Source organism: Micromonospora sp. NPDC005173 (assembly GCF_040608515.1).
In the GTDB taxonomy this organism is placed as follows: domain Bacteria; phylum Actinomycetota; class Actinomycetes; order Mycobacteriales; family Micromonosporaceae; genus Micromonospora.
Map to the genome: position 1 here is coordinate 1 of NZ_JBEXIK010000047.1, position 51,176 is coordinate 51,176.

The following is a 51,176-nucleotide window of genomic DNA, read 5'->3' on the forward strand; positions in this document are numbered from 1 at the left end:
CCCTCATCGCCCTGGCCATGCTCAGCCTCGGCGGCCACCGACCCGAACTACCCCGAAGATGACCACCCCACCCACACACCCGACACAAGACCCATTTTTATGCCTCAGAGTCATCACGCTTTGAGCGGTGACATCGATCCGGTGGGTCAGGCGACGATGGTGCCGAGGGCGGGCATGCCGCTGTCCGGATCAGCCCACGCCGGAACACCTTCAGTCCCGTCCAGGTGTGACTTCCGGCCGGAGCACCGAGCCGAGCCACCGGTTGGGCCATGGAGATCGTCGAACTCGTGGAAGCGGACGATCCGACCGGGAGTCGAGCAACCACCGGCTATCGGGAATGTTGCGGTAACACGTCGCCACCGGTGTTCGGCGAAAATGGTCGCTGCGCAGGCTGCCGCCCGGTCCGGGCGGCGAAAGGTTTCCGGAAGTCTTGACAATCGAGCATCCTCGATTGAAGCTGACACAGTCACGCGAGCCGCGGTCAGGGTCGGGCGAAGGGCAGTCCTCGATCTACTCCCCTTCCATGCGCCACTCTCCCCAGGAATCGCGAATGAGACTGAAGAAAAGAATGCTTGGCGCCCTCATGGCGACCGTGACGCTGGCCGCTGCCGCGTTGGCGTTCGCCGCGCCAGCCTCGGCGGCCACGTTGACCGAGGTGACAGGCTTCGGCAGCAACCCCACCAACCTGCGGATGCACCTGTACGTCCCGGACCGGGTGGCGTCCCGGCCGGCGATCCTGCTCGCCCTGCACTACTGCACCGGCTCAGGTCCGGCGTACCACTCCGGCACGCAGTACGCGTCCCTCGCGGACCGGTACGGGTTCATCGTGATCTACCCGTCGGTGACCCGCGGCAGCCTCTGCTGGGACGTGTCCTCGCCGCAGGCACTGCGCCGGGGCGGTGGCAGCGACCCGGTCGGGCTCATGTCGATGGTCGACCACGTGCGGCAGCGGTACGCCGCCGACCCGGACCGGATCTTCGCCACCGGCACCTCGTCCGGGGCGATGATGACGAACGTCATGCTGGGCGTCTACCCGGACGTGTTCACGGCGGGCGCGTCCTTCGCCGGGGTGCCGTTCGGCTGTTTCGCCACCGGCGGCAGTTCGGAGTGGAACAGCGAGTGCGCGAACGGTCAGCTCATCAGGACTCCGCAGCAGTGGGGGGACCTGGTGCGCGAGGCGTACCCGGGCTACACCGGCCGGCGACCGCGGATGCAGATCTGGCACGGCACCAACGATGAGACGCTGCGCTACCCGAACTTCGGCGAGCAGGTCAAGCAGTGGACCAACGTGCACGGGCTGAGCCAGACCCCGACGTACACCGACTCACCGCAGGCCGGCTACACCCGGACCCGGTACGGGAACAGTGGCGGCACGGCTCCGGTCGAGGCGATCAGCATGCAGGGCGTCTCGCACAACCTGGCGGTCGACGCCGCGCAGGTGCTCCGCTTCTTCGGGCTGGACGGTGCCACCCCGCCGCCGACGACCCCGCCGCCCACCACTCCGCCCCCGACGACTCCGCCCCCGACCGGGGGTGCCTGCCGGATCGGGTACGCGGTCAACGCCTGGAACACCGGACTCACCGCGAGCGTGACCATCACCAACACCGGTGCGGCGCCGGTGAACGGATGGGCGCTGACCTTCACGCTGCCCACCGGTCAGCGGATCACCAACGGCTGGAACGCGCAGTACTCCCCGGCGAGCGGCGCGGTGACCGCCCGCAACGTCTCCTACAACGCCGCCATCGCGCCGAACGCGTCGGTCGACATCGGCTTCCAGGCCACCCACGAGGGCGGCACCGGAAGACCGTCGTCCTTCGCCCTGAACGGCGTCGCCTGTTGGACCTCCTGACCCCGACACCACCACCCAGAACTGGAGTTGCACGATGCGAAACCCGCAATGGAAGGCGGCCTCAAGAGCCGCGATCGCGCTGGCCGGGGTGGGTGCTCTCGCCGCCGGCATGGCGATGCTCCTGGCGGCTCCCGCCGCCGCCGGCACCACGCTCGGTGCGTCCGCCGCCGAGCAGGGTCGGTACTTCGGCACGGCCGTGGCCGCGAACAAGCTGAGCGACAGCGCCTACACCACGATCCTGAACCGTGAGTTCAACTCGGTGACGCCCGAGAACGAGATGAAGATCGACGCGACTGAACCGCAGCAGGGTCAGTTCAGCTACGGCGCTGCCGACCAGATCGTCAACCACGCGCGCAGTCGAGGGATGAGCGTGCGCGGTCACACCCTGGCCTGGCACTCGCAGCAGCCGGGCTGGATGCAGAACATGAGTGGCAGCGCGCTGCGGCAGGCGATGCTTAACCACGTCACCCAGGTGGCGACCCACTTCCGGGGTCAGGTCGTGGCGTGGGATGTGGTGAACGAGGCGTTCGCCGACGGCAGCTCGGGTGCCCGGCGCGACTCCAACCTTCAGCGGACCGGGAACGACTGGATCGAGGCGGCGTTCCGGGCCGCCCGTGCCGCCGATCCCGCCGCGAAGCTCTGCTACAACGACTACAACACCGACGACTGGTCGCATGCCAAGACCCAGGCCGTGTACACGATGGTGCGGGACTTCAAGCAGCGCGGCGTGCCCATCGACTGCGTCGGCCTCCAGTCGCACTTCAACAGCGGCTCGCCGTACCCGAGCAACTACCGCACCACGTTGTCCAGCTTCGCGGCGCTCGGCGTCGACGTGCAGATCACCGAGCTGGACATCGAGGGGGCCTCCGCGGCCACGTACCGCAGTGTCGTTCAGGACTGTCTCGCCGTGCCCCGCTGCAACGGCATCACCGTCTGGGGCATCCGGGACAGCGATTCGTGGCGGGCTTCGCAGAACCCGTTGCTGTTCACCAGCGGCGGCGCCAAGAAGCCGGCGTACGACGCGGTGCTCGCCGCGCTCAACAACGGGACGACCCCGCCGCCGACCACTCCGCCCCCGACCACTCCGCCGCCCACGACCCCGCCCCCGGGGCCTGGTGGCTGCACCGCGACGGTGTCGGTGAACCAGTGGACGGGTGGCTTCGTGGGGACGGTGCGGGTGACCGCCGGATCGTCGGCCCTCAACTCCTGGGCGGTGACGATCACGTTGCCGACGGGCGCGACGGTCACCAACGCCTGGAACGCCAACCGCAGCGGTGACACCGGCACCACGCGCTGGACGAACGTGGCCTACAACGGCCGGGTCGGCGCCGGTCAGTCCACCGAGTTCGGCTTCCAGGCCAATGGCACCGCCGGCACCCTGACCCCGACCTGCGCGGCAGGCTGACGCCACACCGGACGGTGTGGAGGGTGCCCCGAACCCTCCACGCCGTCCGGCCCGGAACCGGGCACGCCCGGCCCTGGCTGCGGCGCCCCCCACTGCGCTCAGCCAGGGCCGTCAGGCCCGGCAGATCTTGACGTCCGGCTGGATGTCCAGCTTGTTGAACACGTTGTCCACCCGACCGATGCCCGACTTCGCCTCGATCGACCCGGCGTTGATCAGTTCGAGGAAGGCGTTGACCGCCTTCACCAGGCCGGCGGGGATGCTGTAGCCGACGCCGTAGTCCAGGAACAGGCCGAGCTGGGTGCTGCGGCACAGCTCGATCGGCGCGCCCAGGGCGGAGCCGACGGTCAGCCCCACCGTGGCGGTCACCGTGGCATACAGGCCGGCGGTGAAGCCGAAGGCGCCCAGACCGGCTCGGAAGGCTGCCTGGTAATGGACGATGATGCCGCTGACACCGACCGACGGGCCGTAGATGGAGTCGGTGATGCTGTTGCGGACGGTCAGGTTCCAGGGTTTCGTGACGCCGAAGGCGCCGTCGGCGTAGCCGAACCCGAGGGAGCCGCCCAGCGACCATTCGCCGGCCGCCTTGATGTTGCCGTCCTTGGCGCTGAACGCCGTCTGCACCCCGACAAGCTGGTTGGCGGTGATGGAGAACGGGACGCCGAGGATCTCGCCGACCGGCACGCTGAAGTCCAGCGGGATCGGAATGCGTTTGTTGACGTTCCGCCCCGCGTCGGTGGCACCCGCGATCTCGATCCGCAGCCCGGCCATACCGCCGATCTGCAGTTCCGCCCGACGGATCGCGCCACCCCGGATCTCCAGGTGGAACCGGGCCGTCGGGTTCTTCATCAGCAGCGTCACCGTGCCGACGATGCGGATACCGCCGCCGTCGTAAGTGAACCGCGCGCCGACTCCGCTCGCGCAGCAGAACGGGGTGACCGCGAACCCGGCGATCCGCTGCTCACCCGCGCCGGCCGCCGGCCGAATCGCGCTCTGCCGCCCAGTGCCGGCCGCCATCCCGACCACCGGCGTCACCGAGCCGCCGCCCCCGCCGGCCTCGCCGTCGTACTCAGCCCAGAACGGCGTGCCCGCGTCGTACCGGGTCGGATTGTCCAGGGAGACCGGCCGGTCACCGGCGAAGGTGCCGTCGCGGATCACCTGCGTGATGTCCACCGGTCCCAGGGTCACCGCCAGGTCCTCCCCGTCGCGGCGTACATCGAGCACCCGTCCGACCGCCCGACCGGTGAGGAACATGACCCTGCCCCGGGCGAGCCGGTCGGCACCGCTGGCGGCGGGATCGATGCGCCAGGTGAGCGCATCCTCGGAGAGCCCGCGCACCGATCCACCGCCGCCGCCCACGAACACCACGTCGGGTTGATAGGTCACGTCCGGATTGGGCGCGGGCGCCGCACCGTACCGCTGGTCACCGCCGGTGCCACCGGCCGGCGGACCGGGCGGCGTCGGGTCCGCTGCACCCCGATCGCAGGCCGCCGGGAGCAACAGGGTCACCGCGAGCAGCGCCACCATCGCACGGTGCCGCCGGGCTCCGGGTGCCATCACGTCCCCTCCGCCGCGGGTCACAGCCGGCCGGCGGTCGTACGGGCCAGGGTCTCCAGGGCCGCGCGGTACCTGGCTGGGTCATCGGTGCGGACGAGTCGGATGGAGACCCACACCCCGCCCTTGCTGACGAAGACGGTGCCGTCCTCGGCGTACGCCTCGTCGCCGGCACCGCTGATCGGGGTCAGCTCGTGCCCGAGTTCGCGTTCGATGTCGAGGAACTTCTTCGCGCCGGGGCCGACGAACACCTCGACCTGGGCGGTCGGACCGCTGACCGGGCCGGTGTAGGTGCAGGTGTCCCGGTCCGGCGCCGGCTTCTCCAGCGGGTCCTGCAGCGGGGTGCCGGCCAGCTTCTCAGCCTCCTGCTTGGACACCAGGGCGCAGGCGTCAACGGCCGGCGCGGCAGGCGACTCCTCCGCCGGGGCGGCGGCCGACGGGTCGCCGTCGGGCGTGGCCGTGACGCTCTGCCCGGCGTCGGCCACCGGGGCGGCCGGACCATCGTCCGCTCCGCCGCAGGCGACCAGCGGGATGAGCAGCAGTGAGCACCACACGGGTGCGATCAGACGGCGCACAGTCATGCTTCCCTCGCTGGTCAGGGGAGTTCCGGATTGGTGGGGGCGGTCCCGGGTGGATGGATCCACCGAGCCGGGATCAGGCGGTCGACCCGCCATGCGGCGGCTGCGGCGGCCGCGGCCACCACCTCCGCGTTGGGGCCTTCGACCAGCGCGATCACGACGTCGTCGGTCGGTAGCCGGACGGCGGCGACCAGCCGACAGTCTGGGGTGCCGAACGCCGGCGCCGCCCCGTCCGTGTCGGGGGAGCGGTCGTACTGCTCCAGTGCGAACAGGTAGCCGGCCATGACCTGAGGCTAGGTCGCAGCCGGTGGCGAGGAATCGGGCGTTTCCCTACGCTTGCGCGTCGGCCCTGCTCATCGCGGCACCCAGCTCGGCGCGGGTGGAGATGCTGAGCTTGCGGTAGATCCGAGCCAGGTTCGCCTCGACGGTTTTCGGGCTGATGAACAGCTCGTCGGCGATGGCCCGGTTGGTCCGCCCGCGCGCCGCGAGCTGGGCCACCCGCTCCTCGGTGGCGGTGAGGTGCCGGGGTGTCGGTGGGCGGCCACCGACGCGAGCCAACTCCGCCCGGGCCCGGTCCGCGAACGCCGCCGCGCCGATCGCGGTGAACTCCGCGAGCGCTCCCTCCAACGCCTGCCGGGCCGGCAGCTTGCGGCGGGACCTGCGGTGCACGATCCCGGCCACGAGCAGGCAGCGGGCGCGGTCCAACGGCAGCACATCCGGTGGTACGGCGTCCCGCGCCACCGTCAGCGCGTCGAGCGCCTCGCCGGGGTCGACGCCGGTGGCGCTGTCCAACAGCGCGCGGGCCCGGGCGGAGCCGAGCGTCGTCCAGGGACGCGGCAGCCGGCGGTGTCGGGCTGTCAGACGCTCCAGCACGGCCGCCGCCCGGTCGAGATCGCCCACCGCGACGCACGCCTCGATCCAGTCCGGCTCGAACCGCATGGCGAGTGGCTCCACCAGACCGTTGGCGTCGATGGTCGCGGCCAGGCTGGTGTACGCGGACGCGGCCTCCTCCATCCGGCCGGCGGAGAGGGCCACGAACCCGGCCAACTGCTGGTGGATCCGTCGGCACCAGTCGTCGTCCAACTCGTCGGCGAGCCGCAGGCCGGACTCGGCCACCCGGGTCGCCTCGGCCAACCGCCCCCGGTGCGCGTCGAGCAGCCCGGCCAGCCAGGTCTCACCGACGAGGCCGGTGCCGAGCTGGTCACCGAGCTCCCGAGCCGCGGTGATGTGCCGTTCGGCCTCGTCCCACCGCCCGGCCAGCAATTCGGCTTCCCCGAGGTGGGAGAGCAGCTCGTGTTGCAGCGGCTCGTCGCCCCGGGCCTCGGCGCGGCCGAGCATCCGGTGCAGCCGCCGCCGGGCCCGTTCCGCGTCGTCGATCGACTTCCACCAGATCGCGGGCACGGTGCTCGCCAGCCAGGCCGGTTCGTCACCCTCCAAAGTGAGGGCCCGGTCCAACAGGTCGGTACGCGGCGCCTGGCCGAGCCGTACCTCCTGGAAGAAGAGCAGGACCAGGGCGGCGGCGAGCAGGTCGTGGTCGTCGTGGCGTCCGTCCAGCAGCGTGGCGGCGGCCTCGGCGTGCTCCCGGGCCGCTTCCGTCCGGTCGTCGAAGACGGCGAGGTGGGCGTGGATGCGCCCGGCCAGCGCCGAGTCGGGTCGGGCCGCCGCCAGCGCCCGGGTGCCGTTGTCCACCGCCACCCGGGCTGCCTCACCGCCAGACCAGGCGACGACGGCGCGCAGCAGCAGCGACTCCGCCCGGACGTCGCCGTCGAACTCCGACGCGACCGCCTCGGCCGCCTGTCGGGCCGCCGGGAAGTCGCCACTGTCGAATCGGCAGCGGGCCGCCGCGAGTCGCCGGTGGCCCAGGCGTACCCGGTCGTCGGCCGGGGTGAGCTGGCCGGCGCGGTCGTGCAGCTCTGCGGCGAGGTCGGGTGCGCCCCGGCTGTGCCACCGCGCGGCTGCGGCGGCGAGGGTGTCCGCGACCACCGGGTCCGGGTCCGTCGCGCAGAGCGCGAGGTGTCGGGCCCGCTCGTCCGGATCGGTGAGCAGGTCGGCGAGCTGCCGGTGCAGCCGGCGGCGGACTCCCGGCGGGATGCCGGCCCGGACGGCGGCCGCGTACACCGGATGGGTGAAGCGCACGCCGGTCGGCGTCACGACGATCAGCCCGGCCTCCTCGGGCGCGTCCAGCGCGGCGGCGGACACCTCCGCCGCCGCCAGGTCGGCCAGGGTGGGCACGGTCAGCAGCGCGGCCAGTCGCACCGCGGCGCGGCTGGCCAGGGGCAGCCCGGCGAGGACGTCCGCGAGCAGGTGGTGCATGGACGCGGCCACCGGCAGGTCGTCGCCGGGTGCGGGTTGGCGCGGCAGGCGTTGTACCGCCCGGACCACCTCGATGGCCAGCAGCGGGTTGCCGTCGGCCTCCCGGGCCACTCGGACGAGCATCGGCCGGCTGAGCGTGGCGCCGAGCTGATCGCGCAGGACGTGGTGCAGCGCGCCGACGTCGAGCGGTGGCACCTCGACACGGCCGACCGGGTCGCCGTTGCGGCCCTCGTCGAGCCCGAGGGGTACGTCTCCGGGCGCACCCGGGCCGCGTCGGCGGCTCACCAGGGTGGCCAGGCCGGTCACTCGGCGCAGCGCGTACCGCAACGCGCGTTCGCTGGGCCGGTCCAGCCAGGGCGCGTCGTCCACCGCGACGAGCACCGCCGGGTGGGTGTTCGCCGCCGTCGCGGCTTCCAGCAGCGACCGGGTGGCCGCCCCGACCACCCGCACGTCGACCGCCTCGTGGGCGTCGCCGGAGAGGAGCACCACCTCGGCCGCGACCCGCTGTGGCCGGGGCAGCGCGGCGACCCGGTCGGCGAGCGGGCGGAGCAGGTCGGCCAGGGCCGCGTACGGAAGCTCGGATTCGGCCTCGGTGGGCGCGCAGCTCAGCACCAGCCAACCCGCCTGCGCGGCCTGCGCGACCAGCGCCCGCCACAACTCGGTCTTGCCGATGCCGGCGGGCCCCTCCAGCAGCACCGGCCCGGGTTGGCTCAGCAGCTGCCAGGCCCGGTCGAACACCTCGTCCCGCCCGACGATGCCGCGTCGCATGGACGAATTCTGGCAGCCGACCAGGGCGGCCGGACATCCCGCCAACGGGTGACCGGGTGCGGCCGTCAGTCGCCGGAGTATCCCCAGAAGTAGATCTCCTCGGGTCGGCCCTGCACGTCGTGCAGGACCGCGCAGCGGCCGAACCAGCTCCGCTCGGCCAGATCCTTGATGATTCCCAGATGCTCGCGGGTGAGCCGCTCGGTCCCGGTGAGGCGCAACGCCTCGGCGGCGCTCACCGGCTCGACGGTGCCGTAGTCGGGCCTCTCACCATCGTTCAGGACCCGGTAGACGTCGAGGATGGAGTGCGTCCCCGACTCCTGCACCGCCTCGTCGTTGAAGAGCTCCTCCATCGTGGTGGGGCGGTCGTCGTAGTCCTTGGCCGAGTTGGGGATCTCGCCCCGGGCCCACCAGTAGTCGCCCTCGGCGAACACCTTGTCCCGCAGGGCGTCCAACGCCGCGTCCAGGTCTGGCTGGTACGCGACGACGTAGCTCCACCCGGATGCGCCCACGACTGCCTCTTTCTCCCATGCTGCAACAGTGTCGGCACCCTAGCGAAAACCACCGACACGCGTTGGCGATGTGTCAGCCGTCGATCCGGGTGATGTTGCGGATCTTGTTGGACGCGTCCAGGGCGGCCACCTTGTACGCCTCGGCGAGCGTCGGGTAGTTGAACACCGCGTCGACCAGGTAGTCGATCGTGCCGCCGCAGCCGATCACCGCCTGCCCGATGTGGACGATCTCGGTGGCGGCGGTACCGAACACGTGCACGCCGAGCAGCCGACCGTCGTCGGGGGAGACGAGCAGTTTCAGCATGCCGTACGAGTCACCCACGATCTGACCACGGGCCAGCTCGCGGTAGCGCGCGATACCCACCTCGAACGGCGTCGAGGCGTCGGTGAGCTGTGCCTCGGTCTGCCCGACGAAGCTGATCTCCGGGATCGTGTAGATGCCGATCGGCTGCAGGCCGTGCATCTCCCGGACCGGCTCGCCGCAGGCGTGCTGGGCGGCCAGCCGGCCCTGCTCCATCGAGGTGGACGCGAGCGCCGGGAAGCCGATCACGTCACCGACCGCGTAGATGTTGTCCACCGAGGTGCGGTAGTTGGCGTCGACCGTGATCCGGCCGCGTCTGTCCGCCTGCAGCCCGGCCAACTCCAGCGCCAGGTCGTCGGTCTGGCCCTGCCGGCCGGCCGAGTACATGACGGTGTCCGCGACGATCTTCTTGCCGCTCTTCAGGATGCACAGCGCCGCCGTCTGGTGCTTCTCCACCGCGGCGACCTCCTCGCCGAAGCGGAACGCCACGGACAGGTCGCGCAGGTGGTACTTGAGCGACTCGACGACCTCCTCGTCGCAGAAGTCGAGCATCCGGTCGCGGCGTTCCACCACGGTCACCTTGGTGCCGAGCGCGGCGAACATGGACGCGTACTCCATGCCGATCACGCCGGCACCGACCACGACCATGCTGCGGGGTACGGCCTGGAGGTTGATGACGCCGTCGGAGTCCACAATGGTCCGGTCGTCGAAGTCGACGCTGTCCGGGCGGGCCGGGCGGGTGCCCGCCGCAATGATGATTTTGTCGAAGGTCACCTTGGACTCGCGCCCGGAGCCGCCGTCTACCCAGATCGCGTGGGCGTCGGCGAACCGGCCGGTCCCGGTGATCATCGCGACCCGGTTGCGGGCGAGCTGGTTGCGGATGACGTCGGTCTGCCGGGTGATCACGTGCTGGGTGCGGGCGGCCAGGTCGCTGACCGTGATCTCTTCCTTGACCCGGTAGCTGCTGCCGTAGAGGTCCCGCTGGCTCAGCCCGGTCAGATAGAGCACCGCCTCGCGCAGCGTCTTGGAGGGGACGGTGCCGGTGTTGATGCACACCCCACCGATCATGTCGCGGCGGTCCACGATGCCGACCCGCCTGCCGAGCTTGGCGGCCGCGATCGCAGCCTTCTGACCACTGGGTCCGGAGCCCAGCACCAACAGGTCGTAGTCATACACGAGCGTTAGCGTCGCAAGATGTCGCGGCCCGCGCCAGACCCGGCTTCGGCGGGCCTGCTAGCCGACGAGGCGGCGTTCCCAGGCCCAGGCGGCGATCTCGACGCGGTTGCGGGCCGGGAGCTTCGTCTGCACGCTGGCCAGGTGGGTCTTGACCGTGCCCACGGCGATGAAGAGCTGGGTGGCGATCTCGGCGTTGGTCAGGCCCCGGGCGACGAGTTTCACGACGTCGAGTTCCCGGGGGGACAGGCCGGCGTGGTCCCGCGCCGGAGCGGGCGGGCTGAGGTGTTCCAGCAGCCGTACGGTGATGGACGGGCTGATCAACGCGTCGCCGGACACGGCCGCGCGGACCGCCTCCACGAGCAGCGCGGGGCCGGAGTCCTTGAGCAGGAAGCCGCAGGCGCCGTTGGACAGCGCGGTGTGCACGTACTCGTCGAGGTCGAAGGTCGTGACCACGACGACCCTGACCGGGTCGGTGACGCCGGGCCCGGCGAGCAGCCGCAGCGCTTCGAGGCCGTCGAGGCGGGGCATCCGGATGTCCAGCAGCACCACGTCCGGTCGCAGGCGCCGGGCCAGCTCGACCGCGACGACCCCGTCGGCGGCCTCGCCGACCACCTCCATGTCCGATTGCGCCCCGATGATCATGCCGAAGCCGGTCCGGACCATCGCCTGGTCGTCGGCGATCAGTACCCGGATCACCGGACCACCGCCGGGCGCAGCGGCAGCGCCGCGTCGAGCACCCAACCGCCGGCGACGCCGGGCCCGGCGGTGATCGTGCCGCCGAGGGCACGTACCCCCTCACTGAGGCCGATCAGGCCGAAGCCGTGCCCTCGGGCCGGCGCGGTGCGCGGGGTCGCGCCGTCGTCGGCGACCCGGACCAGCAGCCAGTCCGGGGTACGGCGCACGGACACGTCCACCGACCGGGCGTCCGGGGCGTGCTGGCGGGTGTTGGTCAGCCCCTCCATCACCACCCGGTACGCCGAGGTCGAGACCTCCACCGGCAGCCCGTCCAGCGGCCCGTCGACGTGCAGCCGGGCCGGCGCGTTCGTCGTGCCGTTGTGGCCCTCCAGCAACGGCGCCAGGTCGGCCACGCCGGCCAGTGGGGCCAGCGGCGCGTCCGGCGGGGCGTCCGGATTGCGCAGGACGCCGACCATCCGCCGCATCGAGGCCATCGTCTCGGCGCCGGCGCGCTCGATCTGCTCCAGAGCGACGATCACCCGCTGCGGGTCCTGCTCGGCGACGAACCGGGCTCCCTGCGCCTGCACCACGATGCCGGTCACGTGGTGGGCGATGAAATCGTGCAGGTCGCGGGCGAACTCGGCGCGCTGTTCGGCCCGGACCAGCGCGATCGTCCGTTCCCGTCCGGCGGCGACCACGCGTAGGTAGATCCCGACCGCGGCGGCGCCGACCGCGGCGAGTGCCTGGAGCAGCCCGAAGATCACGTAGACGCTCTCGGCGCCGGCGCGCAGCGGCAGCGCGGCGGCGGCGAGCGCGGCGACCACCGCCGCCCACGGCGCGAGCCGGGGCGCGCCGCGCCGGGCCACCACGAAGACCACCGCCAACAGGCCGGCGGACTCCGCCAGACCCCAGGTGCCGCCGATGGGGCGGGTACCGGCCCCGGTGAGCACGACGACACCGCCGGTGACGGCGAGTGAGGTGGCGCCCAGCAGGAGCGCCGCCAGTGGCAACAGCCGGGAGCCCTGCCGGTGCACGGGCAGCCAGACCAGCGTGGTCGCCATCGCCAGCCCCAACCGCACCAGGAGGAGCAGGGCAAAGGCTGTGCCCATCCCCCGAAGCAGGCCGAACCGCAGGTCGAAGAGGCCGAGCAGGGCCATGGCCGCCAGGCCGGCGAGCTGGCCCAGGCGTATCCACCAATTCGAGAATCCCGGCGCGTTCATCGTGACCCAGCGTAGCCAGGTCGGCGGGTCGGCCGGATCGGCCGAAAGGCAGACCCGGCGCCCGCGATCCCGGACCGCGGGCCGATGCGGCCACCCACCCTCGCGGGCGAGGCTTCCCCGGTCACTGTCGCAGCCACTGGAGGAACCATGACAACGCACGCCCCGCCGGAGACCAGCCACGCCGCCGTCGCCGCGGTCGACCTGGTGAAGGTGTACGGCAGCGGCGACACCGCGGTCCGTGCCCTGGACGGGGTCTCGGTCGGCTTCGGCCGGGCCGAGTTCACCGCGATCATGGGGTCCTCCGGGTCCGGCAAGTCGACGCTGATGCACTGCCTCGCCGGTCTGGACACGGCCACCTCCGGCCGGGTCCTGCTCGGTGGCACGGAGCTCACGGGCCGGTCCGACCGGACGCTGACCCGGGTGCGCCGGGACCGGATCGGGTTCGTCTTCCAGTCGTTCAACCTGCTGCCGCAGCTCACCGCCGCGCAGAACATCACGCTGCCGCTGGATCTCGCCGGCCGGCAGCCCGACGGTGAACTCCTCGCGCACCTGGTCGACGTGCTGGGGCTCGGCCAGCGGCTGGGTCACCGGCCCAGCGAGCTCTCCGGCGGTCAGCAGCAGCGGGTGGCGCTGGCCCGGGCGCTGGTGTCGCGTCCCGAGGTGGTCTTCGCCGACGAGCCCACCGGCAACCTCGACTCCCGCTCCGGCGCGGAGGTGCTCACCATCCTGCGCGACTCGGTACGCGACCTCGGTCAGACGGTCGTCATGGTCACCCACGACCCGATCGCCGCCGCGTACGCCGACCGGGTGGTGCTGCTCGCCGACGGCCGGGTCGCCGGGGAGATCGACAAGCCGGACCAGGGCTCGGTCACCGACGCGCTGCGCGATCTGGCGGCCGGCGCATGAGGGCGACGGCGTTGCGGACCCAGGTGAGCGCGGCGGCACGACGCCCCGGACGTCTGATCCTGACCGGTCTGGCCATCCTGGTCGCGTCGTTCGTCGTCTTCGGCACCGTGCTGGCCCAGCAGATCACCGAACGGACCACGCTGGACAACCTCAGCGGCACCCCCGCCGCCACCGACCTGGTGATCGGCGATCCGGAGCAGCCGCCGCCGCCCAGCGTGGCGGCGTTGCAGCGCGTCCGCGCCGTGCCGGGCGTCGCCGAGGCGGTCGGCCGGCTGACCATCGGTGTCTCCCTCGGCGAGGGGTACCTCAACCTGCAGGCCGACCCCGGCACCGGCCCGCTGGCCAGGGTCCGGCTGGTCCAGGGGAGCTATCCGGACAGCCCCGGCGAGATCGCGGTCAGCCCGCGTACCGTCGAGCGGCTGGGGCTCTCGGTCGGCACCGTGACCAGCGGGACGGGCGGTGAGCTGACCACCCCCACCGGGCTCACCGTCACCGGCCTGGTCGAGACCCCCGACGACGGTGGCTTCAACGCGTACGCCCCGGACAGCGTGGTGACCGCGTGGGCCGGTCTGATCCCGCTGGAGCGGATCGATGTGCGGGTGGCCCCCGGCGCGTCGGCGGAGACGGTGCGGGGCCGGATGACCGCGACGCTGCCGGCCGACCTGCCGATCCGCACCGGTGACGAGGTCCGCCAGGCGGAGGCCGATGCGGAGGCCGAGCAGGTCGGGCGACTGTTCGCCCTGGTCGGCATGTTCGTCGCGGTGGCGGTCGTCGCCGCGGCGCTGGTGGTCACCTCGACCTTCCGCATCGTCTTCGCCCAGCGGATGCGGCAACTCGCGCTGTTGCGCGCGGTCGGCGCGAGCCGGGGCGCCCTGGTGGGGGCGCTGATCGCCGAGGGAGCCCTGACCGGGCTGGTCGCCGGAGGCGTCGGGGTCACCGCCGCTCTCGCGGCCGGGCACGCCCTCCCGGCGGTCCTGCGCGCCTCCGGAAAGGCGGTCTCGGCGCCGGGCCTGCCACTGGCCGCCGCGGTCTCGGTGGTGGTCGGCGCCGTCGTCCTCACCGTGCTGGCGGTCCTGGCGCCGGCGTTCTCCGCCGCCCGGGTCTCTCCGCTGGAGGCGCTGCGGGCGGCGAGCATCACCGCCGGCCGCCGCGGCGTCGGGGTGCTGCGCCTGGTGTCCGGGGGGCTACTGGCCACCGGCGCGGCACTGGCGTGCGCCGCGACGGTCAGCCGGTTGCCCGCGCCGGACCAGGAGTCCTACGACCCGATGCCGGGGCTGCTCCTGCTCGTCGGCTCCGGCACGCTGGCGTTCTTCGCGCTGGTGGCCCTCGGGCCGCTGTTGGTGCGCCCGGTGCTGGCCGTGGTGGGTTGGCCGCTGCGCCAGTTCGGGCCGCTCGGGCGGCTGGCGGTCGGCGGAATCGGAGGGACGCCGCGCCGCGCCGCCGCGGTCTCCGTGGTGGTCGCGCTCGGCGTGACCCTGATCTCCGGTGTCGTCATCGGCGGTGCGTCGATGCGGATCCTCGCCGACCGCGAGATGGCGCTCTCCGCTCCGACCGATTTCGAGGTCACCGCCAGCAACGGTGAAGCGCTACCGGCAGCCGTCGTGACGCGGGCCGAGGCGGCACGCGGGGCGTTGGCCCGGGTGGTGCCGTACCGGCGGATCGACGACGTCACGCTGATGCGCGGCGCCGACCGGCTCGGCAGCGCCGAATCCGGCTACCCGACCATCGACCTCGACCTGCCGTCCCTGCCGAGCACCGAAGACCTGGACGCGGCGCAGGGCACGCTGGCCGACCGTGGCCCCGGCCGGATCGTGCTGGGCAGCTGGGTCGCCCGGGACGCCGGGCTGCGGGCCGGCGACAGCACCACGCTCGCCCTCGCCGGGAAGACGGTCGACGTACGCGTGGCCGCAGTCCTGCCCGACCACGGCCCCCTGCACGCGGGCATCATCACCGACCGTGCCGACCTCGACCGGCTCGGCGTGCCGCCGGCGTTCAGCGGTCTGCTGGCCGACGCGGCCCGCCCCGGCGAGGACGGCCGTACCGCTGCGGTGCAGGCGCTGCGGCAGGCGATCGGCGGCAGTGACGGGGTTGGCCTCGCGGTGCTCGCCGACGAGCGGGACCGCCACGACGAGGTGCTGACCACCCTGCTCTGGATCGCCGTCGGCCTGGTCAGCCTGACCGTGCTGATTGCGGTGGTCGGTGTGGGGTCCACGACCGCGCTCTCGGTGGTGGAGCGGGTACGCGAGTCCGGGCTGCTCCGCGCGGTCGGCCTGTCCCGGCCCGGCCTGCGCGGCATGCTGACCGTCGAGTCCGGTCTCTACGGGGTGATCGGTGCGACGATCGGCCTGCTGCTCGGCATTCCGTACGCCTGGTTGGCGGTGCAGGTCCTCGGGATCAACGCACCGCTGGCCCTGCCGGTGCTGCCACTGGTCGGGCTCTTCGCGGCGCTGGTCGTGCTGACCGCGCTGGCCGGGGTGCTGCCGGCCCGGCGGGCGTCCCGGGTCAGCCCCATGGAGGCGTTGGGGATGGACGGCTGAGCACCAGTGGCCCGGTGTCCGCGCTGGACACCGGGCCACTTTCGCGACTCGTCGCTGGCCCGGACCTGTGGCAGGAGGATGCCCGGCGGTCACGTCAGGGGTGCATGCTGGCGCCCTTGAACACCTTGTCCACCACGTTGCGCGGGGCGTGCAGCGCCAACCCGACCAGGTCGAGCTTCTCCCGGCCGACCGCCCGCACGGCGGCGCGGTTGTCCCGGTCGTTACCGGTGGCGAACAGCTCCTGCGTGAAGATGGCCAGGCGTAGCCCACGGCCGAGCGCGCGCGAGTGCGCGGCGGTCAGCATGGCCCGCTCGCCGGCGAAGACCAGCACCGGCTGGCGGAACATCGGCAGGTAGCTGGTGTCGTCCGCGTCGCGGTACTCCTCGCCGAGCAACTCCGGCTCGGCGTTCGCGATGCCGCTGACCAGGAAGGCGGTGACGTTCAGCCGCTGCCAGCCCGCCAGGTCGTTGCGGAGCAGTACGGCGATCTTGGTGTTGAAGCGGATCGGTTCGGTCATGGACTCGAACCTGCCAGCCTCGGCACCGACCGGTCTTGTACGTTCTTAGCGTGGCCACCCGCCCGGCGGGCTCGCACGTCAGCGCGTGGCGACCCACGGTAGCCGGGGTCGCCGAGGTCTTCCACGCCCACTTTGTCGATCATGCGTACCCGCCGCATACCCACGACGTGTGGACTCTGTTGATCGTCGACGACGGTGCGGTCCGCTTCGACCTCGACCGGCACCGGCACGGCGCGCTGCGGACGTCGGTCACCCTGCTGCCGCCGCACGTGCCGCACGACGGCCGCTCCGCGACGCCGCACGGCTTCCGCAAGCGGGTCCTGTACCTCGACACCTCGGCGCTCGGTGTGGAGCTGGCCGGCCGGGCGGTCGACCGGCCGAACCTGGCCGATCCGCAACTGCGGCACCGGATCCACCACCTGCACCAGGTGCTCGCCGAACGGGGGGACGAGTTCGAGGCCGACAGTCGGCTCGCGCTCATCCTGGAACGGCTCCGCCGGCAGCTCCGCCAGCAGGCTCCGGCCAGCGGCCAGCCCGGCACACGCGGCCTCGCCGACCGACTGCGCGAGCTGCTGGACGCCCGGACCGTCGAGGGCGTCACGCTGCGCGAGGCCGCCGAGCTGCTGCACGCCCACCCAACCCACCTGGTCCGGACGTTCACCCACGTACACGGGCTGCCGCCGCACTCGTACCTGACCGGTCGCCGGGTCGAGCTCGCGCGTCGCCTGCTCCTCGCGGGGCAGCGTCCCGCCGAGGCCGCCGTCGGGGCGGGGTTCTTCGACCAGGCACATCTGACCCGCCACTTCCGGCGTCATCTGGGCGTCAGCCCGGCCCGCTACCCGGCCCCTCAGCGCCGACGTGAACAGCATTCGGGCGATGTGGCCCAGCCCTCCGGCGGCCGCACCTAGCATCGGGGAAGGACGCCCCGGACCGGTAGACGGTGTCCGCAGGCGCGGTGTCGGCACGGGGTGCCGGCCCCAGCCGTCCGTCCGATTCCCGCCCAATGACCAGGAGGCATCGGCATGAGCTATGTCAAGACGAAGGACGGCACCGACATCTACTACAAGGACTGGGGCGAGGGGCCGGTCGTCACCTTCTCCCACGGCTGGCCGCTGAGCGCCGATGCCTGGGACGGGCAGATGCTCTTCCTCGTCCAGAACGGGTTCCGGGTTGTCGCGCACGACCGTCGCGGGCACGGCCGGTCCAGCCAGGCCAGCGCCGGCAACGACATGAACGGGTACGCCGACGACCTGGCCGCGGTCATCGAGGCACTGGACCTGCGGGACGTCAACCTGGTCGGTCACTCCACCGGCGGTGGTGAGGTGGCCCGCTACATCGGCCGGCACGGGACGGGACGGGTCGCGAAGGCCGTGCTCATCTCGGCCGTACCGCCGATCATGGTGCAGAGTGCGGACAACCCGGAAGGGCTGCCGATCAGCGTCTTCGACGACCTGCGGAGCCAGCTCTTCGCCGACCGGTCGCAGTTCTACCAGGACCTCGCCCAGATGTTCTACGGCGCCAACCGGCCCGGCGCGAAGGTGTCGAAGGGGATCCTCGACCAGTTCTGGCTGTGGAGCATGCAGTCCGGTCTGTGGAACGCGTACCAGAGCATCAAGGCGTTCTCCGAGACCGACTTCCGCGACGACCTGGCGAAGTTCGACATCCCGACGCTGGTGATGCACGGCGAGGACGACCAGATCGTGCCGGTCAAGGACTCGGCGCACAAGACCGCGAAGCTTGTCGCGAACGCCAAGGAGATCTACTACCCGGGCGCCCCGCACGGCATGACGTCCACCCTGCAGGACCAGGTCAACAAGGATCTGCTGGCGTTCCTGCGCGGCTGACCGGGCGGCCGGGGGATCAGGCGTACTGGGAGCCGATGACCGAGAGCAGCCGCAGCTTCTCGTCGCTCTCCGACCCGGGTACGGCGGTGAAGACCAGGAGTGTCTGGGACTGGTCGGGGTCCACCAGGGTCTGGCAGTGCAGCTCCAGCGGCCCCACCTCGGGGTGGACGAAGTGCTTCGGCGGGCAGTAGCCGGCCGGCACCGGGTGCTCCCGCCACAGGTCCGCGAACTCCGGGCTTGCGGCCAGCAGCGCGTCGACGATCGCCGCCGCTCGCGAGCCCCGGCCGTCGCGGGTGTACGCCGCATGCAGGTGCGCCACGAGGAGTCGGCTCTGCGCCGCGTGGTCCTGCGCCGGGTGCAGCTGTCGGGTCTGCGGATCGGTGAACCAGCGGTGGTGCAGGCTGCGATCCAGCCCGTAGTGCCGGGTCTCGTCGCCGAGCAGGGCGATCGCCGGTGCGGTCTGCGCCAGCGTCTCGCCGAGGTGGTTGACCACCTGGGCGGGAGTGTCGTGGAGCCGGTCGAGGATCCGCATCATCCCCGGGTTGACGTGGTCGGCCCGGACCGTTCGGTGCGGGACGGCGTGCCCGGCGAGCTGGAACAGGTGGTCCCGCTCGGTCAGTGAGAGCCGCAGGCCCCGGGCCAGGGCGGCGAGCATCTGCTCGGAGGGATGTGGGCCTCGCTGCTGCTCCAGCCGGCTGTAGTAGTCGGTGGACATCCCGCTCAACGCGGCCACTTCCTCGCGTCGCAACCCTCCGGTACGTCGGCGCTGGCCCCGGGGCAGTCCCACGTCCTCGGGCTGCAGCGCCTCGCGTCGGGTACGCAGGAAGCTGGCGAGTTGGGCGCGGTCCACGGTGTCTCCGATCGGTGGGTGCCGGCGGGTGGACCGGCACGTTGAGTGCAACAGGCGAGCCCAGGCACGGTGTTCCGCCTCGCCGTGCACGGACACAAGACCACAAACCGGACTCCGCGCCGGTGCCATCCCATATCCACCCACCGAATCCTTCGCAAGATCGCGCTCGATCCTGGATCCAGGGGTGTGACGGGGCGTACGAGGCCACTACATCCACGATCCAGCACGATCTTCACCGAAGCCCAGGATGCGCGGCGGCGGCGGCGGACGGCCCCGGCCCAACGGCGCGGGCCGGGGACCGTCCGGCGCGGTCAACGCTGGATGGACTTGGTCTCCAGGAACTCCTCCAGGCCGAAGCGGCCGAACTCGCGGCCGTTGCCGGACTGCTTGTAGCCGCCGAACGGCGCGAGCGGGTTCCAGTGACCGGCGTTCACGTCGACCTGGCCCACCCGCAGCCGCCGGGCGACCGCCGTCGCGTGCTCGGGCTCGCCGAAGACGCCACTGGTCAGGCCGTACAGCGTGCCGTTGGCGATGGCCACGGCCTCCTCCTCGTCCGCGTACGGGATGATCGTCAGCACCGGGCCGAAGATCTCCTCCTGGGCGATGGCGGAGCGCGGGTCGACGTCGGCGAAGATCGTCGGCTGGACGTAGGCGCCCTTCGCCAGGCCCTCGGGCCGATCCGGGCCACCGAACACCAGCCGGGCGCCATCGGCGATGCCCCGCTCGATGTATCCGATGACCTTCTGCCGGTGGGCCTCGGAGGCCATCGGGCCGATCCGGGTGGCCTCGTCGGTCGGGTCGCCGACGGTGTACTGCTTCGCCGCCGCCACGGCCAGCGCCACGACCTCGTCCTGACGGGAGGCGGGCACCAGCATCCGCGGCCATGCGCCGCAGACCTGGCCACCATTGGTGAACGACATCATCAGGCCCCGGCTGACCGCCTCGGGCAGGTCGGCGTCGTCGAGGATGATGTTCGCGCCCTTGCCGCCCAACTCCAGCGCGACCCGCTTGACGGTCTCCGCGGCCACCGCGGCGATCCGCTTCCCGGCCCGGGTGGAGCCGGTGAAGGAGATCATGTCGATGTCCGGGTGGGCGGAGATGGCCTCGCCGACGATCGGGCCGGTGCCGTACACGACGTTGAACACGCCCGCCGGCACACCCGCCTCGGTCGCCACCTCGGCGAGGATCCGTGCGGTCAGCGGGGCGTTCTCGGACGGCTTGAGGACCACCGTGTTGCCCGCGAGCAGCGCCGGTGCCAGCTTGGAGACGACCTGCTGGAGCGGGAAGTTCCACGGCGTGATCGCACCGACCACGCCGATCGGCTCACGGACGATCAGCGAGGTGCCGATCTCCTCGGTCCAGGCGAAGTCCTCGGCCAGGCCGGCGACGGATTCGATGACCGCGGCCGGGAAGGCGACCTGGGCGGTCCGGGACATGGTGATCGGTGAGCCCATCTCGGCGGTGATCGCCCCGGCGATCTCCTCCTGGCGGGCGGTGAGGCCGGCGCCGAGGTGGCGCAGCACGTCCGCCCGCTGCTGCGGCGTGGTCGCCGCCCAGGCGGGGAAGGCGGCCCGGGCGGCGGCGACGGCGCGGTCGACGTCCGTGGCGGTGCCGGCCGGGGCCTCGGCGACCACGTCGCCGGTCGCCGGGTTCACGACGGGAAGGGTGCCGGCCGAGCCGGCGACGATCTCGCCACCGATCCAGTGACCGGTGACGGTGTAGGTGGCAGGTGTCATGGACCGACCGTGGCACCGGCGCCGAGCCCCAACCAGGTGCGGTTCATCCAGGGATTCGCGATCCCTGGCTGGGGTCGGGCCTGGTCAGAGCGCGAGGACGAGGCGGCCGGCCGCGGTGCCGTTGTCCTGCCGGGACCAGGCGTCCGTGACCGAGGCGAACGGCACGGTCTCGTGGTCGACGGTGAGTCGACCGGAGGCCGCGTGCCCGGCCACCACGGTCAGCGACGCCGCCCGCTGCTCGGTCGACAGCGCGTTGTTGGTGTAGCCGATCATCCGCAACGATCCGCTGCGGAGAACGGCGGACTCGATCGGCGCGGTCGCGCCCGCGGCGCTGCCCAGGTTGACCAGGCGGCCAGCCGGGCGCAGCACCCGCAGCGCCGCCGCGGCCGGGACGCCGAAGACCGGATCGAGGACGAGGTCGACCGGACCGTCGGCGGCGTCGCGCAGCCGGTCGGCCAGGGACGCGACGTCGTCGTCCGGGAGCAGCGGGACGGAGACCGCGGCGCCGAGCTCCTCGGCCCGGGACCGCGCCGCGGCGGAACGGGTCACGGCGATCACCCGGCGTGCCCCGGAGAGCAGGGCCAGCTGGACGGCCGCCTGGCCGACCACACCGCCGGCGCCGAGCACGATGACCTGTTCGCCGGCCGCGAGGCCGCCGGAGTGGGTCAGGGCCGCGTGTGCGGCGACGGCGGAGAGGCCGAGGGCGGCGAGCAGGGTCAGCGGTACGTCGGGCGGCAGCGCCACCACGTCGGCGGTGGGCACCGCGACCGTGGTCGCCATGCTGCCGTCGACCCCGGGCTTCATCCCGGCCGAGGTGCCGAACCACACTCCGGTGCCGTCGGCGAGCCGGCCGACACCCTGCACGCCCGGCACGTACGGGGTGGCCGGCGTGCCGAAGTAGCTGGTCCCGCTGGCGCAGAGCACGTCGAGCGGGGTGATCGGCACCGCCTCGACCGTGATCGCCACCTCGCCGTCGGCCGGCACGGGGGCCGGTCGCTCGGCGATCGTCGGTCGCGTGCCGCAGGCGCTGAGCAGGGCCGCGCGGATCACGTCGCGATGTCCGGGTAGGGCAGCGCGAAGTGGGCCAGCCGCGCGCCGTAGGACTTCTGGTACTCCAGCGGCTCGGTGTTGTCCCGCTCGAAGACGGCGATGAAGAGGGTCAGGGTGAGGAACGGGTGCGCCCCCAACTCGAACAGCTTCACGTGGTCGTGGGTGGCCAGCGCCTCACGCTCGACGTCGTCGAGGCACAGCCAGGTGCTCGCCTCGCCGCTGTGGGAGTTGAGCACGGTGTTGGCGCACTCGGCCTCCCACCAGGCGACCAGTTCGCGCGGCTCGCTCCGGTAGCGCTCGACCAGCTCTGGATCCCGGTCGACCATGTAGAGGAACTTGTTCAGCAGGTACTTGCTCATGCCGCCGGCGCTCCGTTCGGGTACCAGGTGAAGTACGCCTCCATGGTGTGGAACAGATCGAGGGTGTCGACGTGGTCGGCCTTCGCGCCGGCCCCGGCCACGCCCATCATGAGCATGAAGTCCATGAAGCCGTGGGTGGCGTTGCCGGGTGAGTGCAGGCTGTCCAGGGTGACCTCACGCAGGCACCCGTCGAGGTCGCCGTTGGCGATCCACTCGACCGCCCGCTGGTCGAACTCCGGGTCTGGGCCGTGCGGGCCGAACTGCCGGGGCCCGCCCAGTTCGAGCGAGAGGTGGCCGGTGCCGATGATGGCCACCCGCAGGTGCGACGGCCACGACTCGACGATCTCCCGAATCGCCGCGCCCAACTGGACGAAGCGCTTCGGCTGCGGCAGGGGCGGCGCGAAGATGTTCGTGTAGATCGGCACGATCGGCAGGTCGGCCTCGGGCCGCAACGTGATGATCGGGCAGGTGATGCTGTGGTCGATCCGCAGCTCGTTGCTGAACGCGAGGTCGAAGCCGGCGTCGAGACCCGCCCGCAGGATGTGCCCGGACAGGTCCTCCTGACCCTTGAGCAGCATCCGGGGCAGACCGAACTCGCGCTCCTCGTTGTACCAGTTGGCGTCGTAGCTGGGCGCCTTGCCGACCAGGAACTGCGGCATGTTGTCCAGCCAGAGCTGGTGGAAGTGGTCTGAGCCGACCATCACCAGCACGTCGGGCCTGGCCCGCGTCAACGTCTCACGGAAGGCCAGGATCTTGCTGGTCCACTCGTCGGCGAACGGTGGCCGGTCCTCGCCCGTGGCCGTGCTGGCCCGGTAGTAGAAGGGGTGGTGGGTGGAGGCGATGACCGCGACGACGGTTGCCATGCCACTCCTTTCGCTGCAGCAGGGGGGTCAGGGTTCGTAGACGGCGTTGCGGTCCACGGTGCGGTAGATGTCCATGCCGAGCGGCCGGCGTCGCTCCTCGGCGAGGTGCCCGAGCAGCCCGGCCGCGCGGGCCAGCAGGGCGAAACCGCGCAGCATCTCGACGGGGAGACCGAGGTCGGCGAGCGCCGCGCCGCAGACGCCGGCGCCGTTGAGCGGCAGGGTACGGCCGAGCACCTGCGGGTGCACCCGTCCGATCGCTTCGAACAGCCGGAGGTGAGGGCCGTGCACGCCCTCCTCGGTGGCGATCCGGATCAGTACGGGGGCGCGCGGGTCCTGCTCCTTGTGCACGGGGTGCCCGAGCCCGGGGACAAGCCGGCGCTCCTGCTTGGCCCGGGTGACGGCGTCGAGTGCCACCGCGTCGTAGTCGGTGACCTCGCCGGCCTGCGCGAGCGTGTCGGCGAGGAAGCGTCCACAGTCCTCGGTGACGCCAAGGAAGCGGGAGCCACCGCCGAGCAGGCCCGCGGCGAGTGCGCCCTGCAGCGACTCGGGCGCGGAGAGGTAGGTCAGCCGGGCCGCGATCGCCGTCGGGGTGAAGCCGTGGTCGGCGAGCGCCACCAGCACCGCCTCGAACACCCGTACCTCGCCCGGGGTGGGACGGCGGCCAGCGACCAGCCAGTACGCCAGCTCGCCGAAGCCGACCTTGCCCATCAGGTCGTTGGCCAGGTCCTGTCCGAGCAGCGAGATGGTGGTCGGGTCGGACGTGCCGATCCCGGTCGGGAAGCTCAGTTCTTCAGCCACGCGCGGATCTCCTCGCCGTGTTCGTCGAGCCCGGGCGGCGGCAGCTCGTACCGGGCCGGGGTGTCGGAGAAGGTGATGGGGTTGCGGACCCCCGGCACGTCACCGACGGCGACCACCGGGTCCAGCCCCAACTCCTGGGCGAGCGCCACGCCGCCGTCGATCGTGTTGATCGGCGCGCAGGGGACACCTGCGGCGAGCAGGTCCCGGAACCACTCGTCCTTGGTGCGCTCGGCGAGCCGTTCGACGAGCAGGGGCCGCAACTGCTCGCGATTGGCCGTGCGGTCCTGGTTGCGCCCGAAGCGCGGGTCGTCGGGGAGGGTGGGCAGGTCGAGCACCTGGCAGAGCTTGCGGAACTGCCCGTCGTTGCCGGCGATGACGATCAGCTCGCCGTCCGCGGTGGGCAGCGGCTCGTACGGGAAGAGGCTGGGGTGCGCGTTGCCCATCCGGAACGGGACGGTGCCGCCGGCGACGTAGCCGCTGGAGTGGTTGACCAGGCCGGACAGCGCGGAGCTGAGCAGGTTGACCTCGACGTGCTGACCCTGCCCGGTCGCGTCGCGGTGGTGCAGCGCGGCGAGGATGCCGATGCTCGCGTGCAGGCCGGCCATCACGTCGAAGACGGAGATGCCGGCTCGGTACGGCGAGCCGTCCGGGTCACCGGTGAGGCTCATCAGCCCGGAGATCGCCTGCACCATCAGGTCGTAGCCGGGGAAGTCCCTGCCGGCGCCGGTGCCGAACCCGCTGATGCTCGCGTACACGATCTTCTCGTTGCCGGCGGTGACGCTGTCATAGTCGAGGCCGAACCGGGCGAGGCCGCCGGGCCGGAAGTTCTCGATCATCACGTCGGCGCGGCGGGCCAGCTCCTGTGCGGCCGCCAGGTCGTCCGGGTCCTTGAGATCGAGGGCGATCGACCGCTTGTTGCGGTTGATGCCGAGGTAGTACGTCGAGACGCCGTCGCGGGTGGGCGGCATCCAGGTGCGGGTGTCGTCGCCACCGGGGCTCTCCACCTTGATCACCTGCGCGCCCAGGTCTGCGAGGAGCATCGTCGCGTACGGCCCGGCGAGGATCCGGGAGAAGTCCGCGACGAGCAGGCCGGCCAGCGGCCCCGTCGAATGCTGCACCATGTTTCCGCCCGTTCTGCGGACACCTGTCCGCCGAAACAGCTTGCGTCACCGCGCGAGGGCTGTCAACGGCCGGTTCACCGCACCGAAACACGCCCTTGACACGAATCGTGACCGGTACCACACTTGCGCCACTCGGGCTGGCCGCACAGCGGACAACGGTCCGGATCCCTCGTACCCGAAAGGAATGGGTGGCGATGAGCGCAACCGACCGGCCGGTGGTCTTCCGCAACGGCCTGGTTCTCACCATGGACGACGCACACACGGTGCTGCCCGGCGCCGACGTGCTGGTCATCGGCGACCGGTTCGCGGAGGTCGGCGTCGGCCTCACCGCTCCCGACGACGCCCTGGAGATCGACGCCACCGACGGCATCCTCATGCCCGGAATGGTGGACACCCACCGGCACATGTGGCAGACCGCCATGCGCGGGTACGGCGCCGACTGGACCCTGACGCAGTACTTCGTCTGGTACTACCTGGAGTCCGGCAAGCTGTTCCGGCCCGAGGACGTGTACGCCGGCAACCTGCTCGGCGCCATCGAGGCGATCGACGCGGGCGTCACGACCACCGTCGACTGGTCGCACGGCCTGCAGACACCCGACCACGCCGACGCGGCCGTCGACGCCCTCGAGGCGGTGCCCGGACGGTTCGTGCTCGCCTACGGCAACATCCAGCAGGGCCCGTGGGAGTGGGCCGCCTCGCCGGAGTTCCGCGACTTCCATCGTCGCCGGATCGACGGCGGCAAGCTGGCCGGCTTCCAGATGGCGTTCGACGTCACCGGCGATCCCGCCTTCCCGGAGCAGGCCGCCTTCGAGGTGGCTCGGGAACTGGGCGCTGCGGTGACCACGCACGCCGGTGTGTGGGGCGCCACCAACGACGACGGCATCCGACTGATGCACGAGCACGGCTTCATGAACCCCTCGACCGTCTACGTGCACGCCGCGACGCTCACCCACGACTCGTACAACCGGATCGCCGCCACCGGCGGCTCCGTCTCCGTCTCGACCGAGAGTGAGCAGAGCGCCGGGCAGGGCTACCCGCCCACCTGGCAGCTGCGCCATCACGACATCCCGGTGTCGCTCTCCATGGACACCAGCGTGTGGTGGAGCGGGGATCTCTTCTCGGCGATGCGGAGCACGCTCGGCGCCGACCGGTCCCGGGAGCACCTGGAGGCGCACGCCAAGCAGGACACCATCACCCACTGCCACCTGCGGGCCGAGCAGGTCGTCGAGTGGGCCACCCGGGGCGGTGCCCGGGCCCTCGGCATGGACGCCACGATCGGCGCCCTCACCCCAGGCCGGCAGGCCGACGTTGTCCTGATCAAGAACGACGCCTCGCCGGTGATGTTCCCGATCCTGAACCCGCACGGTCACGTCGTCTTCCAGGCCCAACGCGGCGACGTGCACACCGTGCTGGTGGGCGGTCGGGTGGTCAAGCGCGACGGCCGCCTGGTCGACGTCGACCTCGCCGCCGCGCGGGCCAAGGTGGCCGCCACCATCGATCACCTCCGCGAGACCATGGGGGAGGAGGCGTGGCAGCGGGGCATGAACCCGGACATCCCCGAGACCGCGATCCTGGAGAACCCGTACCAGTACACCGAGTGGGACGCCGGCTCGGCGCAGTGGAAGCATTGAGCGCATGAGTGACAACGGAAGGGGCGCTGGACCCGACTTCATCGAGGCTCTCGCCCGTGGTCTCGACGTCCTGCGCTCCTTCCGTCCCGGTTGCCCGTCGACGACGCTCAGCGAGATCGCCGCCGCCACCGGCCTGGCACGGCCCACGGTCCGGCGCATCCTCATCACCCTCGAGTCGCTGGGCTACGTCCGCGCGGTCGGCCGTGGCCACGCCCTTACCCCGCGTGTCCTGGAACTGGGGATGGCGTACGTCAACGCGCTGAGCATGTGGGACGTGGCCCGCCCGCACATGGAGAAGCTGGTCGCCCAGACCAACGAGTCGACCTCGATGGCCCAGCTCGACGGCAGCGACATCGTCTACGTCGCACGCGTGGCCGTACCGAAGATCGTCACGCTCGCCGTCACCATCGGCACGCGCTTCCCGGCCCCCGCGACGTCGATGGGCAAGGTGCTGCTCGCGGGCCTGCCGCCGGAGACGCTGGCCGCCGTGCTCGCCGAGCCGACCCGCTCCGGCATCACGCCCCGCTGGCAGCCCTCGCCAAGTGAACTGGACGCCGTGTTGCGCGAGGTCCGGGCGAAGGGCTGGGCCCTCGCCGACCAGGATCTGGCTCCGGGCATCCGGTCCGTCGCCACCGGTGTGCGCGACGGCGACGGCCGGGTCGTCGCCGCGATCAACGTGACCGTGCACGCCGCCGAGACGTCGCTGGAGACGCTGCTCGACGACCACCTGCCGAAGTTGCTGCGCGCGGCGGCCGACATCGGGCACGACTGGGCGCTGACCGCCGCCGTGCCGATGATCACCGCCTGACCGGTCGCCGTCCGGCGCCGCGCCTCCCATATCGGGCCACCCTGGCCCGGCTGCCCTCGACGGTGGCCGGGCGGTCCGCTCGGTGAGCGACACCCCGACGTCCGGTTCCAGTCGGGGGGCTGATCGGACGCGCCGCCGCTGTGGTCGTAAAACCGGCGGCGAACCGTCGGTGCTGCCGGTTAGTCTGCCTGCGCGCGTCGTCGCCTCGGTGCGTCGCGTCCCGCGCCTGGTCGGCGCGGCACCGCCGCCACCACCCACCATTCGGCGGCTCAACCGACTTCAGGAGAGTTTGTGACACAGCAATCCGTCGCGACATCGGACAAGCTCGACGCCGCGGTGCTCAAGGTGGCCGGCGTCGTCGTCCTCGGCGCGATCATGTCGATCCTCGACGTGACGGTGGTCAGCGTGGCGCTGCCCACCTTCCAGACCGAGTTCGACGCGTCCTACGCCCGCGTCGCGTGGACGATGACCGCTTACACCCTCGCGTTGGCCACAGTGATCCCGCTCAGCGGGTGGGCGGCCGACCGGTTCGGCACCAAACGCCTCTACATGGTGGCGCTGGCCCTGTTCACAATCGGGTCCGGGCTCTGCGCCACCGCCGACACGATCGGCGAGCTGATCGGCTACCGCGTCCTGCAGGGCCTCGGCGGCGGCATGCTCATGCCGCTGGGCATGACCATCATGACCCGGGCGGCCGGGCCGCACCGGATCGGCCGGTTGATGGCGGTTCTCGGCATCCCGATGCTGCTCGGGCCGATCGGGGGCCCGATCCTCGGTGGCTGGCTGATCGACACCGCGAGCTGGCACTGGATCTTCCTGATCAACCTGCCGATCGGCGTCGTCGCGCTGATCTACGCGCAGATGGCGCTGCCGAAGGACGCCCCCGAGCCGTCGGAGTCGTTCGACTTCGTCGGCATGCTGATGCTCTCGCCGGGGCTCGCCCTCTTCCTCTACGGCATCTCGTCACTGCCGGAGACGGGCACCTTCGCCGAGACCAAGGTGTGGGCTCCCATGCTGGTCGGCGCCGCGCTGGTGGTGGCGTTCGTCCTCTACTCCTTCAAGCCCCGGCACCCGCTGCTCGACCTGCGGCTGTTCACCAACCGCAACCTGACCATCGCCTCGCTGACGCTGTTCGTCTTCATCATCGCGTTCATGGGCGCCGGCCTGCTGTTCCCGAGCTACTTCCTGCAGGTGCGCGGCGAGACGACGCTGGCGGCCGGTCTGCTGATGGCGCCGCAGGGCATCGGCGCGATGATCACCATGCCGATCGCCGGCACGCTGGCCGACCGGGTGCCCATCGGTCGCACGGTTCCGTTCGCGCTGGCGCTCATCGTCGCCGGGTTCTTCACCTTCACCCAGGTCGACCCGCAGACCTCGTACTGGCTGCTCGGCGGCTCGTTGTTCGTGATGGGCCTGGGCATGGGCGGCACGATGATGCCGATCATGACGTCGGCGCTGCGGACGTTGCAGGCCCACGACGTGGCTCGCGGCTCGACGCTGGTCAACATCCTCCAGCAGATCGGCGGGTCGATCGGCGCCGCGGTGATGTCGGTGATCCTCACCAACGAGCTGAACGGCTCCCGGCCGATCCCCGGGCTGGTGGACCCGAGCGGTGAACCGGTCACCGAGGCCGGGCTGGCCATCGCCTCCCAGCAGCGGCCGGAGCTGCTCCAGCAGATGCCGGTGGACCCGTCGCTCATCGAGCGGGGGCTCGACTTCGCCGCCAAGTCGTTCGCCACCACGTTCTGGGTCGCGTTCGCGCTGGTGCTGCTCACCTTCATCCCGGCTGCCCTGCTGCCGCGCAGGCGCCAGCCGGCGCAGCCGCTCGACGACCAGGGCGAGCTGGCCAAGGCACCCGTCGTCATCCACTGATCGACCCCGCCCGCCGCGCTCAGCGCCCCTCGTGGTGCTGAGCGCGGCGGCGCGGCGCTCAGCGAAGCGGGCCGTCCCCGGGCCCGTCAGGGTCCTCGACCAGGTGGATCGCGGCTTCCTCCGCGCTGGCGGCGCCCGCGTCGATCCCGGCGTCCCACGCCACCGACTCGGCCTCCTCGTCCTCGCCAAGGCCCTCGTCGTAGGCGACGAGACGGCCCGCGCGCGCCTCGCGCTCGTACCCCCGGCGGGTCAGCTCGTCCTCGTCGTCGCCGCCCTCGGCGTACGGGTCGAGGTCCGGTTCCTCCTGGGCGAGGTGCTGCTCCAAGGACTCGCCCGCCCGCTCCTCGGCGGGCGTGGTGCCGAACCGGTTCGCGGCCGTCCAGTGGTCCTCGGCGATGATGCCGGTGTCGAGTGGGTCGCTGACGCGGTCGTCGTCCAGGGTGTCGGAGGCGTCCAGGACTCCGTCGTCCTCGGCCACGTTCCACTCCTCGACGGAATCCATCCGCTCGGTCTGGCTCACGGTGGTCTCCTCTTCGTCACGGTGCAGCGATGGGACCAGCCTATGACCGCCCGCCGGCACCGCATCCCGAGGGCCGGCCGGGCACGGCTGGCGGACCTCGGGGTACGAGGCGCGGAACGGATCAGTGTTCCAGCAGCTCCACCACGCCTACCCGGGCTGCGGGCCGGCCGCGCGGGTCGCCCGGCCGCCGATCCCGCGGAGGTACGCGATCAGCTCCGGTGGCTCGTGCACCTCGAACTCGCAGCCCAGGGTCAGCAGGCGCCACGCCAGCCAGTCCAGGGTGTCGGCGTGACTGCGCAGCCGGCAACTGGCGGCGTCGATCGGCTCCAGGTCGACCGGGGAGCCGCCGAGCGGGCCGGCCATCCGCTCGACCGGTGCGTGCAGGATCACCACCGCCCGGTAGACGGGCGTGAGCTCCAGCAGCTTCTCCGTCACGAACGCCGCGGCGTCGGTGGCCGGCAGCGGGCGGGGCGGGACACGCGTCCGGGTGGTCCGCTGCGCGCTGATCCGATCGACCCGGAACATCCGCCAGTCGCCCCGGTCGTTGTCGTAGCCCACCAGGTACCAGCGGCGGCCCGCCGACACCAGCTTGTACGGCTCGACCAGCCGCTCGCCGCCGACGCCGTCGCGCCGGCGGTAGGTGAACCGCAGTTGTTCGCGGTTGGTGACGGCGGCGGCCAGCGCGCTCAGGTGCTCGGGGTCGACCGTCGGTCGGCCCCAGGTGAGCAGCGGTTCGGTGGCCGCCCCCAGCGCGCTGACGCGGTGGCGCAGCCGGGACGGCAGCACCTGTTCGAGCTTCGCCAGCGCCCGCACCGAGGCCTCCTCGATGCCGACCACCGCGTGACCGGCGGCGGTACGCAGGCCAACCGCGATCGCCACCGCCTCCTCGTCGTCGAGCAGCAGCGGCGGCATCGCCGTGCCGGCGACCAGGCGGTACCCGCCGATCGCGCCCATCGTGGCCTGCACCGGGTAGCCGAGGTCGCGCAGCCGCTCCACGTCGCGGCGGATGGTGCGCAGGCTGACGCCGAGCCGGGTGGCCAGTTCGCTGCCGGGCCACTCGCGCGGGGTCTGCAACAGCGACAGCAGGCCCAGCAGTCGGGCGGGGGTGTCGGACATGGCTCCAGAATGCCAGCCATGTGTGTCAGAACCTGACCTACATGGGCCGTAGCGTGGCCGGCATGACGCCATTCCGCATCGACATCCCGCAATCGGACCTCGACGACCTGCGTGACCGGCTCTCCCGCACCCGGTGGCCGCGCTCGTTGCCCGGCACCGGTTGGAGCCGGGGGGTGCCGGTGGACTACCTCCGCGAGCTGGCCGAGTACTGGGCGAACGGTTACGACTGGCGGGCGCACGAGGCGCGGCTGAACGAGTTCCCGCAACTCGTCATCGAGATCGACGGGCTGGACGTGCACCTGCTGCACGTCCGCTCGCCGGAGCCGGACGCGCTGCCGTTGCTGCTGACGCACGGCTGGCCGAACTCCGTGGTCGAGTTCACCGAGCTCATCGGCCCGCTGACCGACCCGCGTGCCCATGGCGCGGACCCGGCGCAGGCGTTTCACGTGGTCGTGCCGTCGGTGCCCGGCTACGGTTTCTCGCAGGCGCCACCGGACGGGTTCACGGTCGACCGGGTCGCCCGGATGTGGGCCGAGCTGATGACCCGCCTCGGCTACCACCGCTACGGCACCCAGGGCGGCGACCTCGGTGCGTACATCGCGCCGGAGGTGGCGACGGTGGCGCCGGAGCAGGTGGTGGGCGTGCACATCAACGGCGGGTTCGGCTTCCCGACCGCCGCCGACGTACCAGGCATGACCGAGGCGGAACGCGCCGAGTGGGAGCAGATGCAGCAGTGGATGAGCGGCGGCGTGGACCATCACGCGCTGCTGCGGGCCGCGCCACAGACCTTCTCGTACGCCTGGACTGACTCGCCGGTCGGGCTGCTGGCCTGGATGATGCAGAAGTTCAAGGAGTTCACCATGACGGTTCCGACCCCCGAGCAGGCCATCGACCGGGACCACCTGCTCACCAACGTGAGCCTCTACTGGTTCACCGGCACGTCGGGGTCGTCCTCGTGGCCCATGTACGAGCGTCTCACACTGGCTGACGACGGCGGGTTCGCCTGGCCCAGGGGACAGCAGCGGGTGCCGTCCGGCGTGTACGGCGGCGGGTCCGCGCTGATGCGGCGCCTCGCCGAGCGGGACAACACCATCGTCCACTGGCCGGAGGGCAACCCGGGCAGCCACTTCGTGGCCATGGATGAGCCGTTGGCGCACGCGGCGGACATCCGTGCCTTCTTCGCGGGCCTGCGGTGACCGACGTGAGCTGGGCGCAGGTGTGCGCCCGGCGCCTGGAGCGGCACGCGCTCACGGCGGGGTCGACCGAGGCGGGATCCGAGCCGGCCGCGGACGCGGTCGCCGCCGTGGTGTCCGTGATGTGCGGGGCGCATGCCCAGGTCGCCGCCGCCGCCGAGTTGTCCGTCGGGCTACGGGTCCCGGGTGCCACCCGTACCCTGGTGCGCCAGGCAGTGTGGACGGACCGCACCGTGGTCAAGAGCCGCGGGCCGCGCGGGACCGTGCACCTGCTCGCCGCCGCAGACCTGCCGATGTGGACCGGCGCGCTGTCGGCGCTGCCGATCCCACCGCACGAGAAGAACCTGCTGACCACCGAGCAGACCGCGCAGGTGATCGGGGCCATCGCCGACGCCCTGGCCGAGGCCGAGCTGACCACCGCCGAGTTGACCGAGCAGGTGGTCGCTCGCACCGGTCCCTGGGCCGGCGAGCGGGTGATCGACGCGTTCCAGGACAAGTGGCCCCGGTGGATCGCCGCCATGGGGGCCGCAACCCGGAGCGGGGCCATCTGCTTCGGCCCCAACCGCGCCCGCGCCACCACGTACACCAGCCCGGCCCGCTGGTTGCCCGGGTTCGCCCCGATGGACGGCCCGGCCGCGCTAGCCGACCTCGTCCGGCGCTACCTGTACTCGTACGGGCCGGCCACCCCGGCGCAGTTCGCCCGGTGGCTGGCGGTACCCGCGCCGTGGGCGGTGAAGCTGTTCGAGTCACTGGACCTGGCGGCCGTGACGGTGGCGGGCACGCGGGCGTGGGTGGCGGCCGGTGACACCGACTTTCCGGACGACCGGCCGACCGGGTTGCGGTTGCTGCCCTACTTCGACGCGTACACCGTGGGTTGCCACCCGCGCGAACTGCTCTTCCCAGGGGCGGCCGCCGAGCGGGCACTGGCCCGAGGGCAGGCCGGCAACTACCCGGTGCTGCTGGTCGACGGCACGGTCGCCGGGGTGTGGCACCACCGTCGTTCCGGCCGCGCCATCCAGGTCACGGTCGAGCCGTTGCGGGCGCTCGGCGCCGGCCAACGGGAGGCGTTGGAGGAGCAGGTCGAGCGGGTCGGCCAGATCCTGGAAGGCACTCCGTCGCTGACCATCGGCACGGTGGCTGTCGGTCCGCACGCGTGAGCCAGGGCAGGATGACGGGGTGGACATCGAGCCGGTCGACTGCGAGCCCCAGCAGACGTTCCCCCGGGCCATCCTGCGGCAGCGCTGGGAGGATCTCACCTTCCTGCACTGGCCCGTCGCGCCGGAGCTCGTCGCGCCGCTGCTGCCTGCCGGCACCCGACCGGACACCCTGGACGGTGTCAGCTACGTCGGCCTGATCGGCTTCCGGATGGTCGGGCTGGGCCTCGGCCGGGGCCCGGGGGTGCCGTACTTCGGCACCTTCTGGGAGACCAACGTCCGGCTCTACTCGGTCGACGGCACCGGCCGGCGTGCGGTGGTGTTCCGGTCGCTCGACGCGTCCCGGCTGGTCCCGGTGCTGGTCGCCCGGGCGACGCTGCGGCTGCCGTACCTGTGGTCGTCGATGCGCCTGGACCGCGACGGTGACCGGCTCACCTATCGGTGCCGACGCCGCTGGCCCGGCCCGGCCGGGACGACGAGCCGGATGGCGGTCCGGGTGGGGGAGCGGATCGCCGACCCGACGCCGCTGGAGCACTTCGTCACCGCCCGCTGGGGGCTGCACACCCGGGCGTACGGGCGCACGCTGCACCTGCCGAACTGGCACCCGCGCTGGCCGCTGCACCGGGCCGAGCTGCTGCACCTGGACGACGAACTGGTCACCGCGGCCGGGCTGCCGGCGCCGGCCGGACCGCCGGTCAGCGTGCTGTATTCCCCCGGCGTCGGGGTCCAGTTCGGCCCGCCGGTCGTCGCAGGCCGGCCCGGCTGACCGGGGGCGGGCTGGCCGCCCGCTCCCCGGTCCCGCCGGCCGGCCCGTGACGAGGCGTCGAGCCTCAGTAACGGCCACCTTCGGGCGAGGGCAGGGCGTCGAGGTCGGCCAGGTCCTCGGCGCTGAGCCGCACGTCGCCGGCCGCGCTGTTGTCCACCAGGTACTTCGGGGTCTTGGTGCCGGGGATCGGAATGATGTAGCGGTCCTGGGCGACCACCCACGCGAGGGCGACCTGCGCGGGGCTGACCCCGGCCCGATCGGCGATCTCGCGGACCCGGCCGACGATGGCGAGATTGACGCGGAGCGCGTCCTGCTGGAATCGCGGCAGGCCACGCCGGAAGTCGTCGGTGGGCAGATCGTCGAACGAGGTGAACCGGCCGGCGAGGAAGCCTCGGCCCAGCGGGGAGAACGGCAGGAAGGCGATGCCCTGCTGGGCGCAGTACGGCAGCACCTCGGTCAACGGATCGCGCGTCCACAGCGACAGCTCCGACTGCACCGACGCCACCGGGTGCACCGCCTGGGCCCGCACGATCTGGGCCACCGTCACCTCGGACAGGCCGAGCTGTCGGGCCTTGCCCGCCGCCACGACCTCCGCCATCGCACCCCAGGACTCCTCGATCGGCACGTCGGGGTCGACCCGGTGCAGCTGGTAGAGGTCGACGTGGTCGGTGCCGAGCCGGCGCAGGCTGTCGTCGATCGCCGCGCGGATGTGCTCCGGGCGGCCGTTGTTGCCGATGGTCGGCGAGTTGCCGGGGCCACCGGTGGGGGATGTGACCACCAGCCCGACCTTGGTGGCCAGGACGGCCCGCTCCCGGTGGCCGCCGGCCAACGCCCGGCCGACCAGCTCTTCGTTGGTGTACGGCCCATATACGTCCGACGTGTCGATCAGGGTGGCGCCCAGGTCCAGCGCCTGTCGGATGACGGAGATCGACGTGTCGTCGTCCCGGGGGCCGGTGATGTCGTACCCGTGGCTCATGCCCATGCACCCGAGACCGATGACGCCGACCTCGGGGCCCGCACTGCCCAGCGTGGTGGTTCGCATGCGCCCTACGCTACGACCGGTTCCGATCTCCTGCGAACTGCCGAGCGGCGGGCCTCGATGGATCTTCGGTGGCCGGCGGCTGGCCGCGGCGTCATCACTTAGGGCTTGACCTAAGTGATGTGCGGTGGCATGGTTAGGCACATGGCTAAGCATGTGCGGGAGGGGAGCGGCCCGATCGATGCCGCTCTGGACGGCGTGTTCCACGCGCTGTCCGACCCCACCCGCCGCCAGGTCGTCGAGCGCCTCGGCCAGGGGCCGGCCACGACCAGCGACCTGGCTCGCCCGTTTGACATGGCACTGCCGTCGTTCACCCAGCACCTGAACGTTCTTGAGCGCTCCGGCCTGGTGACGTCGGAAAAGAAGGGCCGGGTGCGCACCTACCGGCTCGCGCCCCAGCCGCTCGAACGCCTCGACACCTGGCTCGCCGTGCAGCGCGCGCGGTGGACCCGGCGGCTCGACCAACTCGATTCGCTTCTCTACGACCTGAAGGAGCAGCAGCAATGACCGTCTACACCGTGAACCCGGAGCTCGACCTCGTCCTGGAGCGGACCGTCGACGTGGCGCCCGAGCTGGTCTGGCGGGCCTGGACCACCCCCGAGCTGCTCATGCAGTGGTTCACGCCGAAGCCCTGGTCGACCATCGCCTGCGAGATCGACCTGCAGCCCGGTGGCAGGTTCGACACCACCATGCGCTCGCCGGAGGGCGAGGAGTACCCGAGCAGCGGCTGCATCCTGGTGGCGGAAGAGGGCAGGACGCTGGTCTTCACCTCCGGCCTTGGCCCCGGTTTCCGCCCGCAGATCTCCGCGGACGGCTTCCCGTTCACCGCGGTCGTCCGGATGGAGCCGGCGGGCGCTGGCACGAGGTACACCGCCATCGCGATCCACGCCGACGCGTCGGCGAAGAAGTCGCACGAGGAGATGGGCTTCCACGAGGGCTGGGGCGCTGCGCTGGACCAGCTGGTCGACCTCATGAAGTCCCACTGATTGGCGCACGCCGCCGCGAAGGCCTAGCGGCGTAGGGCTGCTGGCCCCGACCGGTGCACGAGGTGGCGGATCTCCTCGGGCGACAGCCGCCGCCCCTGCTCGTGGGCGGCGGCGAAGTCGTCGTCACCCAGCCTCGCGCTGGCCGTCGCGGTTGCCCGCTCGACGTCGGCCCGGTCGGCCGGCGTCAACGCCAGTGCCGTCGCCTCACGCGCTGCCGCAGCCGCACCGAGCAGCCGGGCAGCGTCCTGTGGGCGGTCGCCACCGGCACCGGCAGCGGCTAGGCCGACCAGGACCTGCGCCAGGTCCTGGTCGGCACCGAGTTCCCGGGCGACATCGGCGGCACGCAGGTGCCAGGCCGTTGCCGTCGTCAGGTCGCCACGCAGCTCGGCCACGTACCCCAGCTCGACCAGGACCCCGGTCAGGTACAGGGGCCGCCCTGGCCCGTCCTGCTGCCGCTCGGCGGCTTCCAACAGATTCCGCAGGTGGGCTTCCGCGGTGTCGAGGCTGCCCTCCCGCCGCGCTGCGGCGGCGAGACACAGCTCCGCGAACACGATGCCGAGCGGTGAACCCTGCTCGGTGGCCAGCCGCAGCCCATGCCCGCAGAGCTGCCGCGCCGCCGGGTAGTCCCCCCGCTGCAGCGCCACCCAGCCGAGCCAACAGAGCTGGCCGGACATCTCGAACCAGAGCCCGAGGTCCTCCGCGACGCGCAGCCCTTCCCGGTACAGCTGGCTCGCCCGCTCGTAGTCGCCGGACATGGCCGCCTGGGCGCCGAGCCACTCCGTGACCTGCAACAGCCCCCACCGGTCGCCGAGCCGACGGAACTGCGCCGCGCTCTCCGCCCCGTCCTGCGCCACGGCCACCGCATCTCCCCGGATGTGCGCGTGCTTGGTCCGCAGGCTCAGCGTGGCGGCCACCCCCCACTCGTCTCCCAGCAGTCGCACGTCTGCCAGGACGCGGTCGAGCAGGGCACCGGTGTCCGCCACCGCACCGAGGTCGATCTCCGAGTAGGCGAGGAACCACTCGGCCCGGGCTCGGCTATGCGGGTCGTCGACCTCCTCGTACCGCTGGATGGCCGCGCGGTGGCGCGCCGGCCAGTCCGCTACGTCGCCCGACAGGAGCGAGAAGCCCAGGTGCCAGGCCGTGGCCCGGGCGGCCTGGGCGGCGGTGGCGGCCGGCGGGCAGCCCAGTGCTGCCCCGAGCCAGCGTCTGGCCTCGGCGAACCGGCCCCGCAGAAACCAGTACCAGCTCAGCGCATTGGCCAGTCGCAGCGCGAGGTCGCCGTCATGCTGGCGTACCGCCGCGTCCAGCGCCCCGCGCAGATTGGCGGATTCGGCGTCGAGTCGCCGCAGCCACCGTCGTTGGCCATGGCCGTGCAGCTCGTCGTGCGCCTGCTCGGCCAGGTCGGCGTGGTAGCGGTGGGCCCGTTCGCGGATGTGGCGCAGCTCGCCGGCGGCGTCCATCTGGCCCAAGCCGTAGGCGGCGACGGATTCCAGCAGCCGATAGTGCGGGACGCCGTCGCGTGGCGCGACGACAACCAGCGACTGGTCGACGAGGCGGGCCAGCAGATCCGCGACGATCGCGGCGGGCACGCCGTCGGGCGCGCAGACCGCTTGCACCGCGTCGATCCGACCGCCGTCGGCGTACGCGGCCAGCCGCCGCAACACCACCCGTTCCGGCTCGCTGAGCAGCTGCCAGCTCCAGTCCAGCATCGCCAGCAGCGTCCGTTGCCGAGGCGGTACGCCCCGGTGCCGGGCGCTCAGCAGCCGGAACCTGTCGTCGAGCCCGCCGACCAGGCCGGTCACGCCCAGCCCGCGGACCTGGGTGGCGGCCAGTTCGAGTGCCAGCGGGATCCCGTCCAGCCGACGACACAGGGTGGCGACAGCCACCGCGTTCTGCGCACCGAGCACGAAGCCACGGTCCGCCGCAGTCGCCCGGGCGACGAAGAGTCGCACCGCGCCGGACTGCTCCAGGGCGGCCAGGTCCGTTCCGACGGCGGGATCGGGCACCGGCAGTGGCGGGACGGCCCAGACCACCTCCCCGGCCAGGCCGAGGGGCTCCCGGCTGGTCGCCAGCACGTGCAGCCCCGGCGCCGCCCGCAGCAGCAGGGCGGTCAGCTCCGCGACCGGGTCCACCAGGTGCTCGCAGTTGTCCAGGACCAACAGCAGCCGTCGGTCGCTCAGGACGCGGCTGAGGCGCTCGACCGACGTGACCGGCGTGCCCGGCTCGGCAGCGTCCCGCACGTCGAGCACGGCCAGCACCAGGTCGGCCAGCGTGTCCAGTGTCTCCGGCGCGTCGGACCGGTCCAGGCCAGCCAGCTCGACGAACGACGCGCCGTCCGGGTACGTCGGCGTCCGGGCGTGGGCGACCTCCACGGCGAGCCGGGTCTTGCCGACGCCGCCAATGCCGGTGAGGGTGACCAGACGGTTGTGCTCCAGCGCCAGCCCCAGCTCGTCGACGGCGTCCTCGCGGCCGATCAGTTCGGTCAGCGCGGCCGGCAGGTTCGTTCGCACCGTGGCGGGCGGCGCCGCCACCGGGATGACCGAGCTGGCCGGTACGGGCGGTGCGGACAGCTCCGGATCGTGGGTGAGGATGGCCCGGTGCAGCGCCCCGACCTCCGGGCCCGGATCCAGCCCCAGCTCGTCACGGAGTTGGACGCGCAGCTCCTCGTAGCTGCTCAACGCCTCGAACTGCCGCCCGGCCCGGTACAGGGCGAGCATGTGGAGCGCGCGTGCGCGTTCCCGCAGTGGCTGCCGGGCCAGCAGGTCGCCGAGTTCACCGGCGGCCACGGCGTGCTCGCCCAGCGCCAGTCGGGCTTCGAGGCAGTCCTCCGTGGCGACGAGCCGTTGCTCCTCCAGGGCGGCGGCCGCGGCCCGGGTGAACGGCTCGTCGTGGAAGTCGGCGAAGGCCGGCCCCCGCCACAGCGCCAGTGCCGTCGAGAACAGCGCGACCCTGGACCGGACATCCTGCTCGCTGCGAGCCTGCGACACGAGCTGGTGGAAGCGGCCAGCGTCCACCTCGTCGCGATCGACCAGGATCCGGTAGCCGGGCGGCGGTGATCGCACCAGCTCCCGACCTCCGGACTCGGCGTCCGCCAGCACCCGGCGCAACTGCGAGACCTTGGCGGACAGGGCGCCGGCGGCGTTTGCTGGCGGAGTGTCGCCCCACAGGTAGTCGACGAGCCGATCCGCTGGCACCGGCTGCCCCTCGTGCAGCAGCAATGCGGCGAGCAGGGCCCGGACCTTCAGCCCCGGGACGGCGACCACGGCGCCGCCTGCGGTCCACACCGTCAACGGGCCCAGCACCCCGAACCGCATGGCGGCCAGGATACGGCCTCTGAGCTGCGCCGCGGGTACCGGCGCGCGGCCCATGATCCCCGGCCCTGCTCGCCCTGCGGCAGGTCACCGTAAAGAAACCGTAAAGCCCGCAGCGCAGGGTGGACGCACACCGGCCGATCGCCCCGATCCGGGCACCTCGGCCGGATCACCCGCCCACTCCTGAAGGGACATTCCCGTGTCGTCGTCGCCACGCCGCCTCCTCACCGCACTCGTTGCCCTGTTCCTGCTGGTACCCGCCATCCCGGCCGGCGTCGCGACCGCCTCGGAGCCAGCCCAGCGCCACCCCACCGCCGGCTGGTCGGCGGCCTGGTCGGCGGCCCACCACCATCCGGTGCCGGGCAACGACTGGGACGGTCCGAACTGGTCCGTCCAGGGCTTCAGCAACCAGTCGGTACGACAGGTGGTCCGGGTCAGCGCCGCCGGTTCCCTGCTACGGATCCGGCTGTCCAACCGGTACGGAAGCCAGCCACTGCGGCTGACCGGCGCCACCGTCGGCCGGCCCACGTCCGGGGCGGCGGTGCAGCTCGGCACGCTGCGTCCGGTCACCTTCGACCGCCGGTTGTCGACCACCCTGGCGCCCGGTACGGAGAAGACGTCCGACCCGGTGCTCCTGCCGGTACGGGCGCTGGAAGCATTGACCGTGACGCTGTACTTCGCCGGACCGACCGGCCCGGCGACCTTCCACCAGAGCGGGCTCACCACCACCTACCGCGCCCCGGGTGACCACCGTTTCGATCCCCACTCCGCTGCCTTCGCCGGTGAGACCAGCCAGTCCTGGTACCACCTTGCCGGAGTCGACGTGGCCGGCTCGCCGCGTACCCGGGGCACGGTGGTGACGTTCGGCGACTCGCAGACCGACGGCTACGGCTCCACTCCCGGCGCCGACAACCGCTACCCGGACCAGTTGGCCGAACGACTGGTCGCCGCCGGTCGCCCGCTCGCCGTGGTGAACGCCGGGATCAGCGGGAACAAACTGCTCGCCGACTCGCCCTGTTACGGCGAGCGGGGCGTCAGCCGGTTCCGGCACGACGTGCTCGGGCAGCCCGGCGTACGGACGGCGGTCGTCCTGATCGGCATCAACGACATCGGTGCCGGCGGCTACCCTGACTTCGGCTGCGGCGCCTCGCCGGTGGTGACCGCCGGCCAGCTCGTCAACGGCCATCGGGCACTGATCCAGGCCGCTCGGGCACGCGGGGTCACCGTCATCGGCGTCACGATGCCGCCGCTCAAGAACGCGACGGGTTACGACACCCCGGACAAGGAAGCGCTCCGAGACGAGCTGAACCGCTGGATCCGGACCAGTGGCGAGTACGACGCGGTCGTCGACCTCGACCGGATCCTCGCCGACCCGGCCGACCCGGACGCCCTGCGCCCGGCGTACGACCACGGCGACCACCTGCACCTCAACGACACCGGGGCGACCGCTGCCGCCGTCGCCGTCGCCGCGCAGATCCGCTGAGCGCATGTCACCGGACCGAAGGGACCTGGACGCGCGCTGATCGTCGGTTGGACCTGGGCGGAAAAGAATGTCGGGCGGTGTGTCGAGCACCGGGGTGCCGGCTTCGACCACAGGATGAGGGCCGGGTGCGCCGGGCCGACCGAGACCAAGGAGTGGACCGATGACGAAGGTGACGACCGGGGCGACGATGTCGTTGGACGGCTACATCGCGGACCCGTCCCACGGGGGCTTCGAGTACCTGTTCCAGTGGTACGAGAACGGCGACGTCGAGACGCCGACGGCCACCCCCGAACTGACGTTCCGGACCTCCGCCGTGAGCGCGCGACACATCCGCGATCTCACCGAGCGGACCGGGGCGCTGGTCGTCGGTCGACGGCTCTTCGACATGACCAACGGGTGGGGCGGCCGGCATCCGTTGGACGTGCCCGTCGTGGTCGTCACGCACAGCGTGCCGGACGGTTGGGAACCGGAGAACGACTCGTTCGTCTTCGTCACCGACGGCATCGAGAGCGCCATCGAGCGGGCGAAGACGATCGCCGGCGACAAGGAGGTCGGGGTCAACGGCGGCACGATCGCGACCCAGGTCATCCAAGCCGGCCTGCTCGACGAGGTGCACGTCGACCTCGTCCCGGTCCTGCTCGGTGACGGTATCCCGCTCTTCGCCGACCTGAAGATCGCGCCGCTCCAGCTTGACGGGCCGATCAGCGTCGTCGAGGGCACCGGGGTCACCCACCTGGCCTACCGGGTACGCCCGACGGCCTGACCAACTCGGACGGGCGGCCCGGACCGGGCCGCCCGTCCGCCTGTCCCGCCTGGTCCGGGCGGGTGGTGCCCCCTACGAATCCGTACCGTGTGCTGAACTGTCCGGCATGGAGCCTTCCCGATTCCTCGGCTGCCTCACGGACGACTTCGCCCGGCTGCGCGCCGTCGCCTCCATCGACCCCACCGCGGCGGTGCCCAGTTGCCCCGGTTGGAGTGTCGCCGACCTGACCCACCATGTCGGCGAGGTCTACCTCCACAAGACCCTGGCCATTCGCGAGGGTGCCGAGCCCGAGCCGTGGCCGCCCGCCGACCTTGCGGCCGAGGAGCCGATGGCGCTGCTCGACCGGGCGTACGTTGGGCTGCTGGCCGAGTTCGCGGCCCACGAGCCGCAGGACGGGGCTGGCTCCTGGTACGCGCCGGGCCAGACCGTCGGGTTCTGGATCCGACGGATGGCGCAGGAGACGGTCATCCACCGCATCGACGCCGAGTTGGGCGTCGGTGCGCCGGTCGCGCCCGTTCCGGACGACCTCGCCGTTGACGGCATCGACGAGCTGCTCAAAGTGTTCGTGGAGTATTCGGTGGCCGAGTGGGCCAGCGCCTTCAGCGAGATCCTGGCCGACTCGCCGGGCTGGACGTACACGGTGCGCACCGACGGCGGGGCGTGGTCGGTGCGTACCGGGCGGGGCCTGCTCCGCGTGACCGACGGCGCGGCCAACGCCGCCGACGTGACCGTGAGCGGCCCGCCCACGGCGCTGCTGCGCTGGCTGTGGGGCCGGGAGTTGGTCGGCGAGCCGAGCGGCGTCACCGTCGATGGCCCACCCGAGGCGATGGCCCCGTTGCGCCGCTGCATCGTGACCGCAACCCAGTGAAGACTCGCTGCCCGGAGTGAAGCCGGGTGTGCCGCCGTCGCCATAGAATCGATGATGTTCACTGTTAGCGGCGAGGGCGTCACGGGTGGCTACCGCGGAGGGCGGTGCGGGAGATGGGACCGGACGAGCGGGAACGGCTGTTCGAGCGGGCGCGGGAGCACTCGACGCGGCAGGACACCTGGGCGGAGGCGGACCGGCTGTGGATTCAGGTCATCGACGCCTACCGGCAGGCCGTGCAGGGTCCGGGTCGGGTGGACCGGCGCGATCAGCAGCAGTTGGCCCGGGCGCTGTGGCGGCGCGGGATGCTGCTGTCCGCGCGTGGTCGGGCCGCCGACGGGATGGCCCCTGGCGGTGAGGCGGTCACCACCTTCGAGCGGGTGAACGACGCGGTGGCAGCCGAGGGTGGGAACGTGGCCGACCCGCCACGGGACGAGGCGCTCGCGGAGCTGATCACCGCGCTGGTGGACCTGGCGGAGGTCGCGTTCGCCGCCGGGCAGCCCACCACCCGGCTGGAGCTGGTGGAGCGGGCTGTGGCGGTGGGGCTGCTCACCGGCTCTCCGCCCTCCGCAGGGCCGCGTACCAGGGAGGCGATGGGCACGGCCTACCACAACCAGGCGACCTCGTTGCTGCACCGGGCCGTCACGCGGCCCGCCTCGGACGACAGCATCCGGGAGGCGGCGCTCGCCGCGTCGCGGGCCTGCGAGCTGCGCCAGGGGCTGCTCGACCCGCTGCGCCCGCTCAGTCTCTGGGAGATGGCCAACACCTACGGGGTTTACGCGCAGTGCCTGGCGCTGATCCGCGACTTCGACCGCGCCGAGATGGTGCTGGGGCTCGGCATCCGACTGGTGGAGCTGCTGGGGCCGGCCGGCGAGCAGCCCGCCCTGAAGCTGCGCGTGGCGGCCGAGATGGTGGTCCGGGAAAAGGCGACGTCACAAGGCTCGGCCGGTCCGCGTCGCTGGGGGTGGCGGCGGCGTTGACCCCGGTCCCGCTGGTCGACGGGGAGCGGACCGGCGGGGGTGGTCGTGGTCCGGTGAGCGTGATACCTCAAGGTCATATTCATACCTGTGAGATATCGCGCTCAATCCCGCACGGCGTCCATGCCGGTCAGTGCGCCGGAAGGGGCGACCGCCGCCGCTGGCCCCGCGTCGTCGGCGAAGTCGATCCGCATCACGACCCGCCGCAGGGTGGGGTGGCTGACCTCCTTGAACCCGGCGTCCTCGAAGATCTGCCGCACCCCCACGTGCGCCTCACCCCAGGTGATCTGCTTGCCCGCCTCGGCGAGCATCGGGTACGCCTCCAGCGACCGGGCGCCGCGCTTTCGCGCGAAGTCGACCGCGGCGCGGGCCAGGGGATAGGTGAGGCCGCGACCCCGGAAGCCCTTGCGGACCACCAGGCAGGTCACCGCCCAGACCCCGTCGTCGTCCCTGTCCTCGTCGCGGCCGAGCCAGGGAACCCGCTGGTTGCGCAGCTTCGGGTACGCCGTCCGCGGCTCCACCGCCACCCAGCCCGCCGGGTGGTCATCGAGGTACGCGACCAGTTTACTGGTGGTCGGGGCATCCGGCTCGCCACAGCTCGTCTTCTCCCGGAACGACGCGACGCGCTCCTCCGGGGTGGAGGCCCGCCACAACCAGCCCGGGACCTTGAACCACTGGCACTGGCACCGGCCCGCGTCGGCGCTGCCGAGAATCTCCTGGAGGTCGTCCCACGATGCCTCGTTGGCCGGCACGATCCGGAGGTCCCGGTCGGCGATCGGAGCCTGGCGGTCAGCCAATCGAATGCCGTCCCGAGGCGCTGACGGCCACGACGAATGCCGCCCACGTGTCCGGGGTGAAGGCGAGCGACGGACCGGCAACGTGCTTGCTGTCGCGCACGGCGACGACGCCGGGGAGGTTGGTGGCGACCTCGACGCAGGCGCCGCCGTTGTCGCCGCTGCGGGTGCTCTTGCGCCAGACGGCGCCGGTCAGGTCAGTCATGCCGTATCTCCCCGGTGATCCTTTTGATCATGTCTTTCGATTCTGCCTCGTGAAGCGAGAGCGAATCCAGTCCTCGCCACACTCGTTCGTAGGCGGCCAACTCGTCGGGCTTGTCGAGGTACAGCGCACCGGTCAGCGACTCGCTGTAGACGACCGATGGTTCCGGTACGGCCCGGCCGCCATTGCCGGGCGGAAAGTCGAGGATCATGAAGGTTCCGGCCACCGCCCCGGGCTGCGGGCCGGCCGCCAGCGGCAGCACGCGGACGGACACGGTCGGCAGCTCGGCCAGCTTCAGGACGTGGTCGAGCTGCGCGGCCATTGTGGTCTGACCGCCGACCGTGCGACGGAGCACCGCCTCGGACAGCACCGCCTCAAGCCGGGGAGCAGCGGGAAGCCGGCGGGTGAGCGACGCCTGCCGCTGTAGCCGCACCTCGACGGCCTGCTCTCGCTCGTCGTCGCTGAGCATCCGTCCCAGGCGGAAGAGAGCATCGGCGTATGCCCGCGTCTGCAAGATCCCGGGGATCAGCGATTCGTCGTACCCCCTCAGGCGGGACGCGGCGGATTCCAGGCCCACGTACAGCTCGAACCAGCTCGGCACCGCGTCGCCGTAGGCGTGCCACCAACCCTTGGACTTCGTCTCGACGGCGAGCCCGCGCATCGCCTCGGTCATCTCCGGCGAGACCCCGTACAGGTCGCACATCGCCTTGACGTCGAGCACCCGGACCGAGCCGGTGCCGCACTCGATGCGCCAGATCTTCTGTCGGCTGTACTCCAACGCCTCCGCGGCGGCGTCGAGCGTCACCCCGGCCTCGTTGCGGTACTGCCGCAGCAGCCGCCCGAGCTGCCGACGCGGCACGGTCGATCCGATGTCCTCGGCCATCCGCACACTCCCTGATTCCATGTCGCAACGCTGCGTTACGCGTTCTCGCAACACGTACGCGGTGCAGGAAAGAAAGTCAATGCACAACGGGGAAATTGCGGTGTAGGAAGTTGCGTCTTCGCTGCGCACGGTCACAGGATGACCACAGGCGACCAGGAAGGCGGCCCGACGTGAGTATCCGTCACCAACGACCACACTCGACGTACCCCGGCCTGCTGCCGTGGCAGGTGGGCGAGCGCCGCTTCCCGACCGCCCGGCTCGGGCGCCGCGGCCTCGACCCCGCCGAGGTGTACGCCTGGCTCGACCGCGTCGCCGTCGACATGGCCGCGCTGCACGCGGCCCTCGCCGAGAGCCGCCGGGAGGTCGCGCGTCTGCGGCTCGCGCAGGGTCGGCGGCGATGAGCCGGCGGTACGTCGTCCATCTGCCGGTCGTCGCCTCCGACCTGGCCGCCGCGCAGCGCCTGGCCCGAGTCATCGGCCGCTGGCTGACCCCGCTGCCGATGACGGACCCGGGGGAGACCACGGTGTCCGAAGAAGACCAGCAGTTCCTGCGCCACCGCGTCTTCTGCGACCTCCTGCTGCCCGGCGGCCGCCGCCGCTGCCTGCTCCGTGCCGACCATGACGGCCCGTGCTCGCGTCGCTTGCGTCGCTGAACGTGGTCGCTGACGGGCCGGCCACCGCCGCCTTGGTCAGCCGGCGCCCCGCCGTGACCGCGACCACCTCCGGCTCAGGCGTTATCCTGCGCCGGTGGAGGTCACGGCGGAGGGCGAGCGGTTGGCCGCCGACCTGGGCCGCTGGCTGGACGACCTGACCTTCGTCGACCTGGACACCGACGAGGTCACCGCGAGGGTGATCGAGTCGGTGGTGCGGTGGGCCGAGGCCCAGGGCTGGCGGGTCTACCGGCGCGCGCCCAGCGTCCTGCCGTTGCCACCGCCGCTGGAGCAGCGGCACTCCGTCCTCGACGTGGCGTGCGCCCGCCCCGACGGCCCGCCGGTGGTGATCGAGGTCGACCACACGGACCGGGCCCGGACGGTGCAGAAGCTGCGGGCGGAGGCGGATGCCGGCCACATCCCGATCTGGGTGCGGTGGGGAGTGGGCCGTTTCACCGCGCCGCCACCGCCGGTGCGGATGGTGACCTGCGAGGTGACCCGGCGCGCCGGGCCGGCCGGACGCGGGCGACTGCACAGCCGCACCGGCGACCGCCCCGCGCCGGCGCACTCGGTCGGTGGCGGCACGGCGGCCGCGCAGGCGTTGCCCATCCCGCTGACCGACCCGGTTACGGACGCGGGTAAGGGCACCTGAAGCGAATCGTAAGCGGGACCCGACAGAGTTCTGGGTGTCACCGAGAGCACCACCGACAACCAGGAGATCCCGATGCGCAAGCTCATCAACTCGACCTACATCACCCTCGACGGCGTCATCGAGAACCCCATGTGGACCTCGCCGTACTTCGAAGAGGAGGCCGCCAGCCTCGCCGGCGAACAGACCAACGCAGCGGACGCGATGCTGATGGGCCGGGCCACCTACGACGGCATGTCCGTCGCCTGGCCGAGCATGGACGAGAACGACCCGACCACCGGCGCGGCGTACTTCAACAACGTCAAGAAGTACGTCGCCTCGACCACCCTGACCAACCCCACCTGGAACAACACGGAGGTGCTCCAGGGCGACCTGGTCGAGGCGGTCACCAAGCTCAAGGCCCAGGAGGGCAAGGACATCATCCAGTACGGCTACGGCTCGGTCACCGCGCAGTTGGTCCGGGCGGGCCTGGTGGACGAGGTCCGGTTCTGGATCCACCCCGTGCTGGAGGGCGGCCCCAGCCTGACGACGCCGCTGACGGACATCAAGGCGTCGTTCGAGCTGATCGACACCCGGGTGCACAAGAACGGCGTGATCATCGCCTCGTACCGGCCGAAGACGGCCGGCTGACCACCGATCAGAGCTGAGCCCGGGCCTCGCCCGGGCTCAGCTTCGCGCCCTCGGCGACCAGCGCGTCGAAGCGTTCCCGCCCCAGGGCGGCCAGCACGCGTGCTGCCACCCGGTCGGTGTCGTCGCGTTCCGCCGGGGCGGCCGGGGCCTGCGCGGCGAGCCGAGCGGCGGCCGCGGCGCCCAGCAGTCGGGCGGCGACCTCCGGGGAACGCACCGCCGACGCCATCCCCTCCAGGGTGTTGACGGCGTCCCGTGGGGTTGCGATCGCCACGGCGGCCTCGAACGCCTCGATGTGCAGGGCCAGCGCGGCATCCGGGTCGCCACCCTGCTCGACCGCGTAGCCCAGCTCGACCAGGATCATCGGCAGGTAGAGCGCGGGCTGAGTCTCCGCGCGGCCCTGTTCGACGAGGTGGGTGAGGTGGGCGACGGCCACGTCGAGCTTGCCGTCGCGGCGGGCGGCCATCCCGAGGCTCATCTCCGCGAAGACCAGCGCACTGGGTGAGGCCTGCTCCACCGCGAGCTGGTACGCGCGCTCGGCCAGCTCCCGGCCCTGCGCGTAGTCGCGGGTCTGCACCGCCAGCCAGGCCAACCAGGACAGCTCGCTGCACACCTGCGGCCACAGCGCCAGCTCCTCCGCCCAGCGCAGCCCCTCCCGGTGCAGGGCGGCGGCGCGCTCATGCTCGCCGCGCATGTCGGCCAGCCCACCCACCCACTCGGTCGCCTGGAGCCGGCCCCACCGGTCGCCGATGCTGGCGAACAGCGCGGCGCTGCGGGTCGCGGCGTGCTCCAGTGCTGCCTGGTCACCGTTGGCGTGCGCGATCTTGGCCCGGGAGCTGAGCACCGCGGCCTCGGTCCACGGGTCGGCGACGGCGGTGGGCAGCAGCTCCGATGCCAGGGCCAGGTCGCTGTGGTCGATCACCGCGGTGGCCGCGAACCAGGCGCCGCGCCCGTCCGGGTCGCCAGCCAGCGCGGCCCGGAGCTCGGCCGGCACGATCGGGTCGCCCTGCAACAGCGCGAAACCGACCCGCCAGGCCGCGGCGCGGGACTCGTGCTCGGGGTCGGGCATCGCCAGCGCCTGCCGCGCCTCGGTGAGCCGGCCACGCAGATACCAGTACCAGCTCAGCGCGATGGCCAGCCGCAGCCCGCCGCCGTGGACCAGCGCCGACCGCAGGTTCGCCGTCTCCGCGTCCAGCAGCGCCAGCCACCGCTGCTGGTCGCCGCCGCGCAGCAGCGGATCGGCGCGTTCGGCCAGCTCCGTGTAGTACGCGGCGTGCCGCCCGCGTACCTCTTCGGCGTCGGTCAGCCGGTCCAGGCAGAAGGCGGCAACCGATTCGAGCAGCCGGTAGCGAGGCCCCACGCCGGAGTCGTCCAGCACCACCAGCGACCGGTCGACCAGCCGGGCCAGCGTGTCCAGATCGGTCCGGCAGACCTGCTCAGCGGCCTCCGGGGTACAGCCGTCACTGAACACCGCGAGCCGGGCCAGCACCAGCCGGTCGGTCTCGTCCAGCAGGTCCCAGCTCCAGCCGATCACCGCGGTCAACGTCCGTTGCCGCGGCGGCACGTCCCGCTGCTGGGTGGTGAGCAACCGGAACCGGTCGTCGAGCCGGTCCACCACGCCCAGCACGCCCAGGGAGCGCACCCGGGTCGCGGCCAACTCCAGCGCCAGCGGCAGCCCGTCGAGGCGGCGGCAGAGCTGGGCCACGGCGGGCGCCGTCCGCCCGTCGAGGCGGAAACCGCGCTGCTGCGCGGCGGCGCGGGCGGCGAACAACCGGGCCGCCGCCGAGCGCCGGACCGCGTCCAGGTCGCCGTCCTCCGGCACGGACAGCGGGGGTACCTCCCAGAGCAGCTCCCCGGTGAGACCCAGCGGCTCCCGGCTGGTGGCCAGCACGCTCACCCCGGGCGCATCCCGCAGCAGCCGGGCCACCAGCTCGGCGACCGGCTCGATCACGTGCTCGCAGTTGTCCAGCACGAGCAGCAGTTGTCTGTGGCACAGCGCGGCGGCGAGCCGATCGGCGGCCGACAGGCTCGTGCCGGCGCTCTCGCGGGTGTCCAGCGCGCCGAGCACCTGCTCGGCGACGCGCGGGTCGCCGGCCGGCAGCGGGGCCAACTCGACCAGTTGGACGCCGTCCGGCAGGGACTGCGAGCGGGCCGCCTCGGTGGCCAGCCGCGTCTTGCCGACACCACCCGGCCCGACCAGCGTGACCAGCCGCTGCCGGGGCAGCAGGGTACGCAGCTCGGCCAGCGCCTCGGCCCGGCCGACCAACTCGTCGAGCTGGGCCGGCAGGCTGTTGCGGATGATCGCGGCCTTCGGCGGCGCGCTCAGACCGGCGTCCTGTTCGAGGATCTTGCGGTGCAGGGCGACCAGCTCCGGCCCCGGGTCGAGGCCCAGCTCGTCGGCGAGCCGGTCGCGCAGGTCGGCGTAGCTGTCCAGCGCCTCGGACTGGCGGCCGGCCGCGTACAGCGCGCGGAGCTGCACCGCCCGCAGGCCCTCTCGCAGCGGGTGCCGGGAGACCAGCTCCGCGAGGTCGGCGGCGGCCAGGTCGTGCTCGCCCCGGGCCAGCCGGGCCTCGGCCAGCCGCTCGTGCACGGCGAGACGCTGCTCGGCCAGCCGGGTGACCTCCGCGCGGACGAAGTCCGCGTCGGCCACGTCGGCATACGCGTCGCCACGCCACAGCGCGAGGGCCTCGGTCAGCCGGTCGACGTCGGTGCACCGGGTCAGCTCGGCGAACCGGTCGGCGTCCACCCCGCCGGCCCGCAGCAGGTACCCGGGTGACCGGGACTCGACCAGCTCCCGGGCGCCCGGCTCGGCGTCGTTGAGCGCCTTGCGCAGTTGGGACACCCGCACCTGAAGGGCGCCGGTGGCGTTAGCGGGGGCGTCCCCGCCCCACAGGTCGTCGATGAGGCGGTCCGCCGAGACCACCTGGTTGCGGTTGGTCAGCAGGTCGGCCAGCAGTGCCCGTACCTTGGTGCCGGGCACCACCACCGGCTCGCCGGCGTCGGTGGTGACGGCGAGCGGCCCGAGCACCCCGAACTGCACGGCGATCATCCTAACGGCGGTAAGGCGACCTGAAGTCGGCCGTAAGCGCCCCGGCGCACCGTGTGGGCATGGACATCCACCACGAAGAGCACGGCAACGGCGAGGGCCGCCCCCTGGTGCTGATCCACGGGGCGCTCTCCGGCATCGGCACCTCGTTCGGCGCGATCCTGCCGATCCTGGCGAAGACCCGGCGGGTGATCGCCGTCGAGTTGCAGGCGCACGGTCGCACACCGGACCTCGATCGTCCGCTGACCGTGGAGCACTTCGCCACCGACGTGGTCGAGCTGCTGGACCGCCTCGGCGTCGGGCGGGCGGACGTGTTCGGCTGGAGCATGGGCGCGGCGGTGGGGCTGCGCCTCGGCACCGATCACGCCGACCGGGTCGGACGGCTGGTGCTCGCCTCGGTGAGCTTCGACGACGCCGGCCTGCACCCGGGGCTGCTCGACGGAATCCAGGACCTGCAACCGGAGCACCTGCACGGCTCGGAGTTCCACGAGGAGTACCTGCGGAGCGCGCCGGACCCGGCGGGCTGGGCCAACCTGGTCACCAAGATGAAGGTGCTGGACGCGAACCTGCCGCAGTGGACCACCGAGCAGATCCGAGCGCTGGCCGCGCCCACGATGATCGTGCTGGCCGACGCGGACATCGTTCAGCCCGAGCATGCGGTGCGGATGTTCCGGCTGCTCGGCGGCGCGGTGCCCGGCGACCTGACCGGCCTGCCGGGGTGCCGGCTGGCCATCCTGCCCGGCACCACCCACACGATGATCCCGCAGCGCGCCGACTGGCTGGCCCCGATGATCGACGAGTTTCTGGACGAGGTCTAGCTACAACGCCGTTCAGTTAGGCGGCTGGTGTGGGTGTCAAGGGTCGGGGATGACGATGTCGATGCTGGTGGTGGCTTGATAGCTGCGGCGGTCGATGG

General features: G+C 72.2%; 47 protein-coding genes. 23 read left to right on the plus strand and 24 right to left on the minus strand.

The window, feature by feature from the left end; all coding sequences use genetic code 11:
• Positions 1-550 precede the first annotated feature (550 nt).
• Both ABZV00_RS31395 and ABZV00_RS31400 read left to right on the plus strand, forming a co-directional pair.
• Entirely contained in the window at positions 551-1,849 is a 1,299-nt protein-coding gene (locus ABZV00_RS31395; protein WP_355612952.1) for a PHB depolymerase family esterase, read from the plus strand.
• Between the two features lie 34 nt (positions 1,850-1,883).
• The gene (locus tag ABZV00_RS31400) at positions 1,884-3,254 is read left to right on the plus strand and encodes an endo-1,4-beta-xylanase (protein ID WP_355612955.1); all 1,371 of its coding nucleotides are present in this window, start codon (positions 1,884-1,886) and stop codon (positions 3,252-3,254) included.
• A gap of 111 nt (positions 3,255-3,365) precedes the next feature.
• Here ABZV00_RS31400 and ABZV00_RS31405 read toward each other — a convergent pair whose 3' ends face one another.
• From ABZV00_RS31405 to ABZV00_RS31440, 8 genes are all read right to left on the minus strand, one after another.
• Entirely contained in the window at positions 3,366-4,808 is a 1,443-nt protein-coding gene (locus tag ABZV00_RS31405) for a hypothetical protein (RefSeq protein ID WP_355612957.1), read from the minus strand.
• Positions 4,809-4,828: 20 nt separating this feature from the next.
• Positions 4,829-5,386 carry a DUF3558 family protein gene (locus ABZV00_RS31410; RefSeq protein ID WP_355612960.1) on the minus strand — a complete coding sequence of 186 codons (558 nt, stop codon included), beginning with the start codon at positions 5,384-5,386 and terminating at the stop codon, positions 4,829-4,831.
• 14 nt (positions 5,387-5,400) lie between these two features.
• Positions 5,401-5,667 (minus strand): hypothetical protein, encoded by a 267-nt coding sequence (locus ABZV00_RS31415; protein WP_355612963.1) that lies wholly within the window; start codon positions 5,665-5,667, stop codon positions 5,401-5,403.
• 46 nt (positions 5,668-5,713) lie between these two features.
• Positions 5,714-8,464, minus strand: coding sequence for an AAA family ATPase (locus ABZV00_RS31420; RefSeq protein ID WP_355612966.1), 2,751 nt, complete (start codon positions 8,462-8,464; stop codon positions 5,714-5,716).
• Positions 8,465-8,529: 65 nt separating this feature from the next.
• Positions 8,530-8,973 carry a hypothetical protein gene (locus ABZV00_RS31425; protein WP_355612968.1) on the minus strand — a complete coding sequence of 148 codons (444 nt, stop codon included), beginning with the start codon at positions 8,971-8,973 and terminating at the stop codon, positions 8,530-8,532.
• 73 nt (positions 8,974-9,046) lie between these two features.
• Positions 9,047-10,450: a Si-specific NAD(P)(+) transhydrogenase gene (gene sthA / locus ABZV00_RS31430; RefSeq protein WP_328415887.1), complete on the minus strand. Its 1,404-nt coding sequence runs from the start codon at positions 10,448-10,450 to the stop codon at positions 9,047-9,049.
• A 57-nt stretch (positions 10,451-10,507) separates the two neighbouring features.
• Entirely contained in the window at positions 10,508-11,146 is a 639-nt protein-coding gene (locus ABZV00_RS31435; RefSeq protein WP_328415888.1) for a response regulator transcription factor, read from the minus strand.
• Positions 11,143-12,345, minus strand: a complete 1,203-nt coding sequence (locus ABZV00_RS31440) for a histidine kinase (RefSeq protein WP_355612972.1) — start codon at positions 12,343-12,345, stop codon at positions 11,143-11,145. The genes ABZV00_RS31435 and ABZV00_RS31440 overlap by 4 nt, the downstream gene beginning before the upstream one ends.
• A gap of 147 nt (positions 12,346-12,492) precedes the next feature.
• On the opposite strand from ABZV00_RS31440, the gene ABZV00_RS31445 reads away from it, so the two are divergent.
• Positions 12,493-13,251: an ABC transporter ATP-binding protein gene (locus ABZV00_RS31445; protein ID WP_355612975.1), complete on the plus strand. Its 759-nt coding sequence runs from the start codon at positions 12,493-12,495 to the stop codon at positions 13,249-13,251.
• 11 nt (positions 13,252-13,262) lie between these two features.
• Entirely contained in the window at positions 13,263-15,788 is a 2,526-nt protein-coding gene (locus ABZV00_RS31450) for an ABC transporter permease (RefSeq protein WP_355612978.1), read from the plus strand.
• A 94-nt stretch (positions 15,789-15,882) separates the two neighbouring features.
• Here ABZV00_RS31450 and ABZV00_RS31455 read toward each other — a convergent pair whose 3' ends face one another.
• Complete coding sequence (locus tag ABZV00_RS31455; RefSeq protein ID WP_328415895.1) at positions 15,883-16,305, minus strand: DUF2000 domain-containing protein; 423 nt, start codon at positions 16,303-16,305, stop codon at positions 15,883-15,885.
• Between the two features lie 50 nt (positions 16,306-16,355).
• Between ABZV00_RS31455 and ABZV00_RS31460 the strand changes: the two genes are divergently transcribed.
• Positions 16,356-17,213, plus strand: coding sequence for an AraC family transcriptional regulator (locus ABZV00_RS31460; RefSeq protein WP_355612980.1), 858 nt, complete (start codon positions 16,356-16,358; stop codon positions 17,211-17,213).
• A 114-nt stretch (positions 17,214-17,327) separates the two neighbouring features.
• Positions 17,328-18,149, plus strand: coding sequence for an alpha/beta hydrolase (locus ABZV00_RS31465; RefSeq protein WP_328415898.1), 822 nt, complete (start codon positions 17,328-17,330; stop codon positions 18,147-18,149).
• A gap of 16 nt (positions 18,150-18,165) precedes the next feature.
• Here ABZV00_RS31465 and ABZV00_RS31470 read toward each other — a convergent pair whose 3' ends face one another.
• The 7 genes from ABZV00_RS31470 to ABZV00_RS31500 form a co-directional block, all read right to left on the minus strand.
• Positions 18,166-18,999 carry a helix-turn-helix transcriptional regulator gene (locus tag ABZV00_RS31470; RefSeq protein ID WP_355612982.1) on the minus strand — a complete coding sequence of 278 codons (834 nt, stop codon included), beginning with the start codon at positions 18,997-18,999 and terminating at the stop codon, positions 18,166-18,168.
• A 311-nt stretch (positions 19,000-19,310) separates the two neighbouring features.
• Complete coding sequence (locus tag ABZV00_RS31475) at positions 19,311-20,735, minus strand: aldehyde dehydrogenase family protein (protein WP_355612984.1); 1,425 nt, start codon at positions 20,733-20,735, stop codon at positions 19,311-19,313.
• Positions 20,736-20,819: 84 nt separating this feature from the next.
• Complete coding sequence (locus ABZV00_RS31480; protein WP_355612986.1) at positions 20,820-21,785, minus strand: zinc-binding alcohol dehydrogenase family protein; 966 nt, start codon at positions 21,783-21,785, stop codon at positions 20,820-20,822.
• Positions 21,782-22,144 (minus strand): hypothetical protein, encoded by a 363-nt coding sequence (locus ABZV00_RS31485; protein ID WP_355612988.1) that lies wholly within the window; start codon positions 22,142-22,144, stop codon positions 21,782-21,784. Before ABZV00_RS31485 ends, ABZV00_RS31480 begins: the two co-directional genes overlap by 4 nt.
• The gene (locus ABZV00_RS31490; RefSeq protein WP_328415908.1) at positions 22,141-23,007 is read right to left on the minus strand and encodes an extradiol ring-cleavage dioxygenase; all 867 of its coding nucleotides are present in this window, start codon (positions 23,005-23,007) and stop codon (positions 22,141-22,143) included. Before ABZV00_RS31490 ends, ABZV00_RS31485 begins: the two co-directional genes overlap by 4 nt.
• A gap of 27 nt (positions 23,008-23,034) precedes the next feature.
• Positions 23,035-23,805, minus strand: a complete 771-nt coding sequence (locus tag ABZV00_RS31495) for a citryl-CoA lyase (protein ID WP_355612990.1) — start codon at positions 23,803-23,805, stop codon at positions 23,035-23,037.
• The gene (locus ABZV00_RS31500; RefSeq protein WP_355612992.1) at positions 23,790-24,926 is read right to left on the minus strand and encodes a CoA transferase; all 1,137 of its coding nucleotides are present in this window, start codon (positions 24,924-24,926) and stop codon (positions 23,790-23,792) included. Before ABZV00_RS31500 ends, ABZV00_RS31495 begins: the two co-directional genes overlap by 16 nt.
• 194 nt (positions 24,927-25,120) lie before the next feature.
• Between ABZV00_RS31500 and ABZV00_RS31505 the strand changes: the two genes are divergently transcribed.
• The 3 genes from ABZV00_RS31505 (at position 25,121) to ABZV00_RS31515 (ending at position 29,237) form a co-directional block, all read left to right on the plus strand.
• Positions 25,121-26,557 carry an amidohydrolase family protein gene (locus tag ABZV00_RS31505; protein ID WP_355612994.1) on the plus strand — a complete coding sequence of 479 codons (1,437 nt, stop codon included), beginning with the start codon at positions 25,121-25,123 and terminating at the stop codon, positions 26,555-26,557.
• Positions 26,558-26,561: 4 nt separating this feature from the next.
• On the plus strand, positions 26,562-27,365 hold the full coding sequence (locus ABZV00_RS31510; RefSeq protein WP_355612996.1) for an IclR family transcriptional regulator C-terminal domain-containing protein: 804 nt from the start codon (positions 26,562-26,564) through the stop codon (positions 27,363-27,365).
• A gap of 291 nt (positions 27,366-27,656) precedes the next feature.
• Positions 27,657-29,237, plus strand: coding sequence for a DHA2 family efflux MFS transporter permease subunit (locus tag ABZV00_RS31515; RefSeq protein WP_355612998.1), 1,581 nt, complete (start codon positions 27,657-27,659; stop codon positions 29,235-29,237).
• A gap of 58 nt (positions 29,238-29,295) precedes the next feature.
• Here ABZV00_RS31515 and ABZV00_RS31520 read toward each other — a convergent pair whose 3' ends face one another.
• Both ABZV00_RS31520 and ABZV00_RS31525 read right to left on the minus strand, forming a co-directional pair.
• Positions 29,296-29,757, minus strand: a complete 462-nt coding sequence (locus ABZV00_RS31520) for a DUF5709 domain-containing protein (RefSeq protein WP_355613000.1) — start codon at positions 29,755-29,757, stop codon at positions 29,296-29,298.
• Between the two features lie 147 nt (positions 29,758-29,904).
• Positions 29,905-30,873: a YafY family protein gene (locus ABZV00_RS31525; protein ID WP_355613002.1), complete on the minus strand. Its 969-nt coding sequence runs from the start codon at positions 30,871-30,873 to the stop codon at positions 29,905-29,907.
• Between the two features lie 62 nt (positions 30,874-30,935).
• On the opposite strand from ABZV00_RS31525, the gene ABZV00_RS31530 reads away from it, so the two are divergent.
• The 3 genes from ABZV00_RS31530 to ABZV00_RS31540 are packed head-to-tail and all read left to right on the plus strand — an operon-like array spanning position 30,936 to position 33,986.
• Positions 30,936-32,069: an epoxide hydrolase gene (locus ABZV00_RS31530; RefSeq protein ID WP_355613004.1), complete on the plus strand. Its 1,134-nt coding sequence runs from the start codon at positions 30,936-30,938 to the stop codon at positions 32,067-32,069.
• 5 nt (positions 32,070-32,074) lie between these two features.
• Complete coding sequence (locus ABZV00_RS31535; RefSeq protein ID WP_355613006.1) at positions 32,075-33,223, plus strand: winged helix DNA-binding domain-containing protein; 1,149 nt, start codon at positions 32,075-32,077, stop codon at positions 33,221-33,223.
• 19 nt (positions 33,224-33,242) lie between these two features.
• Entirely contained in the window at positions 33,243-33,986 is a 744-nt protein-coding gene (locus ABZV00_RS31540) for a DUF2071 domain-containing protein (RefSeq protein ID WP_355613008.1), read from the plus strand.
• Between the two features lie 64 nt (positions 33,987-34,050).
• Here the strand turns inward: ABZV00_RS31540 and ABZV00_RS31545 are convergent, their stop codons facing one another.
• Positions 34,051-35,028 (minus strand): aldo/keto reductase, encoded by a 978-nt coding sequence (locus ABZV00_RS31545; RefSeq protein WP_355613010.1) that lies wholly within the window; start codon positions 35,026-35,028, stop codon positions 34,051-34,053.
• Positions 35,029-35,169: 141 nt separating this feature from the next.
• Here ABZV00_RS31545 and ABZV00_RS31550 point away from each other — a divergent pair, with 141 nt between their 5' ends.
• Together ABZV00_RS31550 and ABZV00_RS31555 are read left to right on the plus strand one after the other, a co-directional pair.
• Positions 35,170-35,532, plus strand: coding sequence for a metalloregulator ArsR/SmtB family transcription factor (locus ABZV00_RS31550; RefSeq protein WP_328415932.1), 363 nt, complete (start codon positions 35,170-35,172; stop codon positions 35,530-35,532).
• Positions 35,529-36,011: an SRPBCC family protein gene (locus tag ABZV00_RS31555; RefSeq protein WP_328415933.1), complete on the plus strand. Its 483-nt coding sequence runs from the start codon at positions 35,529-35,531 to the stop codon at positions 36,009-36,011. Before ABZV00_RS31550 ends, ABZV00_RS31555 begins: the two co-directional genes overlap by 4 nt.
• 23 nt (positions 36,012-36,034) lie before the next feature.
• Here the strand turns inward: ABZV00_RS31555 and ABZV00_RS31560 are convergent, their stop codons facing one another.
• Positions 36,035-39,325 carry a BTAD domain-containing putative transcriptional regulator gene (locus ABZV00_RS31560; protein WP_355613012.1) on the minus strand — a complete coding sequence of 1,097 codons (3,291 nt, stop codon included), beginning with the start codon at positions 39,323-39,325 and terminating at the stop codon, positions 36,035-36,037.
• A gap of 196 nt (positions 39,326-39,521) precedes the next feature.
• Between ABZV00_RS31560 and ABZV00_RS31565 the strand changes: the two genes are divergently transcribed.
• The 4 genes from ABZV00_RS31565 to ABZV00_RS31580 all read left to right on the plus strand — a co-directional run bounded on the left by ABZV00_RS31565 (position 39,522) and on the right by ABZV00_RS31580 (position 43,413).
• Entirely contained in the window at positions 39,522-40,805 is a 1,284-nt protein-coding gene (locus tag ABZV00_RS31565; protein ID WP_355613014.1) for an SGNH/GDSL hydrolase family protein, read from the plus strand.
• Between the two features lie 160 nt (positions 40,806-40,965).
• Positions 40,966-41,568: a dihydrofolate reductase family protein gene (locus tag ABZV00_RS31570; protein WP_355613016.1), complete on the plus strand. Its 603-nt coding sequence runs from the start codon at positions 40,966-40,968 to the stop codon at positions 41,566-41,568.
• A gap of 106 nt (positions 41,569-41,674) precedes the next feature.
• On the plus strand, positions 41,675-42,436 hold the full coding sequence (locus tag ABZV00_RS31575; protein ID WP_355613018.1) for a maleylpyruvate isomerase family mycothiol-dependent enzyme: 762 nt from the start codon (positions 41,675-41,677) through the stop codon (positions 42,434-42,436).
• 113 nt (positions 42,437-42,549) lie between these two features.
• Positions 42,550-43,413, plus strand: a complete 864-nt coding sequence (locus ABZV00_RS31580) for a hypothetical protein (RefSeq protein ID WP_355613020.1) — start codon at positions 42,550-42,552, stop codon at positions 43,411-43,413.
• A 101-nt stretch (positions 43,414-43,514) separates the two neighbouring features.
• Here ABZV00_RS31580 and ABZV00_RS31585 read toward each other — a convergent pair whose 3' ends face one another.
• From ABZV00_RS31585 to ABZV00_RS31595, 3 genes are read right to left on the minus strand one after another with little or no spacing between them, the layout of a single operon-like run.
• Positions 43,515-44,207: a GNAT family N-acetyltransferase gene (locus ABZV00_RS31585; protein WP_355613022.1), complete on the minus strand. Its 693-nt coding sequence runs from the start codon at positions 44,205-44,207 to the stop codon at positions 43,515-43,517.
• Positions 44,200-44,409, minus strand: a complete 210-nt coding sequence (locus ABZV00_RS31590; protein WP_355613024.1) for a DUF397 domain-containing protein — start codon at positions 44,407-44,409, stop codon at positions 44,200-44,202. The genes ABZV00_RS31585 and ABZV00_RS31590 overlap by 8 nt, the downstream gene beginning before the upstream one ends.
• Positions 44,402-45,289 (minus strand): helix-turn-helix transcriptional regulator, encoded by an 888-nt coding sequence (locus ABZV00_RS31595; RefSeq protein WP_355613026.1) that lies wholly within the window; start codon positions 45,287-45,289, stop codon positions 44,402-44,404. The genes ABZV00_RS31590 and ABZV00_RS31595 overlap by 8 nt, the downstream gene beginning before the upstream one ends.
• A 170-nt stretch (positions 45,290-45,459) precedes the next feature.
• On the opposite strand from ABZV00_RS31595, the gene ABZV00_RS31600 reads away from it, so the two are divergent.
• From ABZV00_RS31600 to ABZV00_RS31615, 4 genes are all read left to right on the plus strand, one after another.
• The gene (locus ABZV00_RS31600) at positions 45,460-45,690 is read left to right on the plus strand and encodes a DivIVA domain-containing protein (protein ID WP_355613028.1); all 231 of its coding nucleotides are present in this window, start codon (positions 45,460-45,462) and stop codon (positions 45,688-45,690) included.
• The gene (locus ABZV00_RS31605) at positions 45,687-45,941 is read left to right on the plus strand and encodes a hypothetical protein (RefSeq protein ID WP_355613030.1); all 255 of its coding nucleotides are present in this window, start codon (positions 45,687-45,689) and stop codon (positions 45,939-45,941) included. Before ABZV00_RS31600 ends, ABZV00_RS31605 begins: the two co-directional genes overlap by 4 nt.
• Positions 45,942-46,035: 94 nt before the next feature.
• Positions 46,036-46,590, plus strand: coding sequence for a hypothetical protein (locus tag ABZV00_RS31610; RefSeq protein ID WP_355613032.1), 555 nt, complete (start codon positions 46,036-46,038; stop codon positions 46,588-46,590).
• A gap of 72 nt (positions 46,591-46,662) precedes the next feature.
• The gene (locus ABZV00_RS31615; protein ID WP_355613034.1) at positions 46,663-47,217 is read left to right on the plus strand and encodes a dihydrofolate reductase family protein; all 555 of its coding nucleotides are present in this window, start codon (positions 46,663-46,665) and stop codon (positions 47,215-47,217) included.
• A 7-nt stretch (positions 47,218-47,224) separates the two neighbouring features.
• On the opposite strand, the gene ABZV00_RS31620 is transcribed toward ABZV00_RS31615, so the two are convergent.
• On the minus strand, positions 47,225-50,263 hold the full coding sequence (locus ABZV00_RS31620; RefSeq protein ID WP_355613036.1) for a BTAD domain-containing putative transcriptional regulator: 3,039 nt from the start codon (positions 50,261-50,263) through the stop codon (positions 47,225-47,227).
• A gap of 59 nt (positions 50,264-50,322) precedes the next feature.
• Here ABZV00_RS31620 and ABZV00_RS31625 point away from each other — a divergent pair, with 59 nt between their 5' ends.
• Complete coding sequence (locus tag ABZV00_RS31625; protein ID WP_355613037.1) at positions 50,323-51,078, plus strand: alpha/beta fold hydrolase; 756 nt, start codon at positions 50,323-50,325, stop codon at positions 51,076-51,078.
• Positions 51,079-51,176: the final 98 nt, after the last annotated feature.

Bases quoted from the DNA above. Each gene is read 5' to 3' on its own strand.
- ABZV00_RS31525 (WP_355613002.1), bottom strand. From the start codon at position 30,873: ATGTCCGACACCCCCGCCCGACTGCTGGGCCTGCTGTCGCTGTTGCAG.
- ABZV00_RS31395 (WP_355612952.1), top strand. From the start codon at position 551: ATGAGACTGAAGAAAAGAATGCTTGGCGCCCTCATGGCGACCGTGACG.
- ABZV00_RS31560 (WP_355613012.1), bottom strand. From the start codon at position 39,325: ATGCGGTTCGGGGTGCTGGGCCCGTTGACGGTGTGGACCGCAGGCGGC.
- ABZV00_RS31485 (WP_355612988.1), bottom strand. From the start codon at position 22,144: ATGAGCAAGTACCTGCTGAACAAGTTCCTCTACATGGTCGACCGGGAT.
- ABZV00_RS31555 (WP_328415933.1), top strand. From the start codon at position 35,529: ATGACCGTCTACACCGTGAACCCGGAGCTCGACCTCGTCCTGGAGCGG.
- ABZV00_RS31550 (WP_328415932.1), top strand. From the start codon at position 35,170: ATGGCTAAGCATGTGCGGGAGGGGAGCGGCCCGATCGATGCCGCTCTG.
- ABZV00_RS31405 (WP_355612957.1), bottom strand. From the start codon at position 4,808: ATGGCACCCGGAGCCCGGCGGCACCGTGCGATGGTGGCGCTGCTCGCG.
- ABZV00_RS31545 (WP_355613010.1), bottom strand. From the start codon at position 35,028: ATGCGAACCACCACGCTGGGCAGTGCGGGCCCCGAGGTCGGCGTCATC.
- ABZV00_RS31420 (WP_355612966.1), bottom strand. From the start codon at position 8,464: ATGCGACGCGGCATCGTCGGGCGGGACGAGGTGTTCGACCGGGCCTGG.
- ABZV00_RS31440 (WP_355612972.1), bottom strand. From the start codon at position 12,345: ATGAACGCGCCGGGATTCTCGAATTGGTGGATACGCCTGGGCCAGCTC.
- ABZV00_RS31445 (WP_355612975.1), top strand. From the start codon at position 12,493: ATGACAACGCACGCCCCGCCGGAGACCAGCCACGCCGCCGTCGCCGCG.
- ABZV00_RS31590 (WP_355613024.1), bottom strand. From the start codon at position 44,409: ATGACTGACCTGACCGGCGCCGTCTGGCGCAAGAGCACCCGCAGCGGC.
- ABZV00_RS31530 (WP_355613004.1), top strand. From the start codon at position 30,936: ATGACGCCATTCCGCATCGACATCCCGCAATCGGACCTCGACGACCTG.
- ABZV00_RS31505 (WP_355612994.1), top strand. From the start codon at position 25,121: ATGAGCGCAACCGACCGGCCGGTGGTCTTCCGCAACGGCCTGGTTCTC.
- ABZV00_RS31415 (WP_355612963.1), bottom strand. From the start codon at position 5,667: ATGGCCGGCTACCTGTTCGCACTGGAGCAGTACGACCGCTCCCCCGAC.
- ABZV00_RS31510 (WP_355612996.1), top strand. From the start codon at position 26,562: ATGAGTGACAACGGAAGGGGCGCTGGACCCGACTTCATCGAGGCTCTC.
- ABZV00_RS31575 (WP_355613018.1), top strand. From the start codon at position 41,675: ATGGAGCCTTCCCGATTCCTCGGCTGCCTCACGGACGACTTCGCCCGG.
- ABZV00_RS31455 (WP_328415895.1), bottom strand. From the start codon at position 16,305: ATGACCGAACCGATCCGCTTCAACACCAAGATCGCCGTACTGCTCCGC.
- ABZV00_RS31490 (WP_328415908.1), bottom strand. From the start codon at position 23,007: ATGGCAACCGTCGTCGCGGTCATCGCCTCCACCCACCACCCCTTCTAC.
- ABZV00_RS31580 (WP_355613020.1), top strand. From the start codon at position 42,550: ATGGGACCGGACGAGCGGGAACGGCTGTTCGAGCGGGCGCGGGAGCAC.
- ABZV00_RS31500 (WP_355612992.1), bottom strand. From the start codon at position 24,926: ATGGTGCAGCATTCGACGGGGCCGCTGGCCGGCCTGCTCGTCGCGGAC.
- ABZV00_RS31605 (WP_355613030.1), top strand. From the start codon at position 45,687: ATGAGCCGGCGGTACGTCGTCCATCTGCCGGTCGTCGCCTCCGACCTG.
- ABZV00_RS31625 (WP_355613037.1), top strand. From the start codon at position 50,323: ATGGACATCCACCACGAAGAGCACGGCAACGGCGAGGGCCGCCCCCTG.
- ABZV00_RS31400 (WP_355612955.1), top strand. From the start codon at position 1,884: ATGCGAAACCCGCAATGGAAGGCGGCCTCAAGAGCCGCGATCGCGCTG.
- ABZV00_RS31615 (WP_355613034.1), top strand. From the start codon at position 46,663: ATGCGCAAGCTCATCAACTCGACCTACATCACCCTCGACGGCGTCATC.
- ABZV00_RS31410 (WP_355612960.1), bottom strand. From the start codon at position 5,386: ATGACTGTGCGCCGTCTGATCGCACCCGTGTGGTGCTCACTGCTGCTC.
- ABZV00_RS31595 (WP_355613026.1), bottom strand. From the start codon at position 45,289: ATGGCCGAGGACATCGGATCGACCGTGCCGCGTCGGCAGCTCGGGCGG.
- ABZV00_RS31465 (WP_328415898.1), top strand. From the start codon at position 17,328: ATGAGCTATGTCAAGACGAAGGACGGCACCGACATCTACTACAAGGAC.
- ABZV00_RS31570 (WP_355613016.1), top strand. From the start codon at position 40,966: ATGACGAAGGTGACGACCGGGGCGACGATGTCGTTGGACGGCTACATC.
- ABZV00_RS31620 (WP_355613036.1), bottom strand. From the start codon at position 50,263: ATGATCGCCGTGCAGTTCGGGGTGCTCGGGCCGCTCGCCGTCACCACC.
- ABZV00_RS31475 (WP_355612984.1), bottom strand. From the start codon at position 20,735: ATGACACCTGCCACCTACACCGTCACCGGTCACTGGATCGGTGGCGAG.